49 protein-coding genes, 4 pseudogenes and 1 riboswitch are annotated in these 57671 nt (G+C 34.3%); of the genes and pseudogenes, 11 read left to right on the top strand and 42 right to left on the bottom strand.

The genetic code is table 11. The features are described 5' to 3' along the window. Positions 1-98: 98 nt before the first annotated feature. The 15 genes and pseudogenes from BKP45_RS21250 to BKP45_RS21180 all read right to left on the bottom strand — a co-directional run. A complete protein-coding gene (locus BKP45_RS21250; RefSeq protein WP_071391154.1) occupies positions 99-296 on the bottom strand; it encodes a hypothetical protein in 198 nt (65 codons plus the stop codon). A 158-nt stretch (positions 297-454) separates the two neighbouring features. Continuing rightward, positions 455-1636, bottom strand: coding sequence for a GTP-binding protein (locus BKP45_RS21245; RefSeq protein ID WP_071391153.1), 1182 nt, complete (start codon positions 1634-1636; stop codon positions 455-457). A gap of 27 nt (positions 1637-1663) precedes the next feature. Further along, on the bottom strand, positions 1664-2710 hold the full coding sequence (locus BKP45_RS21240) for a CobW family GTP-binding protein (RefSeq protein WP_071391152.1): 1047 nt from the start codon (positions 2708-2710) through the stop codon (positions 1664-1666). Positions 2711-2748: 38 nt separating this feature from the next. Next, positions 2749-3018, bottom strand: a complete 270-nt coding sequence (gene rpsN / locus BKP45_RS21235; protein ID WP_071391151.1) for a 30S ribosomal protein S14 — start codon at positions 3016-3018, stop codon at positions 2749-2751. Positions 3019-3081: 63 nt separating this feature from the next. After that, complete coding sequence (locus BKP45_RS21230) at positions 3082-4065, bottom strand: CobW family GTP-binding protein (protein ID WP_071391150.1); 984 nt, start codon at positions 4063-4065, stop codon at positions 3082-3084. Positions 4066-4160: 95 nt separating this feature from the next. Next, on the bottom strand, positions 4161-4700 hold the full coding sequence (gene dcd / locus BKP45_RS21225; protein ID WP_071391149.1) for a dCTP deaminase: 540 nt from the start codon (positions 4698-4700) through the stop codon (positions 4161-4163). Positions 4701-4729: 29 nt separating this feature from the next. Beyond that, positions 4730-5158, bottom strand: coding sequence for a Fe-S cluster assembly sulfur transfer protein SufU (gene sufU, locus BKP45_RS21220; protein WP_245747600.1), 429 nt, complete (start codon positions 5156-5158; stop codon positions 4730-4732). Positions 5159-5628: 470 nt separating this feature from the next. Next, positions 5629-5751 (bottom strand): IS66 family insertion sequence element accessory protein TnpA, encoded by a 123-nt coding sequence (gene tnpA, locus BKP45_RS23440; RefSeq protein WP_281243192.1) that lies wholly within the window; start codon positions 5749-5751, stop codon positions 5629-5631. Positions 5752-5881: 130 nt separating this feature from the next. Then, positions 5882-6616, bottom strand: coding sequence for a hypothetical protein (locus tag BKP45_RS21215; RefSeq protein WP_071391147.1), 735 nt, complete (start codon positions 6614-6616; stop codon positions 5882-5884). Continuing rightward, positions 6613-7125, bottom strand: a complete 513-nt coding sequence (locus BKP45_RS21210; protein WP_071391146.1) for an ECF transporter S component — start codon at positions 7123-7125, stop codon at positions 6613-6615. Before BKP45_RS21210 ends, BKP45_RS21215 begins: the two co-directional genes overlap by 4 nt. A 302-nt stretch (positions 7126-7427) precedes the next feature. Then, positions 7428-7623: riboswitch (cobalamin riboswitch) on the bottom strand. Between the two features lie 356 nt (positions 7624-7979). Then, positions 7980-8252 carry a hypothetical protein gene (locus BKP45_RS21200; protein ID WP_071391144.1) on the bottom strand — a complete coding sequence of 91 codons (273 nt, stop codon included), beginning with the start codon at positions 8250-8252 and terminating at the stop codon, positions 7980-7982. A gap of 486 nt (positions 8253-8738) precedes the next feature. After that, the gene (locus BKP45_RS21195) at positions 8739-9335 is read right to left on the bottom strand and encodes a hypothetical protein (protein ID WP_071391143.1); all 597 of its coding nucleotides are present in this window, start codon (positions 9333-9335) and stop codon (positions 8739-8741) included. Between the two features lie 793 nt (positions 9336-10128). Next, complete coding sequence (locus BKP45_RS21190; protein ID WP_071391142.1) at positions 10129-10869, bottom strand: CPBP family intramembrane glutamic endopeptidase; 741 nt, start codon at positions 10867-10869, stop codon at positions 10129-10131. A 509-nt stretch (positions 10870-11378) separates the two neighbouring features. Beyond that, on the bottom strand, positions 11379-13835 hold the full coding sequence (locus BKP45_RS21185; protein WP_071391162.1) for a restriction endonuclease-like protein: 2457 nt from the start codon (positions 13833-13835) through the stop codon (positions 11379-11381). Beyond that, positions 13804-15525 (bottom strand): annotated as a pseudogene (locus tag BKP45_RS21180) (MrcB family domain-containing protein); the annotation flags it as partial. The pseudogene BKP45_RS21180 and the gene BKP45_RS21185, both read right to left, overlap by 32 nt. Positions 15526-16003: 478 nt before the next feature. Here BKP45_RS21180 and BKP45_RS21175 point away from each other — a divergent pair. The 5 genes and pseudogenes from BKP45_RS21175 to BKP45_RS21160 all read left to right on the top strand — a co-directional run bounded on the left by BKP45_RS21175 (position 16004) and on the right by BKP45_RS21160 (position 20084). After that, complete coding sequence (locus BKP45_RS21175; protein ID WP_071391141.1) at positions 16004-16270, top strand: helix-turn-helix domain-containing protein; 267 nt, start codon at positions 16004-16006, stop codon at positions 16268-16270. Between the two features lie 141 nt (positions 16271-16411). Beyond that, positions 16412-16939, top strand: a complete 528-nt coding sequence (locus tag BKP45_RS21170) for a competence protein ComK (RefSeq protein ID WP_071391140.1) — start codon at positions 16412-16414, stop codon at positions 16937-16939. A gap of 23 nt (positions 16940-16962) precedes the next feature. Continuing rightward, positions 16963-17784, top strand: a complete 822-nt coding sequence (locus BKP45_RS21165; protein ID WP_071391139.1) for a hypothetical protein — start codon at positions 16963-16965, stop codon at positions 17782-17784. 403 nt (positions 17785-18187) lie between these two features. Next, positions 18188-18436: pseudogene (locus tag BKP45_RS23625) on the top strand (recombinase family protein); the annotation flags it as partial. Next, positions 18426-20084, top strand: a complete 1659-nt coding sequence (locus BKP45_RS21160; RefSeq protein ID WP_245747598.1) for a recombinase family protein — start codon at positions 18426-18428, stop codon at positions 20082-20084. The pseudogene BKP45_RS23625 and the gene BKP45_RS21160, both read left to right, overlap by 11 nt. A gap of 417 nt (positions 20085-20501) precedes the next feature. Here BKP45_RS21160 and BKP45_RS21155 read toward each other — a convergent pair whose 3' ends face one another. From BKP45_RS21155 to BKP45_RS21105, 11 genes are all read right to left on the bottom strand, one after another. Further along, on the bottom strand, positions 20502-21788 hold the full coding sequence (locus BKP45_RS21155; protein WP_071391138.1) for a DUF2399 domain-containing protein: 1287 nt from the start codon (positions 21786-21788) through the stop codon (positions 20502-20504). A gap of 5 nt (positions 21789-21793) precedes the next feature. After that, positions 21794-26047 carry a TIGR02680 family protein gene (locus BKP45_RS21150; protein ID WP_071391137.1) on the bottom strand — a complete coding sequence of 1418 codons (4254 nt, stop codon included), beginning with the start codon at positions 26045-26047 and terminating at the stop codon, positions 21794-21796. Next, positions 26044-27228 (bottom strand): TIGR02678 family protein, encoded by a 1185-nt coding sequence (locus tag BKP45_RS21145; protein ID WP_071391136.1) that lies wholly within the window; start codon positions 27226-27228, stop codon positions 26044-26046. Before BKP45_RS21145 ends, BKP45_RS21150 begins: the two co-directional genes overlap by 4 nt. 2 nt (positions 27229-27230) lie before the next feature. After that, positions 27231-28754, bottom strand: coding sequence for a TIGR02677 family protein (locus BKP45_RS21140; RefSeq protein WP_071391135.1), 1524 nt, complete (start codon positions 28752-28754; stop codon positions 27231-27233). Between the two features lie 148 nt (positions 28755-28902). Continuing rightward, positions 28903-29853, bottom strand: a complete 951-nt coding sequence (locus BKP45_RS21135; protein ID WP_245747596.1) for a helix-turn-helix transcriptional regulator — start codon at positions 29851-29853, stop codon at positions 28903-28905. 1046 nt (positions 29854-30899) lie between these two features. After that, entirely contained in the window at positions 30900-31787 is an 888-nt protein-coding gene (locus BKP45_RS21130) for a hypothetical protein (protein WP_139193885.1), read from the bottom strand. A 144-nt stretch (positions 31788-31931) separates the two neighbouring features. After that, positions 31932-32276, bottom strand: a complete 345-nt coding sequence (locus BKP45_RS21125) for a hypothetical protein (protein WP_071391132.1) — start codon at positions 32274-32276, stop codon at positions 31932-31934. Between the two features lie 18 nt (positions 32277-32294). Continuing rightward, a complete protein-coding gene (locus BKP45_RS21120) occupies positions 32295-33302 on the bottom strand; it encodes a hypothetical protein (protein ID WP_071391131.1) in 1008 nt (335 codons plus the stop codon). Between the two features lie 2 nt (positions 33303-33304). Then, positions 33305-34285: a PD-(D/E)XK nuclease family protein gene (locus tag BKP45_RS21905; RefSeq protein WP_084788111.1), complete on the bottom strand. Its 981-nt coding sequence runs from the start codon at positions 34283-34285 to the stop codon at positions 33305-33307. Positions 34286-34298: 13 nt separating this feature from the next. Continuing rightward, positions 34299-34709 carry a DUF6508 domain-containing protein gene (locus BKP45_RS21110; RefSeq protein WP_071391130.1) on the bottom strand — a complete coding sequence of 137 codons (411 nt, stop codon included), beginning with the start codon at positions 34707-34709 and terminating at the stop codon, positions 34299-34301. A gap of 218 nt (positions 34710-34927) precedes the next feature. Next, positions 34928-35764, bottom strand: coding sequence for a hypothetical protein (locus BKP45_RS21105; RefSeq protein WP_071391129.1), 837 nt, complete (start codon positions 35762-35764; stop codon positions 34928-34930). A gap of 883 nt (positions 35765-36647) precedes the next feature. Here BKP45_RS21105 and BKP45_RS21095 point away from each other — a divergent pair. Both BKP45_RS21095 and BKP45_RS21090 read left to right on the top strand, forming a co-directional pair. Next, complete coding sequence (locus tag BKP45_RS21095; RefSeq protein WP_071391127.1) at positions 36648-37133, top strand: hypothetical protein; 486 nt, start codon at positions 36648-36650, stop codon at positions 37131-37133. 351 nt (positions 37134-37484) lie between these two features. Further along, positions 37485-38966 (top strand): recombinase family protein, encoded by a 1482-nt coding sequence (locus BKP45_RS21090; protein ID WP_245747594.1) that lies wholly within the window; start codon positions 37485-37487, stop codon positions 38964-38966. Positions 38967-39058: 92 nt separating this feature from the next. Here BKP45_RS21090 and BKP45_RS21085 read toward each other — a convergent pair whose 3' ends face one another. The 7 genes from BKP45_RS21085 to BKP45_RS21065 form a co-directional block, all read right to left on the bottom strand. Continuing rightward, entirely contained in the window at positions 39059-40546 is a 1488-nt protein-coding gene (locus BKP45_RS21085) for a recombinase family protein (RefSeq protein WP_071391126.1), read from the bottom strand. A gap of 41 nt (positions 40547-40587) precedes the next feature. Further along, positions 40588-40734 carry a hypothetical protein gene (locus BKP45_RS22765; RefSeq protein WP_169824149.1) on the bottom strand — a complete coding sequence of 49 codons (147 nt, stop codon included), beginning with the start codon at positions 40732-40734 and terminating at the stop codon, positions 40588-40590. Positions 40735-40806: 72 nt separating this feature from the next. Next, a complete protein-coding gene (locus BKP45_RS21080) occupies positions 40807-41226 on the bottom strand; it encodes a helix-turn-helix domain-containing protein (RefSeq protein ID WP_071391125.1) in 420 nt (139 codons plus the stop codon). Positions 41227-41231: 5 nt separating this feature from the next. Beyond that, positions 41232-42035 carry an ATP-binding protein gene (locus BKP45_RS21075; RefSeq protein WP_084788110.1) on the bottom strand — a complete coding sequence of 268 codons (804 nt, stop codon included), beginning with the start codon at positions 42033-42035 and terminating at the stop codon, positions 41232-41234. After that, positions 41938-42573: a hypothetical protein gene (locus BKP45_RS21895; RefSeq protein ID WP_084788109.1), complete on the bottom strand. Its 636-nt coding sequence runs from the start codon at positions 42571-42573 to the stop codon at positions 41938-41940. Before BKP45_RS21895 ends, BKP45_RS21075 begins: the two co-directional genes overlap by 98 nt. Before the next feature lie 37 nt (positions 42574-42610). Further along, entirely contained in the window at positions 42611-42907 is a 297-nt protein-coding gene (locus BKP45_RS21070) for a hypothetical protein (protein ID WP_071391123.1), read from the bottom strand. A 26-nt stretch (positions 42908-42933) separates the two neighbouring features. Further along, positions 42934-43152 carry a helix-turn-helix transcriptional regulator gene (locus BKP45_RS21065; RefSeq protein WP_071391122.1) on the bottom strand — a complete coding sequence of 73 codons (219 nt, stop codon included), beginning with the start codon at positions 43150-43152 and terminating at the stop codon, positions 42934-42936. 111 nt (positions 43153-43263) lie between these two features. Between BKP45_RS21065 and BKP45_RS21060 the strand changes: the two genes are divergently transcribed. Continuing rightward, on the top strand, positions 43264-44415 hold the full coding sequence (locus BKP45_RS21060; RefSeq protein ID WP_071391121.1) for a hypothetical protein: 1152 nt from the start codon (positions 43264-43266) through the stop codon (positions 44413-44415). Positions 44416-44484: 69 nt separating this feature from the next. Here the strand turns inward: BKP45_RS21060 and BKP45_RS21055 are convergent, their stop codons facing one another. From BKP45_RS21055 to BKP45_RS21025, 7 genes are all read right to left on the bottom strand, one after another. Further along, positions 44485-45936 (bottom strand): ATP-dependent nuclease, encoded by a 1452-nt coding sequence (locus BKP45_RS21055; protein WP_071391120.1) that lies wholly within the window; start codon positions 45934-45936, stop codon positions 44485-44487. Continuing rightward, complete coding sequence (locus tag BKP45_RS21050; RefSeq protein ID WP_071391119.1) at positions 45933-47138, bottom strand: DUF262 domain-containing protein; 1206 nt, start codon at positions 47136-47138, stop codon at positions 45933-45935. Before BKP45_RS21050 ends, BKP45_RS21055 begins: the two co-directional genes overlap by 4 nt. Before the next feature lie 111 nt (positions 47139-47249). Next, positions 47250-50261: a type I restriction endonuclease subunit R gene (locus tag BKP45_RS21045; protein ID WP_071391118.1), complete on the bottom strand. Its 3012-nt coding sequence runs from the start codon at positions 50259-50261 to the stop codon at positions 47250-47252. Continuing rightward, complete coding sequence (locus BKP45_RS22760) at positions 50240-51583, bottom strand: restriction endonuclease subunit S (protein WP_071391117.1); 1344 nt, start codon at positions 51581-51583, stop codon at positions 50240-50242. The genes BKP45_RS21045 and BKP45_RS22760 overlap by 22 nt, the downstream gene beginning before the upstream one ends. After that, the gene (locus BKP45_RS21035; RefSeq protein ID WP_071391116.1) at positions 51573-53066 is read right to left on the bottom strand and encodes a class I SAM-dependent DNA methyltransferase; all 1494 of its coding nucleotides are present in this window, start codon (positions 53064-53066) and stop codon (positions 51573-51575) included. Before BKP45_RS21035 ends, BKP45_RS22760 begins: the two co-directional genes overlap by 11 nt. Positions 53067-53285: 219 nt before the next feature. Next, complete coding sequence (locus BKP45_RS21030; protein ID WP_071391115.1) at positions 53286-54551, bottom strand: DUF4209 domain-containing protein; 1266 nt, start codon at positions 54549-54551, stop codon at positions 53286-53288. Positions 54552-54648: 97 nt separating this feature from the next. Next, positions 54649-54939 carry a hypothetical protein gene (locus BKP45_RS21025; RefSeq protein ID WP_071391114.1) on the bottom strand — a complete coding sequence of 97 codons (291 nt, stop codon included), beginning with the start codon at positions 54937-54939 and terminating at the stop codon, positions 54649-54651. A gap of 276 nt (positions 54940-55215) precedes the next feature. On the opposite strand from BKP45_RS21025, the gene BKP45_RS21020 reads away from it, so the two are divergent. The 3 genes from BKP45_RS21020 to BKP45_RS21010 are packed head-to-tail and all read left to right on the top strand — an operon-like array spanning position 55216 to position 57213. Next, a complete protein-coding gene (locus BKP45_RS21020) occupies positions 55216-55635 on the top strand; it encodes a hypothetical protein (protein ID WP_071391113.1) in 420 nt (139 codons plus the stop codon). A gap of 10 nt (positions 55636-55645) precedes the next feature. After that, positions 55646-56308, top strand: a complete 663-nt coding sequence (locus tag BKP45_RS21015) for a hypothetical protein (RefSeq protein WP_071391112.1) — start codon at positions 55646-55648, stop codon at positions 56306-56308. Beyond that, positions 56308-57213: a hypothetical protein gene (locus BKP45_RS21010; protein ID WP_071391111.1), complete on the top strand. Its 906-nt coding sequence runs from the start codon at positions 56308-56310 to the stop codon at positions 57211-57213. The genes BKP45_RS21015 and BKP45_RS21010 overlap by 1 nt, the downstream gene beginning before the upstream one ends. Positions 57214-57286: 73 nt before the next feature. Here BKP45_RS21010 and BKP45_RS23190 read toward each other — a convergent pair. Both BKP45_RS23190 and BKP45_RS21890 read right to left on the bottom strand, forming a co-directional pair. Then, positions 57287-57550: pseudogene (locus tag BKP45_RS23190) on the bottom strand (transposase); the annotation flags it as partial. A 1-nt stretch (position 57551) separates the two neighbouring features. Next, positions 57552-57671: pseudogene (locus BKP45_RS21890) on the bottom strand (transposase); the annotation flags it as partial.

Genomic DNA, 57671 nt, shown 5'->3' with positions numbered 1-57671 from the left:
TAATACATGACGAACGATCTCCATGTTAAGTAGGTCGCCTCTCTCCAGTCTTCTTACGTTTTAAGACAAAAAAGATTAGCCACTGATTAGCTAACCTTTTATGCAAACGTCTTCATTTTATCTTCCATTTCCTTTTGTATCTTTTCAAGGTAACGGTAAAGTTTTAACTCTGCCTCTAATCGTATAGAAGGACGCCTAGAATTCCGTTTTGAATATAATACTACAAACTCCTCTAATTCTCCTTCATTTAAAAACATCTGTGCCATTTCAAATAATTGGTTTTTGCTTACTTTCACCGTTCACCCTCCTTTTTTTCCGTTAAAGGTTTTAAGAAAAATAAAGTGAAAATAATTCCAATTATTAAGCCAATATATAAAATATCTATTCGTGCTTCCTTCGTTTAGCAAAGGAAGAAGCAACAGGTCCGTCCCCATTCTTCCCCTAAATTATTTGCTTATACTTTCCAAGGAAATGGATCAGCAAATAAAGACCAATCTTGATCGTACTCCTCAGGAGTAATTAAACAACGATCTAATTCCCTCGTTATCTTGTCTTTATCCATATCAATTCCAATAAAGACAAGTTCTGTTTTTCGGTCGCCAAACTCTGGATCCCAAGTTTCTAATAAGTGTTGATTATCTTGTAATATACTTTGCTGTTCTGCTTTCGGTAATGAAGCTACCCAATATGAAACAGGATCTAATGATTTTGAGGGACCTGCTTGTGATAAAAGAATGGCTAAGTTGTTTCTTGATGCACACCAAACAATTCCTTTCGCTCTAACTATTTCATCAGGAAAATCATCAGACCAACGAAGAAAGCGCTCCGAATGAAATGGTAATGTCCGACGGTAAACAAACGAACTAATACCATATTCTTCTGTTTCTGGTGTATGTTCACCGTTCTCTAATTCTTTAAGCCAGCCTGCCGACATGCTAGCTTTATCAAAATCAAATAAATTCGTGTTTATAATCTCGTTAAGGTCTACGTTACTATACTCTGTTTTAATCAACTTTGCTTCAGGTTGTATCTTTTTAAGTACTCCTTCTAGCTGCTTTAGCGCTTCTTCACTTAACATGTCACATTTATTCAAAATTAGGATATTACAAAACTCGACTTGGTCAATTAATAGATTTACAACATCACGAGTATCATCTTCTCCTAGCGCTTGTTGTCTTTCGAGGAGCGTTTCACCACTTTCAAAATCATGCCAAAAACGGTTCGCATCTACCACCGTTACCATTGTATCCAGCTTACAATATTTCGTTAAATCAATACCCATTTCTTCGTCAATATATGAAAAGGTTTGAGCAACTGGAACTGGCTCTGATATTCCAGTAGATTCAATAACGATATAGTCAATATCCCCTTGTTTTGCTAGTTTTTCAACTTCTAAAAGGAGGTCTTCACGAAGCGTACAGCAAATGCACCCATTAGACATTTCTACGAGTTTCTCTTCCGTTCTCTTAAAACCTCCCTTTTCAATTAGATCTGCATCAACATTAATTTCGCTCATATCATTCACAATCACGGCTACTCGCAAGCCTTGACGATTTTTTAAAATATGATTTAATAATGTTGTTTTTCCAGATCCTAAATAGCCACTTAACACTGTTACAGGAATTTTTGTTGTCATTTTATACGCCTACTCTTTCTAAGATGATTATATTAAGCTTCGATCATGTACACCAGGGTGTTGAAATTCTTGTTCTGTTACTAAACATCGATCTAATTGCGCGACAATTTGTTCGCGGTTAATATCAATTCCGATAAAAACTAATCGCGACTTTTTGGGTAAACTTTCCCAGCAACTGCCTTCTTCTAACGTTAACGAAGGACCTGCTTGCGACAATAATAACGGTGTTGTAAGATCAGATAACGCCCAGACAATACCTTTTGTCCTTATCACTTCTGGTGGATATTGCAAAAACCACTTCTGAAAGCGCTCTGGATGAAAAGGAACAGTTCTTTCATAAACAAAAGAACCTATCCCATATTCACCAATAAGTTGAAAGCGGTTTTGCTTTTGATTTAATTCTTTCATCCACCCAGCTGAAAATTTTGTTTTTGTTAAATTAAACGGATTATTATTTAACAGTTCTTTGAGCTTTGTTATTTTTTCAAGTTCCACTATTTCTGCTGTTGGTTGTAATTTTTCTAATACCCATTTAAGCTCACGAAGGCTTTCTCTGCTTATGCCATTACTTTTGTTAACAACCAGACAATTACAAAATTCAATTTGACTAACGACTATATCAGCGACTGCTTCTTTGTCATAGCCATCAGCATCATGAACATAAAGTTCAGTATCTGATGTGAAATCTAGCCAAAAATTTTGTCCATCGATGATTGTAATCATGTTTTTTAGCTCAAACAACGATTGCCTTGAACTAGAAAGTTCATCTGCTATAACATGAGGATTAACAGTCGCACCTAATTCGACAAATACAACTTCAACTCGCTCTTTTTCAATTAACTCTTCTAGGCTAGTCTCTAATTGTTGAATGGTACTGGAATGCTTCAAGAATAAACATTCATGTAGAATTGATTTTCTTTTTCTGACATCGTGGATTTGCTCAACTACAGTAATGTTAGTTGGGGTATAGCTAATCACAGCTGCTTTTTTACGAGCAGAAGCAATGAACTGATTAATGATCGTGGTTTTCCCACTACCCAAATAACCACTAACAAGAACGACTGGAATACTCATGCTATTTCACCTCTAGTTACCTAAGTAAAAAATTACCTTTACCAACTTGATTTTTTAACGCCTGGAATTTGGCCTTTATGGGCTAACTCACGAAACTTAATACGAGACAATTTAAACTTTCTTAAAACACCTCTAGGTCGCCCTGTTGCTTCACACCTTCTAGCCAAACGTGTTGGAGAAGAGTCACGAGGTAGTTTTCGTAGCGCTTCATAATCGCCTTTTTCTTTTAATTCACGACGTAACTGTGCATATTTAGCAACAAGTTCTTGACGCTTTTTTTCTTTCGCAATTTTCGATTTTTTTGCCATTTCAGTTCCTCCTGATTACCGATAATCGTTATCATTACTCTTTTTAGTTGTAAAAGTAAAGTTTTAAGCAATACAATTTTCGAATTGTCTTTGCAGTTCAACTTTATCTAAGTTTTTTCCTATAAACACTAGTTGGGTAACTTTCTTTTCATCTGAACGCCATGTTCGATCGGCCTTTCCTGCGAATAACATATGGATCCCTTGGAAGACAATACGCTGCTTTGAATTATGCACATAAAGAATACCTTTATAACGTAGCAGATCTTCTCCTTTATGTTGAATTAAATAACTCATCCATTCATCAACTTTTCTCATATCTAGTGGACGCTCTTCTACAAAAGCAACTGAAGTTACTTTATTATGGTGATGATGGTGGTGATCATCTAAAAAACGTGGATTTACTTTAAGCTTTAAATTTAGGTCAAATGAATGGATTCCTAAGATATCTTTAAGGTTTACATTACAATTTTGGGCGTGAATTCTTCGGGCTGTTGGATTCATGCTTGTAATTCTTATTTCTATCTCAGTCAATTCAGTTTCAGTAACTAAGTCTGTCTTATTAATAATAATAATATCTGCAAAAGCAATTTGTTCTTGTGCTTCATCCTTTGTGTTAAAATGCTTCGTTACATGTTTACTATCTACGACTGTAACAATACTATCTACTTCAAATTTTTCAGCGATAGCTTGATCCATAAAAAAGGTTTGTGCTACAGGAGCTGGGTCTGCTAAGCCTGTCGTCTCAATAAGAACATGGTTAAAATTTACATTCCCCTTTTCCATTGAATAAATAAGTGTCTTTAAAATACGAATTAAATCGCCTCGTACCGTACAACAAATACAACCATTGTTCATTTCTACAATTTCTTCCTCGGAATTAACAACTAATTGATTATCAATTCCTACTTCACCAAATTCATTGACGATAATGGCGACTTTTTCGTTGTGCTTTTCAGTTAATATTCGATTTAGTAGTGTCGTTTTCCCAGCACCTAAATAACCTGTTAATATCGTTACTGGGATTTTCCTTTGTGTACTATCCAGCATTACTTATCCTCCAACAATCATTTTTCAAACCGTAACCATTTCGATTTACATAAGAAATTATTACCAATAGTGATACTGGTTATTCAGAAAATAAGTTATTTAACTTCTATATCTTTATAGATCCGACTATGAGTTGCGCCTCTTTGGTTTAAATATTTTCCTACATAGCCCTCTGCCTCTTCATTTACTTCAGCAATCACTAACTGGCAAATTCTCCTTCCAACAGTTAACTCAATCGGTAAACTATTGGCATTAAATAATTCTAAGGTAATTTGTCCTTTAAAACCTGGGTCGACCCACCCAGCATTTTGAATAAACAAACCTAAGCGACCGATTGAACTACGCCCTTCCACAAATGCAGTTAAACGGTTCGGAAGTTCAATTGTCTCAAGAGTTGTGGCTAGTAAAAAAGATCGTGGTGGAAGTACGATAGTTCCGTTTTGTGCAACAATTTCGCGGTACGTTGCCTGTTTATCTAAAGACAAGATGCCGTTACTGTGTTCGTCAATCGTTAAAAAGTGATCACCTAGTCGTAAGTCTACAGAAGCTGGTTGAAATTGTTGTGAAGATATTGGCTCAATCACTAGTTCTTTGTTTTTTACCTTTTCATCAATTGTTTTTCCTGTTAAAATCAAATCTTTCTCCTCATTTCTCACTGGAATTTTTAGTCTTTATTCAAATCAAGCACGCGATCCAAGGCCTGCCAACCCATTAAAGCACAATTATGTCGTGCTCTTAACTTATGAACTCCTTCTAATGCCAGGGCATCGCCTAAATCACAATCAAAAGGAACTTCTCCATGACGGATCATTCTTTCCATTCCTTCGCGTAGTTTTAATACCTCGTCAAGTTCAGTTCCCTTTAACAGTTCAGTCATGATTGAGGCTGAAGCCATACTAATACTACAGCCTTCTCCTACAAAGGAGATGTCTTCGATCCGTTGATCGGTTACCAATATAAATAAAGTCATAACGTCACCACAGGTGGGATTTTTATAATGAATGTGTTTTACCTCAGGCCCATCTAAGCGTTTATGGTTACGACGATTTTTCGCATGATCAACTACTAGCTGTCGATAGATTTGGTCTAACAAAACGTCTCCCTCCTTTGTATAAATCATAATTATTACGTTTTACTATGAATCATAACTCAATTATAAATGGATGTAAACAAAACCCAATTGTATTTTTTGTTTTTGGTAGTTGGCAATACTACCAAACCGTTTTCGAGGTCAATATCATTAACCTTTAAATTTAATACAGTATTTAGCCATTTCCCGTCTCTAGAAAATAATTTACTAATACCCAATTACGATATTCTACAAAACCACACTCTCTTTCATTACCTTTACTTTATCCATTTTAAATCGTCTCCTTTAAAATATATTAGCCTTAAAGGTATTTATTAATCGTATATTGTTGTCCATACGATTAGTATTTCACTTTGCCATGTTAAAGACAAAGAAAAAAGCCAATGCATATGAACAAAACATTGACTTAATAGGGTTTTTCAATTGTGGTATACCGGTTTAATGTTTGGATCATATTTTTTTAACCAATATCGTCATTGATGAACTTTTAAATCGTTTTCGTTACACCATCTACTCATGCTTTGACCATTTTTTCGAAAATCTGCCACTCGAGCCCTCCATTGTTCTCTAAGTTCTTCCATTTCTTCTTTTGACATAGCAAAACCTCCTCAACAAATTGTTATGAGAAAATTATCGCATAAACAAAATATGGTTAGAAGGTAGGGACAGTTTGACGCTTACCTTTACCTCACTATTTTCCCCAGTTTATCAATTTTTAATAATTAACTAACTATTTTTCAAGGTTCCAAGAATGTTTATTTGTTGTGAAAATAACTTATCTAGTTTCTTTATAATCGTTGGCTTAACTGTAAAAATAACACAGGTTGCCGGACCAGAAGTTTTATGGATATCTAGATTTGATTTAATTTCCTCCATTAAAAGTTGGTTTCGCTTTTTCAATTCATTAACTTCATAGGCAATCCCTTTTGAACCAACTGGAACAATTTCATGTACTTCTTTTATCTGTCGTAACCTTTGGATAGCAAGCAAATCAGCTATTTCAGGGTCATCTAACCTAACCTCATGACCTACCTTAGGTATACCTAAACAAAGTACAATATCACCAGCAAAACTTTGACAATGCAATTTTTGCGCTTGACCAATACCTGTAATCCCAATCCCCGTTTGTTGAACAGGTACATTTTCTTCAGTGCTTCCATTTAGGATTTCTTCAGATTTTAATCCGATTAAACTACTTTCTTCTATAATACCTGCAATAATTTCTCTCCCAGTGGGATTCATTTCTACAGCTAACGTATCAATAATTGCGATAGGCTTGGCCCCTACAGAAATTAGCTCCATAAGCACAACTCGACTAGTAAATCTTCCTAAAATACGCCCGTCAACTTTTACTACGTCTAATTCTTTAGGGCCAATAGCTCCTGAAGAATCGCAAGCTATGACTAGTTTTTTTTCACAGTCATCTAAAATGGTTAAATCTCGATATCTACTAATATTCAAATCTTAATTCTCCCTTTCAAGTATCGAACTAACGTGCCTGATACAATCAGATTTAATGCTGAGCCTATGACTAATGGAATAATCATTGCCACAAAAAAGGAAACACCAAATTGTGGAATAAGAATGAATGACGCCGGTAGTACAACCCCATTTAAAAGAACGCCAACCATGAGAGCTGGTATTAAAAATCCTTTTTTATAGATGATCCCAACTACAGCGCAGACAAAAGCCATTTCCAGACTAATAAATAGATGAATTGGGATTGATAAAGGAAACCCTACATTTAACGACGTTAATATATGCCCCATAAAACCCACAAGCGCCCCGCTAGTTGGACCTAAAAGAAGTGCTGCTAGAAACGCTGGCGCTGAATCAAAAGCTACTGTCCCAAATGGGCTTGGGATTTTAATAAAGCTCCCCACTACAGATATGGCGATAAAGATTCCTAATATAGATATCTTTCTTATTTCTAATCTGCTTGTTTTAACACCTTTCTCAACTTTTAACATAAAATTTTCCCCCTCAAATTTTTTACAAATAGAAAACTTGGCAAAACCAAACCTTTGGGAACCGGCTGATCCTTAGTTGCACTTATACTTAAGACTTTAAATTTTTAACATCGTCGATTAGCTACTTTGCTAAAAATTTATACATCTTAACGTATTAGAAAAACTTGGCTTATCGCCAGGTCTTAATGGCGAAAGCCTTAGCTTTTCTTATACTATCATCAATAAAATTTTATGCTTTCTGATAGTACAAAAAAAGTCTTCAATAAGCATAGCTATGCTTATTGAAGACTTTTCCTTCATCCTCAATTCGTACATAATTGGCAGGTCTCCTGGCTTTCGGTTCATCTTATTCCCTCGCCTTCCTGCTGACGGTATCGCAGTGGCATAATGAGGTTTCATCCCCGAGTACAGTGGTGGGTCCGCGTTGTTTCAGAGCATTATGCTTTTTCAACTTCCCTATTCTCCCAAAATTTGGGCACCAATTCATGTCTATTTGTTTAAATATATTCTAGTATTAACTAAGAAATATGTCAATTAAACTTCAGCCATCGAATCACGGATTTTATTACTTAATGTCGCTTTTAACGTTTTATCACCTATTTTTAGTGACTTTTACTAACTACTCTAAATTTTCAGTGTTACTGATTATCTTATATAGTAAAAATAATTCCAATTATTAAGCCAATATATAAAATAATCTATTCATATGTTTAACCCTAACTGTCCCTGTGCTTCCTTCGTTTAGCAAAACGAAAGAAGCAACAGGTCCGTCCCCACTCTTTTTCGCAAAAAATTGTTGGATTTCATCTAAGCATAATTCAAATTCTTCAGTAAATAGCACAATAAACTGACTTCTATTTTCTTTGACCATTACGTTTAAATTTCAACTCACTTCCAGAATACCTTTTCATATCTGGGTTGTCTAAATATCTTAACAATGATGCTTTAAGTTCAGGATACTCATCAATTTCTTTTGATAGATCTTCATTTAATTTAGAACGTAACTTCACATCTTCATTTTCTACTTCAATTGAAAATAGTTTCCCATTTATCACAAAACTTCCCGAATCTTTTCCTTGAAGAGCATTATATAATTCTTTTTTGGCGTGATCACTTAATGAATTCATTCAAATATCACCTCTGTATAAATTATATCAAACTCTAGTAAGTGATTTCCATTGAACCTTAAATTAATTTTTAGATTTTGATTTTGGATTCGTGCCTAGTCACCTCTCGAAGAATCTCGTTTCACGGGATTGTTTCACATTTTATCAATCCATTCAACCTTAATTTACGGCCCACTAGCTAATTTTTCTTAAATATAACTTATCATCGTTTCTCTAATCTGCTATTCTCCTCATCACTGTTCTAAATGAAAATGAAAAATAAAACTTACTCATCAAATACGGTACGTGAAATTTTATAGAGAAACTATTACTTATTATCAGAAATCACGAAAGGAAATGAAAGAAGCAGTGATGAACAAGGTTTCTTGTTCATCACTGCTTCAACGGTCACTTGAAATGCCCTTTGCATTTTACAGTATTTGATCGAACTAGGTTCCCCCTTTTGCTTGTTAGCTAACCCTCCGTTTTGTCTACGTAAATAAAATACTATTGACTTGAATATTGATGCTGAAAAACAACAGAAGGGTCCTGTATCTCTTTCATCATATCTACCCAATAAGTTCGCTTAATAATATCGGTAGTAACATAATATTGACTTGATACTTCATTCCATCGATTAGCAGTGTCATAGATTAGCTCTAACATTGAATGAGTTTCTAATGGAAAAGTTATTTTATCTATTCTATCCATGTTTGTATCTATGAAATTATCCTCTATATAAATTAAATGATTTACTATTAAATTAGACGAGGTTTTTGTTGCATTTTCTAATCCATGAGCATGGTTAGGATAAATTGCTCTACCCATCTTTTCAATCTCGTAACTAGAATGTTCAATGGCTTCAAAACCATTTTTTAATTGTTTCCATTGAGCATATGGTATTTGATTTTCAGTCATTAATGTCTTTAAGATGATTGAAGTGGTATGAATCTCATTTTGAATTGTGTGCATCAATTGCATTAAATGCGGGTTTAAATAGTCTCGTTGTTGACTAACTTCGCTATGTTTCTTATACCCATAGAAAGCAGAAAATAGTAAAAGAAAAACTACTAAATAATATTGTTTTTTTGACATTTGAACCATAGGTAATCCCCTCAAATCTTTCCTAAACATTATCTTTTTTTAAAAATTTACACTTTAATCAAACTGATTTGTACTTAAGGCGCATAGCCCCCCACCTCTAAGCGTAGCGTAGGTGGGAACTTCCATTCAGGTGGAGTTGAGAATCCATCTGAATTTCCGATGTTCTAGCAAAGCTAGAACGAGTTCTCTTTCGAAACAAGAACAGCTGACACTTGTCGAATCAAAGAATATTCTTATTCGCTCTTGGTACTAGATAAGATGGCATTTCCTCATGTAATCGCCAGATATAGCTTACTGGTTTACTACCGTAATGCCTTACATAATCCACCAATCCTAAAAATACAAATGAAGAGGTTAATCCATGTTCTTGCTTTATTCACTAATACTTGAGTGAACATGTACTACTTGATCGTTTTAAAAAAATGTACACAATTCAAAGCGACGGAACCATCCTCTTCCTTCTCTTTTTATCCTTTATAGTAGTCATTTAGATGGTGTACCACCAGCTTTTTTGGGTTGTTTAAATTTTGATGACTTTTCTATTAGTTCTTTATATTCTAGTATTAAATTAGTAAGATTCATCCTTGCCACACCACTTCCTAAATTTATTTTTTTATATAGATGTAATTGACCGAAAACCAAAGAAACGTGGTGCTCGAATTAAACAAGGTTACTTTCAAAGAAAAGGTAAAAGAAATGTTATTTAGTGCGTGCAAAAATTCAAATTATACAACGGTTGAAATGCTAAGAAAGGTATAATGAAAACGCTTGAAAAATTTCCAAGCGTTCAGAGTCATATTTGTTTTTCCGTTTCTTTTTCGCCAAATTTTGCAAAATAATCTATTAAGAAATGAAAAACAATGAGTGGTAAAATTGACCCTAAACCAATATAGAGGATGGAAAATATTATTCCTAAAACTGTTGTTCTTAATATTCCCGTTATCAAGCCCTGATAAGTGTGAGCGAGACCAAACAATAATGAGGCTAAGAGAATAATTAACCAAATTGAAAAATTAGGAAATAAGAACGCTAAAGCAAAGATTAGAAATCCTCTATATATAATTTCCTCAGTTACTCCCGCGGTAATTGAAACGTAATTCCACAATTTTTTCTCTTTCTTAGTTGTAGGAAGTATTTCTGAGAATTCTGCTTTACCCAATTCTTTTTCTTTTACCTGCAATAATTTATTTCTAATCTTAACGCTATAACGATAACCGATTAAATAGTAAAAGATACCGAATAAATATAGTAAAGCAATACCAAATGCAGAATAGGTAATAACTGGACCAAATACTTCGGTGTTAATAGTTGGCATTGTTAGTCCAATATTCGTATAAGTTAGGTCTGTAAATGCAACTAAGAGTAATATAAAAATGGTGGGAACCCATAGACCTATAATTGAATTGATATAATATTTGATCCTTGCTTTTTCATTTGTTTTAACATCTAATTTGAATTTTCGAAAATCAAAATAACCAACAATTGGTTCGTATAATAATGCAAAGATTATTACTAACCAAAATGCAAATTCCACTTCTTCACCCCATTTCTTTTACATTATTGATTTTACCATTATTTTGAATAACCTTCACTAAAAACAACAATCTTTTAGAAAACATCCAAAAACACCCCCATTTCTAATGTTTAGAAATGCTCACTACTAGTTGATTGGATTCGTGCCTGTCACCCCCCGAAGAATCTTGTTTCACGGGATTGTTTCACAATTGATCAATCCCTTCAACCTTAATTTACGGCCCACTAGCTAACTGTTTACGCTTAAAGATAGAAGCTAACCCTCTACTGATTGAAGTTCAGCTTTATATAGAAGCTATGTATTGAGTATGTACTCTATTTTTCTTAAATTTAACTTGTCAACCTTTCTCTAATCTGCTATTCTCCTCATCACTGTTCTAAATGAAAATTAAAAATAAAATTTACTCATCAAATACGGTACGTGAAATTTCTGCAGAAAATCTATTACTTTTTATCAGAAATCACAAAAGGAAATTTAAAAAAGCAGTGATGAACAAAGTTTCTTGTTCATCACTGCATCACATCCAACAACACCTTAAACACACTTGAAGGTTGTTTCAACAAATCCCCCAAAGCTACCTCTTTTAAATAGCCCTCTTTTACAAAAACAATCTTATTCTCATTCGGATACAACTTTATTTCAACATCTTTAATTTTATAAGTTTTCACTTTCGTTGCATTATCTAGTTGGTTTTCATCTAGTTCTACTTTGATCCGGTCGGATACTCTTCGTAGCATTCGCCAGAGTGACATTTCTTGTTTGGATTTCATAAATAGTTCTGGCAGTTCGTTTGCTTCTTTTAATACGCTTAATGTAGTGAGTGTATAAACGGCAATACCATAGTTCACGGGCTTGATGACTTGCTTAAGGTTTGTCCATGATTTGACGGAAAAATGGATTTGATCTTCATTCACTACTACATCACTAATTTTCCCATAACAAATCACACCGTTTTGTATTCCTACTTCTTTACTTACGTATAAAGCAACATAGCTTGCTGATTGCCACCCTTGTTTTATATGGTTAGTTGATAAAGAAAAGTTGCCTTCTTGAATACATTTTTTGTATTGGTCGATCGATGATACAACACCAATAAGAACTTTCTCTTCAAGAGATGAGAGCCAATCTTCTTTTGATCCTCGTGGTAAAATTCCTTCTTGTTGAATTTCTTCAGGGCTTTTCTCAATTAAATGCTCCACGAATTGTTCAACTAAATCAGTTGCTTGTGGCAAAAATGGTAAGCCACCGATATTGACTTGGTCAATACTTTTATAAAAATGATGTTCTTGATAGCTCTCTTCATCTCCCCAAGGAAATAACACGTACGCACCGAAGGCATTTCGTTCATAAGGACCTTGATTTTGGACAACGATCGAATCCCGGTATCTGTGCATCGTATTAATGTCCTCTTCTAATGGACCAGGGGTTTGATAACGATTTCCGTAGTATGAATTCGTGACCGCAAAATCAATTCGATATTTTGCATCAAAAACGTAATTAAAGGTGTAATCCCTGCCTTTTTTCTGAATGCTTAACATCGTATCTGGCTTTTGTTGAACAGTTGGAAGATTTCGTTCATTCTTTTGATACGTGAGGATAATTTTCTCATCGGTAATGGGATGTTTAAAGACTCTTTTCGCTGTTGCATTGGCGTCTAAGTTAACATATAACCCGTCACTATTGACTTTGATAACATCTTGGCTCACTTGTACATATTTTTTTGCTAATATTTGTCCAAGTTTTAAATACGTCCAATATTCATATAAGGTTGCTACATCTTTTACTGACATTTGATAGAGCTTACCTTGAAGCGCTAGTCCTTTCGAAACGGTTAAGTAAATTTGAAAAGCGTCGCGATAACCAGGTGCCATTTGTAATACTAGGCTCATGACAGAACGATCCAACTGGCCGATTTCTTTCCAGAAATGATTTTTCTTTTTTGCCGTTAACCGTTTTTTCATCAACTCTATTTTATCGATCAGATCAGGATCTACTTCTACATCGTGCCGCTTCGTAGTTAGCTTTTTATATAAAGCTTCTAACTTATGTAGTAACCTTTCCATCATCCATTTCACATATCGATTTTCAAATGTATCATAGGTTAGAGCCTTTCGCATTTTCAACCCTTCTACCGGCATTAGCTGCTGCTTAAACATTTCAATCCCTTTATCAACCTCTACAAAGAGCTGCCCTCTCTTACGCAAGTAATTTCTCGCTTTTGAATCAAGCCGTTGTAACTGATCCCCTCTTCTTTTTTCATGCATTTTTATTAGCTGATGATGCGGCTGGCGCTCAATTCGGTTTAAGGCATCGATAAACGCTTCGAAATGAAAACGAATTAAACGAAAAAATTCTGTTAAAGAAGGTGCTCCTTCTACTTTTATTTTTGCACCTAAATAAGTCTTTTTCAAAAAATGATAAGCAAGATTATATATTTCATCATTTACTTCAAGTAAAAGGTTTTGATAATCACGCTTATAGTCTATTTTTGAAGGAAAAACCTCAATCGTTACTTGTAAAATCATTTTGTGATTAGAATGAATTTCAAATGTTGATAAACCGATATCATTTTGAAAATGTAAGTTTCCCATTAGCAAATAGGATGAACCAATGTTCACTCGATCTATAGCCTTTCTAAGTGCTGGATGTTCATGATAAAACGACAGTTCATGATTTTCTTTAGGTGAAACGATGACTTGATAAACACTGTTTTCGAAAAAAATAGGACGGAGCTCTTGCTTAGTGTTGAGTACATTCTCGTCCACATCATATACGGCTACCTCTTCAATGTCTTTCCCGTTTACGTTAAACTGCATGTTATTATGAAAATCCATATTTTTATATTGTTGTAAACCTTCATATTTTTGATGATACGGTTTCCCTTTTATCACGAGTGAACATGCTTTTGTTTCGATCACGACAAGCTCTACATCTTCACGAGCTGAGCCAGAAGGATGTAAACCCATCATCTTCCAACCTCCTAACCATTTCTACAACTTTTGCTGCACTTTTAGGATATTTGGCAGAAATAAGATCATCAGCTGTAAAGCTATCACCATCAACGATCTCCTTATTCGTAAACCATCGATATAACTCCTTTAGTACTCTCTCTACACGAGTGTCACTTCCAGAAATTCTCGGTAAAATCTTTTGTAAAATACAATGATCAAGAGCGTCTTCCGTCGTCATGAGATTTCCTTCTTCGTTATAAGCTAAATAAAAACAAATTTCATCACGAACTCGGTATCCTACATGAGCCCCAATTAGTTGAAGAAAATCATTTATTTTGACTAGTTCCTCTGTCATTCCTTCAACAAGAGCTCTATTTTGGAAAAATACATCCTCTAAATGCAAATATTTCGTCATAAATGTATCGTTATGTACGATGACTGGTTCTTTATGGTCTTTTTCTAATAAAAATTGAAAATGATTAAGCTTAATACGATTAAATTCGATTGTATTAGCCCGGTCGAGAACTTTTTTACTAAATGGATGTGTTGTCTCGTCCATATTTACTGTACCAATCAAATAGAGGTTAGCCGGTAGATGTAAGTCTTTGTCGCTTAATTCTTCTTTTAACAGTCTAGATGTTACCAATTCACCGTTTTGCCATTTGCGACTTTCCATAACACTTAAAATATCACTAAAATAATGCTCTACTCGTGCTAAATTCATCTCATCCAATAAAACAAAATAAGGTCGTGTTGGGTGCTCGATGGCATTGATGATGACTTTCGTTAATGGACCTCTTTTAAACTCACCTTTAATATCGACATACCCTAACAGATCCGAGCCATCACTCCAGTCCGGACGAACGGGAATTAAGGAAAATTGTCCGTTTCTTTCTGTTGCTCCAACACTTTCAGCGAGCCACTGAACTATTTTGGTTTTTCCAGTCCCAGAAATTCCTGATAAAATAACAAACGGTTTCGTTTTTATTGAAAGAAATAAATTTGTTACTTCTTCTTTTTCGTAATAGAAGCCTTTACTAGAGATGTAGGAATGAATATGGTCGACTGTTTCAGAAAAAGGTAATACCATTTCTGTTGAATCATGAATGACGTTTGCCTCTGTTTCATCCGTTTCATAGACCGTACGATTATTCAGTTTTATAAATGCCTCATAATAAGAAACCATGTCTTGTAAATCTTGAACGAATTGATCTTCAGACGGCTTCGAGTCCACTTCATATTTAATATAAGCAGCTGTAGAAAACGCATAGTCTCTTGCCTTTTTTGATTGCCCTAAATAAATATGATCATCCTTATGTACATGTTCCTTCATCTCGATATTTTGACGAATGTCTTCTTTTATTCGTTCCATTTCTTCTCGAGATGTTTCAGTAATCCCTTGTGCAAACGTTAAGTAAAGTTGAGACATGTCCTCACTGAACAAATACACTAAATAATATCCTCTTTGTGTTGAGGTCGTAATTTTACGATTCATAATCGCAAGCCAAGGTATCGCTGCCCAATTCCCTTGACCGACAGAACCAGTAACAATAAATTCATCACTGATAAAAGGAAGCGACTTCATTTTATTGGTCACTTCATTTCGAACAAGCGAGCCCATCGGATTTCCACCAAATGGCTGCTTCTTCGCTTCTAAATATCCCTTCATAATTTGTAAAAAATATTCTTTCAGTTTACTGTTCACAATCACAGACTCCTTAACTGGTTAAATTTTATGCTTTAGAATCTAGTACTTCCGTCTCGCACACCCTATTGGAATTATATAACAAAAATATAGTGATTGGTAATGTTATCCTAAAGAATAATAGGTTAAATTACCGTCCAAGTTGTTAAAAATATAGATTATGTTGACGACATACTTCTTACCTTCCCACCATTCTCTCTTTTAAATACGGTACGTGAAACTTTTCTATTAAAATAAACCTCATTACTACTACGCTTACAAAACTGAACTTCTCAGTTTCATTCTGGGTTGGGAAGTGGGTCTTACTGCCTATTTAAAGATTGAAAATAAACTTCTTTCAAAAGAAAAAAGGGAATTTGTCACAAAATTATCAATCGATATTCCAAATACTACCTTTTTACGTCATATATGCGTTTCCATACTTTTGGATTATTTTACATAATATAAATATTAGTATTAGGAAAAAGGATTGAGACAAATGAAAGAATATTCATCGAAGAAACAATTTTCCATTGGAAATGTTTTGAGGTTAAGAAGAAAATCTACAACTTTAACACAAGAAGATTTAGCAGGTAAACTCGGTATTAGTCAACAACACTTAAGTAAAATTGAGACAGGTAAAATAAATCCGTCACTTGAGTTATTTCAGTCTATTGCACTCACACTTAATTTTAAACCTTCCGACATTTATAAAGAATTTGAGGAAAAAGCATCTCTTATATTACCGAACGATAATAAGGAGTAGTGATACTCCTTTCTTAAGCTATCATTAACCCCGATACCATAATGATTTCTTCTAACGATATTAAAAATAGTTATTCTTTCCACTAAAAAATCCTTTCATATTTTCTATAAAAATAACCCTTTTCAAAGGAGTGCCCTACATATGAATCAAACCATCCTTTCAAACTACGAAATCACAAGCCAAACGATGGCTCTACTCTCTGTAGCTCATCTAGACTACTGTACAATTGCCTTAGAACCAAGCCAAGAGTTCTACATTAACAAGCCACCACTTCAATTAATCAAACAAGCTTGTTTAGAAGGCGGCTCTACGTATGAAGGGAGAAAAAAAGCCGTTGTTCATCTGACTGGGGCAAAACATAAAGTGCCCATCCCTATCAATCAATTAGAACAAATTTACGCATTCCCAACACACTCACCTAATCAATTCGAATGCTCCTGGATCTTCCACCAACACATCCGCTCTATCACTCCATTGAAAACTCCGAAAGAACCACAGCAAACGATGATTACCTTCCATAATATGAAACAACTAAAACTACCCGTTTCCTATTATTCGATTGAAAAACAAATGCAGCGCACGGCCTCTTGTATCATTCGCTTTTCCCATAACTATTTCGAAAGACCACCTATACTTCCAAAACCAACTAGTACCATTCACTCTTATTAATAACCCCAGAAAGGAACGTTACAATGAAATCAGGCAATATAAAACAATACTCCCATTTAAGTCAATTCTCAACCGTCCAACAATTCAATGAAACCATTAACTATGTATTAGACAATTACGGCGATCAATTTACAAAAGGTGAATTACTTGCCTTTGAACAACTCACCCGCTTTAGTGTTAAAGAAATAGGCATATGTAACGCTAGAATCTGCAAACTAGTCGAAGCCGCCCAAGTTAAACAAGGCGGTATCTCCCGTTCTACTTTTGAACGAATGCTGAGAAAAGCAAAAAATCTCGGCATTCTCTCCATCTTCAATACAACTCGCGAAAAAGGTGGTTTTTCCCACAACGTCTACGTTTTTCACCGCTTTGATGGAGCCACGAACGAAAAATTGACAGAGCGTAAAACCCCGAAAAAACCTACGAAATCAACGGTTCAAAACCCAAAAACAAACTCTAAAACTATTTCTGTTGAAAACAAAATAAACAATAAAGATCTTCGTCCTCCTACACTAGAATCACTAGACCACACGTACGTACCAAGCTTCGTACCGACTAACTTCACAAAAGCTGTCAAACCATTTTTCAATCGAGCAAAAGAAATATGCGAACTCTGGGATCGAGCAGTGATTGCTTATCGTTCGCAAAAGTTTGACGAACCAATTGAACACTTTGCACCAACGATTATAAAAGCGTTTAAGGAGACGGTTTATCAGTGGAAACGGAAAAGGATTAAGACAGGGTTTAAGCAGTATTATTACGGGACAACGCTAGGGATGATGGTCGTGGAAAATAGACGGATGGTTGCTAGTCGAAGATGTGAGCGGCATTGGTTGTATGGGTGAATGGATGAGCGGTTAATGGAGGAAGTAAGTGGTGGAATCGCTCCAATCAACATTAGTTAGATCTAAGTGGAAGATGGAAAATCTGTTAATCCAATAGTATTCAGTTCCCAGTTCTATAACCCTGCTCATTTAAACTTTACATTTTATAAAATGGGATCATAAAATTAGCTTTCGGTCATTAACAAAATAGTATTATCCAACCAGCCTTTAGCTTAGAAATAATCACTGTAATTATCATTGTTGCTTCCCTAACTTTTATAAAAAGAGTATTGATCAAAACTTCTCTTATATACGATTTTAAGTGGTTAGAAAGGAACATACGTGTCTATGATGCATAGCTCAAAAAAGCTTTTTTATACTATGCATCATTTAGTGAACGAAATTAAAAGGTGAAAACTTCGCTGAACAACATTCCCTTTCGATTGAAATCATTGCAGATACAACAACATCTGGATTTAGATCATTTAGTTGCCGACCAGGTATTCAAAAGATTTCAAAAATGGCAGAAGGTGGAATGGTTAAATCTGTAATTATAAATTCGCCTGATAGAATTAGCCGTGATAGTAAGCAACTACTCTACTTTAATGAATTGTTAAGAGCGAATTCCACTGAACTAATTATTCTCGATGGAGGTATAAATAATGGTTATTAATAGGGATGAATTTGTTAAAGAAGGAGTTAGTGTTAGTACGGAATACAGTAATTTAATAAACCAACAGAATGTTGTAAATAATGTACAACCGGTAATCACTGCTACATCTCAATATTCACAAAAAGGATTTGGATTAAGAATGAGATGCGCAATTTATATTCGAGTTTCAACAGATAAAGAAGAACAAAAAGCTTCTCTAAAGTACCAGCAGGAACTGTTTTACAGATATGTTCAAGAACAAGGATGGGACATTTTTGATATCTATATTGATGTTGAAAGCGGAACAACTGCAAAAAGGAAAAATCTACAAAAGATGATTAAGGATGCTGAAGATAAAAAGTTTGATGTCATTTTAGCAAAAGAGCTTTCAAGGTTAGCAAGAAACGGAGAATTATCTTACAAGATAAAAAATCTTTGCGAAAATCAAAACATTCATATTATCACATTGGATAATGCCATTAATACCCTGGTTGGTCACACAAATATGTTTGGTTTATACGCTTGGATGTATGAACAAGAGTCGCAAAATACAAGTAACCGTGTGAAAGAGACCTTAAGAACTAGGGCTAAAAAAGGACTTTTCAAAGGTTCTAATCCTCCATACGGATATGAAGTTCAAGATGGAAAACTTCGTATAAAAGATGACAACACCCCTAAAATTGTTAAGAGGATCTTTGAAGAATATCTAGCTGGAAGTGGACGGGAGAGTATTGCAAAAGGATTATACAATGATGGAATTCCTACTCCTGCTGAAATAGCTGGTAAAAAGAATGCAGGAGATAAGTGGAATGACTCCACAATAAAGCTTATCCTTACTAATCCACATTACATAGGTGATTTAGTCCAGGGCCGTTCAACTACAGTAAGTGTTACAAGTAGAAAAAGGATAATGATTGACAAAGAACAACAAATTATAAAAAAGAACTCACATGATGCAATAATTCCGAGATACGTTTTTAATACTGTCCAAAAGCAAATGGAAATTCGGACTAAGTTCATTACAGCACCCAAAAAAAATCTTTTTACAAATGTATTATTCTGTGCCGATTGTGGTAAAGGGATGTGGTACAGAGGCAATCGAAAAGGTTATATATGCGGGAATTATGCACGATATGGAAAAAAGGCATGCAGTGGTCATCTTATAAAAGAGGATTCTCTTATCGATACAGTTCTTACTGATATCCAAGAGTTAGTAAAGCAAATCGATAAAGAGCAATACCTTAAAAAATTAGAAGCTCAATCGAAGAAAGCAAAACATAGCCTTCAAAAACAACTAGAAAAAATAGATAAACAACTAGACATTATAAATGGGCGAAAAAGAAAATATATCAATATGTTGGCCGAAGATATTATTACTCAAGAGGAATACCGTGAAAATGTAGAAGCTAATAAAATTGAAATTAACGAGCTAGAGGTGTGGAAAAACAATTTACTTACAACAATAGAAAGTGACCAAACTTCGACTAACATCGAACAATTAAAACAAGAATTACTTAAATTTCTTAACTTTGATGAATTAATACCTGAGATATTGCATCGATTTATCAATAAAATTGAAGTTCAGGCAGACGGGACAGCTAGGTTCCACTATCGCTTCTCCGATCCAGAAGTTGATGTAACAAAAGCAGGCAACTCTTATTCTGCATAACTAGTTTAACTTTGAGGTTTGAGATAATAGATCAAAAGTTAAAATACACAAATTTCAAAGCCTAAAGCAAAATATTATTTATTAACAAAAAGGAATGGGGAACAGAAATTAACTGGTCGCCACTCCTTTATTTGTGCTAACACCCTTAGTTTAATTACTTGAAGAAGGACGATAACCTTTTCGGATATCGATCTTATAAAAAAATACCTAATAAATAGTATCGTTGCTACTTAGCAAATAACTTTGTTTTTGTTACGCTCAGTTTGTTACTAAAAATATAGTGGAATATTACTTGTTGATAATAACATCCCTGTTACAGTTAATGAAGCATCAGTAGCAATCCATCCTATTACCTTGTTTTATAATCGCTTCCCCTCGTATTTTGATAAAAAAACAATATCAATATCATTTAATCATCTAATTTTCCTTAGAATACAAAATCACATCATCTACTAATTTCTTCAACAACGCTTCTTGATAACCTGCTTTTTTTCTATTTACCATCTCATTAATTGCTGGCAGTAGATCTATGTCATTTATTGAAGTAAGTCGCTTTATAGCTCGCTCTGTTAAAGATATAGGCGAAATTGAATCTATATAATCCTCATACCCCATTCTCCAAAATTGCACAGAATGACCATATCTTCGTCTAAGAAAATAAGCGAAAGCAACACCGTTCGCATCGAAATCTCCAGAATAATAGATTTTACAGCCGTTTTTGACAACTTTATCTAATAGCAATAAACCTGATAACTTAAAATTGCCATGTGTACAGATTAATGGAGCAAGACTTCCCTCTAATCGATCTATTACACTAGAGTAAACCCCACTATTTTCGATTACGTAAACTGCATTTCCGATGACCGGAGAAATCGAGTCCAACCGTTTCATTGACCTAAGGGGTATATTTTGAACTGTTTTCTCTAGATTAGCCCAATGCCATTGTTGAACTATCTGGCCGTCCCTAGAAGCTTCTAATCCATAACATGTCACAAAGTTATGCAAATCATCTTTAGCAAGACCATACGCTTCCAGTAGTGCCTCTTTTTCTTCAGATAACAAATTACTTCTATAAAAGCGTTCTTCTTTATAAGCCTGAATAATCTCAAGAACATTACATAATCGGTCTATATTATCAAAGTAATGAGGGTCACCTGTTATCCGTTCAGAGAATACAGGTAACCGTTCAAATTCTTCAACCGATGGGAGAGATGTTAGGGCACGAAATAGTGTTTTGATTGTTTGATAATCTCCGCAATTATACAAAGTGGTAATCCATGTAACATCTCTATCTTTATTTCGAATTTTTTTTAAGAGGATGTTTGTATAAGAGTGCTCAAATTCTTTTTCCAACCCTTCAAAAAAACTTTGTTTTTCTGAAAGTTGTTGTTTCTCTCTTTCCTTTTTTGGAATTATACGTTTCTCCGTCACCAGCTCTACTAGTTCCCACAGGGTAAACTCTTCGAATTTTAATCCTTTTAATCTACCTTCGAAATTTTCTAGATTAACAGTGATGGACTTTCTTGTGAACTCTTTGTCTAGCCATCTTTCAATAGCCATTCTTTCATCCGGAGTTGGCTCAAAAGTTACAGTACCTCCCACTTTACCCAGTGATTCAATTTTTTCTTTAAATAATTGAAACAATCGTTTAAATTCCTTTTTGCCAAAATAATGCTTCGCCTCAAACTTTAATAAAGAATCCATACGCGTTAAACCTTCAAATCTTTCGTTTCTACAAAATCAAAATCTAATGTTGTTTGTATTCCTTTTTCAAACTCCATTTCTCCACTTTCCCCAACAATAATCCCACGTTTTTTTAACATCCTCTCATTCATCTCAATTTTTTTACCATCCCATCTCCACGGTTCTGACGAAACAACTCTTCTTGTTTTATCAAAATTCAAAACATAGATATTGATACCAGGGACAGTCTCATAGTCAGCCCAAAGCGCCTGGGAAGTTAAAATATAGTTGAACTGGTACTGCTGCATAATCCCAAACATTTCTGAAATGTTGTTGTCATCTACTCCCGCATATGCTTCATCGAGTGCTAAGATATAAGGTGCATCATCGCCAGCGTTGGAATATTTTGAATAAGTCGCCGAAAACAAAGGGATATAAATAGCCATTGCTTTTTCACCGCCACTCAGTTTTGAAAGATTATCTTCGTTGAGTGTTTTTTCCTTTTCTCCTTCTAGAGTGTACATGATTTTAAATTGATACCACTCTCTGTAATCTAGTACTTGCTTAAGGGCTTGTTCAAGATTTTCAGCATCTGAACCAGATACCAATTTATCTTTAGCTTCATTAATCTTAGTCATAAAATGATTCCTTAGGTCTTCTATATCTTTATCTTTCAATGTACCGAAATCACGGCCTAATAACTCAATCAAACGGACCGTAGATAAAGAGGATTGATGGTCACTTTTTGCAATAGGTTCCCATACTAATCTCAAACTAATTGAATTTTTCATATCTTCCATAATCTGATTGATGTCATCTTTCCATTTCTTCGCCTTTTTTATCAACTGATGTATTTCTTCTCCTGTACCTTGAATGATAAGATCGCGAATTAAAGACTCTTCATCTTTACGTAAAAATTGTTTTTGGAGCTCCAATTGTTCACGTAAGTATTCACGGAATTCAGAAGGATTCTTTTTTAATCCATCTATAGATAATGTTACGTTCAAGCGCTCTCTTTCACTGTAAAGAAGCATAGTGGAATTATATTTATCTTTATCTTCACCATAATCTTCCTCGCCAAGGGTAATATTACCATATGAGACTCGAAAAGATTGAATCGTGTTATTCTCTAAACCATTGGAACGAGAATGATGTACAGCGTTCATCATATCCTCAATGACTTTCGCTATATTAATTTCTGCTTCTCCTGCTTGTTTCTTCGCAAATTCCAATATAACAACATTCTTATCGATACCGCGTTCATGCATTTCACGTTCTAACACTTCTTTTCTCGCTGATAGCACCCTCGTTTTATACGCGAGCACACGCTTGATATTTTCGATCCGAGACTCTAATTGTTCTCTTTGATTTTTTAGGTTCAAATACAACTCTAATTTTTTAGGTATTTCCTCTTTTAACTGTTTAATTCTCTCCCGCGTGTGTACGATTTTTTTCTTAACCGCTGAATAATCTAATTCATTCAGTTGCTCAGTTATATTCTTAATTACCAATGTCGATTGTTTCACTGCTCTTTCTAACGTAGCTATATCATCTCTTAGTTCTTCATCGGTTGCTTCTGATTGTTGAAGCTTTTCTTGTGCGTTTTCTAATTCTATTTTACTTGTAGAGAAAGAATTAAACGCGTTAGAAAGAACTGAGATTTTACTTCTGAATTCGTCATCAGCAATATCAAACATGTAAGAAACGGTTTCCTTTGTTACGTCACCGTCCAAGAACTTACTTCCCAATATCCGTTCATTTCGTTTTTGATTGAAATCGCCAATTAGTTGTTGGTGTAAGTTCTTAGCCTTTTCTTGGTCTATAATCACCTTTTCCATAATGAACTTGTTTTCTTTCAGTTCGTTTGAAGCAACTTCTACAAGATCCAATATCGGACGTTTATCGTACTCTTCATCTATTTGGGCAATTTGATCTTTAATTTTGGATTCCTTCATTTCTAAATGGTCCAACTCTTCTTTCATTTTCTCTAGTTGCAATTCGGTTTGGTGTATCGTTTCTTCTCTGTGTCTTCTTCTCGCTTCCTCTCCTATAAAGGATGCTCTAGGTTGTTCGATGGCATAACCATGTAACAAACCAGATTTATACCTACCATTTGTTAAGATTACTGTTTCTGTTTTCGTATCTTCCATTGAAATACTTCTAAGAACATCTTCTATATCATCTGTCGATATTCCCTCTTTAGGTGGGACTGCACGCAAGTAGTATGATAAAGTAGTTCCTTTCGATACATCTTTTTTAGGAATAATTATCGAATCGTTTTTATCTACTTTGTCACGGTACATTTCAGGAATAATAAGAGCATCCAATAACCCCATATCTAACAAAGCAGACTCAATTCTTTCTTTAATTTCCTCAGTCACTCCACCTTTAAAATCCACTGCTTCGTAAAACGGAACAAAAGGTATACCTAGTTGTTGAAGATGTTTTCTTTGTTCCTTGGTTTCTTTTCTTCTACTCCACGGTTCTACCGCTTTAATCTTTTGGAGTTCTTCTAATTCTACGCTGATTTTATTGACTTCATCTTTTTTATTTATAATTTCTGCTCGATTAATAGAAAATTGTTCACTAACAGGTTTTGTTAGCACCTCTTTAACCTTGAGTAGTTCTTTTTCAACTACTTGCGGTGTCATATCGTTCAATTCAAATAAATTCTCAACTACATTCATTAAGAAACCTATGACCTGTTGTGGAATAGCGAAAAGTTCGCACTCTTGTATCCATGAACTAAAAGAACGTTTGAATGCTTCTTTTTCCTTTTCAACACGCTGAACAGCTTTGTTATATTCCTTCGTAGCATCAGACACATCTAAATCTAATTCACGCATCTTTTCCTTTTGCCGGTCAACTTTTTCTTTTGCGTTATCTTCTTCTTCAAATAATTTAACAAGATTTTTTAGTTGTTTAATATGAATACTCAAACGGTTTGACCATGAATTAAAGTAATCATTATCCATTCTGTAGTTATTTAAATTTTCTTTAGCAGATGTCAGATAAGATGCGTTCTCGTGAAATTGTATTTCTTCTCCAGTATCTTCAAGGTCTCTAATCTGATTATTAATTGACCTTTCTACTTCGTAGCACCTGTCTTCAAATTTTGATATTTCCTGTTTAATTGAACGCATACGAGTTTCATTTACTTCCAAATCATCTTTTTTACCCTTCAATTTCATTTCTTTGGATACTTTTTCGGATTTCTCTGTATCTAGTTGGTTATTTAAATTGCGTAGCTCAGGAGTTTCTAAATTATCAATTTTTTTATTTTGGGCCACTAATTCTATTTCCATATCAGTTTTTTCATCGTTTGTACGAATTTCAAGAGCCCTTTTGTTATGCATATCATCTTCTGTTTGTTTTAGTTGTCTGTCGGTCTTATCTTTGTCCTTTGAGGCTTCTAACAATCTTGAAGAAGCATGTTGTAGCGTTACTTCCAGATATCGATCATATTCTTCAGAAAGAGCAGTAGCTAATTCTAAATCTTTTTCTGTGTCGTCTATTTTACGATTTCTATCATCTATATCTTTAATAGTATTCGATATTCTAGTCACTCTTTCGTTAGAAATTTCTGGCAAGGACCATTTTAATGCATCATATAGTATGTTAGGTTTCATTTCTTTAGATAACTTCGGTGAACGAACTTGAATTAACAAATCAGTTAGTTCTTTTAATCGTGTAGCACCACCCTCAAATTTAAATACTGCATTATTTACAGCCTCAGCATATTCCGTTTGAGAATTAGCGAATGTGGCACGAGGGAATTTCTTGAGGCTATCACGCAATCGCTGCTTATTAATAGGCTTAAACATTTCTATTCCATTTTCATCAAAGCCATCACTCTCTACAAGAGAAAAGGATTCGTGAGGTTTTCCTGGCCTTTCACCTTCAATAACAAACCCCCATAATTCTACCTTCCCGTCTGATTTTGATCGCAACCCTAAACCGGTTGTCACAATATCTTTAGTCACTTCTTTTTCATATACAAGATAGAGGTATGCGATCTTTCCATGAATGATTTCCTCATTTTCTTTCATATAATCAATGATTTTCTTTTTATTCGTTTGAAATGGATCAATACGAGTAGGGTGCTTATTCCCGTCTAACAATAACGGTATAATAGATTGCATAGAAACAGATTTCCCTTGTCCATTCTCTCCACCAAAGAGAAGATTACCCTTGTGAAATTCATATTCTTCTTGAGTATAAACCCAAAAATTTATATATCCTACGGCTGCGGGCAAAAAAGGATTTTCTCTCTTAATCATCCTACTACCTCACCTTCTTCTTTCCTATTTTTCAAAATGTATTCCTTAACTTCTTCGTTGTATTCTCCTAGTGTCCGGATAAACGCCGGATAAATAGAGATATCCCATGTCACTTTGTTATACTCGGCCAACTTCCATTCGGTCACGTATTTAATCACCATTTCCTTATAACTACTAAAACTAGCTTGCCTTATTCCGTTTGACCATGCTAATTCGTTTTTTCTTTTCGTTTCTAGAAGAACATGCTCAAACTCTCGATCAGAAAGAACCCACAATTCCAATGGCTTTTCTTCCATTACTGATAAACGGCTTGCCAGTTCTTTAGCCACTTGAGTGACAATATACGATTCATTAGTGTAATGAGGATGTTGCTGGAGATAGCGCTTTCTTTCCTTCTTAACGAGGTAAAAACATTCTAATGACCTCTCTAATTCAAATCCTGTATACATCTCAAGAATTGTTTTAAAGTGTTCGAAGTTTTTATGAATAGCCAGATAATCTCTTTCGGCTTTAGTCAACTCATTAAAAAACACAACCGGTTCAAAATAAATTTTTCGCATAAGTGTGTGATGGGGATTAGCGATGTCTAAACCATCTTCTAAAAATTCTTCAACACTCTCCAAAAGTTCAATACGTTTTGAAAAATTTCGGAACATGTACCTTATAACAGAAGTTGTAAAGTATAAAACCTCTCCTTTTTCAGACTCTTCGAATGATTCGATTTCCCCGTCTCTCACATAAATCAAATTTATCTCTGTAGCAAATTGCATAGCTGTCACAAAACTCTTTCTATCCTGCCTCTTCTTCCAATCAACAGATTGAACATCAGATAGAAACTGTTTAACCTCTTCAATGATATCACTTAACAAAAAACCATCTTCCGGCTGTTTTTTCTCTAGGTAAGCTAATATACTCATTAAAAACATATAATCTAATTCATCCTTAAACTCTTTTATACCCATCCATTCTCTTGCAAAATACGGGATTTTTTCTAGCTTAGCTTGATCTGAATCAAGTTTAAGTTGATATCCGAAATTTTCTGTTACAAAGCGACGTATTGTTTTTTCGTTATTTAAGATTTGCCGAAACACTTCTGTATCATTAAGTCTTTCTACGATAAAATTCTCCATTAAAGCCTCTATTGCTAACTGGAGCCCTTCATTAAATACACCTGTTTCCATAATCAATCACCTTCAAATTCTAAAATAATGTCCGGACCGTATAGCACACCGTCTGTACACTGGATTGGAACACGTTTTTCATCAGAACGATAGATAACGCTGAACTTTAAACCCATCTCAGTGCGGTAATATTTTTTGGCATTCTTTTTCCCAAGTCTTTGTTGCAAAGATTTATTTAACCACTTCAGAATACATTTTCTTTGATGTGGCTTTAAAACCTCTGTTTCTGCCAATACAATTCTTCCGTCTTTGATTAATCGTTTAACTTCTTCTTCCTCTGCTTTTCTTCTTTTCATATTTTCAATAGTTATTAGTTTTTGTTGTTCCGAAGCATCTCTTATTATGATGTTTTTTCTTTCCCTACGTGGACCAGAACGACTCATGTTCGGTATGTAAAATACACCCACACCGGTTTTCCAAATATCTTCTCCACTTATGAATACGCCATCATTTTGAACCTCAATATCGTGAGAGGCAAACAAACTACGGGAATGACTTGCACCCATTACTGCCGCAAACAACTTATGGGCATTTTCGATAGAACCGCTCTCTTTTAAACGTTTTGTTAGTGTTTTATAATCTTGAATTCTACTAGCTGTATTTTTCGCCTCTGAATGCCTCTTGGCATAAGCGACAATCATACCAATAGCTTCATTTGTTCGGTCCTCCAATTTTTCAATATCACTTCTTGTGTATCCAGACCCCAAAAACCAAGTCTTCAAATCATACCACTTGTCTAATAATGTTGAACGCATAGTTTCAGGAGAATAATCTTCATACAACAATGCGTTTGCTTTATTTTCATCTAGTACAGAATCAACATACTCTTCTACATGATTTTCCGGAATACTCATAATCATTGTTCTGATACCATATTTATTTCTGGTCAACTCATTTATATAAGCTCCTAAATATTGCATTATGTTATCCTTGAATTCTAAAAATGCCTCAGTATTAAATAAATCAGCTTTTTCAGCTCTTTCGATATGTGATAAATAATTAAGTGCGTTAGATTGTAACTCTTTAAACGTATCGAAAACGCCTGACCACACTTCCATAGTTTTTTCCCTTGATGAAAAATGACGCGGTATCGTATTTTTAAATATCTCTAAATTTCTTAGCAATAAATTAAATTGACGACTTTTCAACCCGCTTATTAAAGCTTGATCAGGTTCATCTAATCTAATTAATAAAGACTCAATTTCAACAGCAGCTTTTGTAAGGCGATAAGAAAAACGATTTCTATTCCACTCAGCAATGGTTAGACCCTTTCCTTTTGTTTTTTCTGAATGAATGACTTCCCAATTTTCCAATCTACGCAAAATCTCTTTTAATCGAGTTTCATCCAATTCCTCACTCTCAAAATTATTCAACTTCAACATTTCAAGGATTTCGTTTAGAGTGGCGTTAGAATCTTGCTTTGTACGTTTTTCATACAAAAATCTTGCGATGGATCTATACATAGGTGCATTTCCTTCTGTTAAATACTTAAATATTGGTTCAATGTCAAAATCATACTTTTTCATATTTCTCACCTCTTTACCATTACATAAATAGACATTTTAGTTCCATCATCTAATGGAAGTTCAATAACTTTATTACTCTATTTTCTCAACTAGAACGTATGTCTGTGTCTGTTCTAGTAGCAAGCTCTATTTATATGTACATTACCTATTAGTCATATATGTTATTCCATTTTTGTAGCATTTCTTTCATACTGTTACGGTAATATTTGGGCTCTATTATTTCTGCGTCAGGCCCAAATTGCATTAACCACCTTAGAAACTCTCGGTCATCATTTACTGTTACCTCAAATAACAAGTATCCATCTTCAAGGCTTGTCAATTTAGGTGAAACATTGTATTCATCTTCCTCAACATAGCGAGCTACCTCCCTGCTAAATATAATTTTAAAATGAATTCGCTCTTCCCCTCGAATTATGGACCATGTATATTGCAAGTATTTTTCTAAGTTAATTTCATCTTTTTTAAACCTTTGATTTAGTAGATTGATATGTTGAAAACGACTTAAGCGAAAAGTACGAATCTCATTACTTTTGTGATCGTATCCAATAATGTACAGTCGATCATTTCGAGGCATTATATAGTATGGATCTATTTTCCTTTTGGTTGTGATATTTCTACTTTGTGTGTGGTAAATTGCTTCAATTGTTTGTGATGCCAAAACGGCTTCACTTATTAAAGGTAATAAATCCTTTTCAGTATTAGAAGTTGCTGAATTTCCACTCCGAATAACCCTAGATAGATTAGAAAATAATGATTTTTTCTCTACTATTTCTGCCACATGAGTTGCCATTACTTTCTCATAGGCAGACATCAGTGCCTTGGTTTTGAAGTTTTCTCCTAGAAGAACGGGCAATAATGTAAATGCTTTATATTCACCTTCATTCCAATTTAAGGGAAAATGTTTAAAATTCCCCATAAAACTATATCCCTTACCATGTCCCTCATTCATTAAAGGGACATTAGCTTGACTCAGTAAATCGAGATCACGATATATATTTTTTTCCGATGTTTCACATTTAACAGATAATTCTTTCGCTTTGATACCTGGGAATGCTTGTATTAAATTAATAATCTTTAATAATCGGATTAAACGTTCCACGATAGGCCTCCATTATTTCTTTGAAGTATACAAATTTACATTTATTGTAACACATCTTTATGACACCTGTTTGTCAGCGAACGTTTGTTTTGGTAAAATTCTTAAAAATGTCAGTTATCGCTTATAAGATAACTGACATTTTTACAAAGGTAGAGCTACTCTTATATCAATGTAAATCGCTTCTTAACACCATACAATGCAATTTTTTGTACAAAAGATAGAAGAAATGTTTATTGTTTTATTGTGTTTCAGTATTGACATCATTCAGAAATGGCAAAAATGGTACCCATCTCTGAGTACCATTAAACCCTAGTGTATGTTAAGGAGAAAAATCAAAATAATTTCTCTTCAACACTTTAAGTAATTCCATTAGTTTCTTAAAGCCTATTGAACTATCAATCTTTTTGTATCAATTAAAAAACTGATCCTCAATCTCCTTAATTACGTCTTCATTTTAATAAAACATTTCACATTCCTTGCAAGAAATATCTAGTGTCATCGTAATTTCAATAGCCCTTGACCCATCAATTAGTTCCAATAAGCCGTGTTTCCACTTTATCCGCACCCTATGAATCAAGTAACTAGGCTGTAAGGCAATCTGCCCTCCATCGCCATGATTATCGATCACTAGTCAGGATTGCGTTTTTAAAGTAAGTGAAAAATCTTTATAATCTCGATTTGCATTATCAATTAATTAATTGTGTTATTTTTCCATGTTATAGCTAGTTTTCCTCATTACAAATTGAATGAGTATAATTCAGCTTTTGTATTGCATAGTATGGTTGTATTGCATAGTATCGTTGTACTATGCAGTAGTGGTTAAACAAGGTCTAAAAGCATTTCAAACTTTCCCTAAATTTTCATAACATTAAAGTTTTGTTAGGTGTAGATTATGTTCCCAAATACCATTTGGCTCGAGAGGACAGAATGAATGTCATTTGAGTATGTCCGTTCTCGGAAACATATCTACTGCGTTTTTGGGGCTATCGGTAGAAGGCAACATATCAACGGTTTTAGGGTTCTTGGGAATATATCAACGTTAGACCTTATTTGTTATGCAACTCTCGGTCGCTCAGCCAATTTTGGAATACCGGATAGTCTTTGATTTTGTCTGCCTTATTTTTTAGGTTCTCAACGATTTTTGCCATTTGTTTTTCACTTATGGAATTCGAGGCAGACTGAGTTGTTTTTAGGATGTTCATGAATTCGTTTCCGACTACACTGGATATTAGCTGGTCTTTTGCTTCTATACTGCCAATCCCGTTTAGAATTTGTGTTCTTTCCCATTTTTCCCGGCTGCCTTTTTTATAAAGAGTAATGAGTACGATACCCATCATATTTGTGATAGTTCCATATGTGCCATCATCCTCGAAGCAAAAGGTATAGCTGATTATGCCCCTGTGGAATGTTACATGTGGTCTTAACTCAGCCATCTCAGTATTGCCTGTGATTTCCCTTCTCTCATCAAAGAAAAATATGTGATGCTCGATGGCTTCGATATCGTTCCGGCTGTTAAGCAGATAGTCTTTCATAATCTTTTCACAAGATATTAAGTGTTCCAAGGCATCAATGCCGACCACATGGTTTTCTATGAAGTCGATCAGATCTAAGTAAAGGCTTCTCCAGCTCAAGGATGTGAGGAAATAGAAAAGCTTGCTGTCGTAATCAAATTTCGTCTTTTCCTTTTTTATATATGGATGAAAGAGAGTGTTTGCATAGTACGTCTCTTTTTCACTGAATAAATCCTCACAGCTCCCGCAGAGCATATAATGCTTTTCGCTATCCTGGGCAGGGATATTCGGATTTTCAGAATTCCTGATGTTACCTGCTGCGGTTTTTTTAAGCGTCCGCATAACCATTTTCGGAACGATGTGGCTCAACTCTAAGTCAGTCTCTGCACCACATAGAGCACACTTTTTAAATTTATACATCACATCATCACCACCTTAAACAAAGTAATTAAATAGTTGTAATTATATCTCAAGGTCAATTCATTAAGTTTAGCTTCTTTTTTTCTTCGGGCAATGTATTCCTCAATAGTAAGCATATGAACACCTCAAACTTTTTCTCTTCCTCCACTATTTATTACCCTTATTAATAGCGTCAAACAATTTAGCTGGTGATAATTTACTTAGCTCCCTGTTGTCAGCTAATGCGCGTTTGGCTTTGTTGTATATAAATACAGCGTCATGTTCTTCAAAACCTTTTTCTAGAATCATGTATTGGTACAATTCTCTACATGGGTACAACATAAACTTTTCTTTACGAAACGCATTAGTTGCTTCCTCTCTATCTGCATAACATACCTTCATCAATACTCGCAGGATTTCTTCGTCCTTAACTTTTGCTTCATACAAAGCAGCAGTTACAAGTTTTATTTCATTGCTTCTAGCTCGGCGTTCTTCCAATGACCCCAAATACATATTCATTCCCTCCCGTATTTAACCCCATGTCTTAGACTTAAGAAGTTCAGCAATTTCCGGTGTTTCAGGTAACTGCTCGGTCTCAAGAATCTGGGACAAATCAAAAACTCGTGTGCCCATTGGCGCTCTTGGTGTTATCTTCTTAAAGTCTGTTTCATAGAATTTATCAACAAAGAAATATCTATTTGCAGACAGCACATATCCATAATTTCTCCCATCTTCAATGGCCTTACAGATTTGCTGCTTCCTATCGTCTGAAAGTTCTCCAAGTTCAGCTTTATACTTAATGCCATCTTCCGTAGTAACTGCTGTAATGATTGCAGTGATTTTCCCAACAGCCCTCACACTTTTTTCTTTATACAGCCCAAGATAGTCATGTGCACTAAATCCACGTTCAATATTGTCATAGTAAAGATTTTCACTAACATTAAAATTAAATGTGGTACCTGCCAGTTGCACTCTCATACGCTTCCATGAATCTGAAACAATAACTAACTTGTCGTTATAGCAGTAATTCAGGTAATCGTCCAGAACCTCTTGCATTTCAGAATCTCTGTCATCAATAACATCTCGTATCGCATCAATAATCCCTTCGAATGTAGTATTAACGTGCATTACCGGATATATCTGTGTGGCATTATATGCCTTCAAATGCTCTTCGAACTCTATTTTCTTTTCTGATTTCATCAACTCAGGTGCTAAAGTTATCATAACTTTATATTTTTCATCACTGAAAGACTTCAAATGGCGTAACAACTGATCTGTATGAAACCAGTCAGACATTTTCGTCTCAACAACAATTTTGAAGCTCTCCTGTGTGATAGTAGCATCCGGAATACTTTCGACACTTTTTTCCTGTAAATTAAAAACTATCTCTGGTTCAAAGGAGTCAGAAAAGAACTCGGATTTCAAAAAGCGAAAGAACTTATCTGAAGAATATGAATAAAGCCGAGACAATAGCAACATCGTATTTGCTGTAGCAACATTTTCTTTCTCATGGTATCTCTGGAAATAATGAATCTTCATAACTATTTATCTCCTCTTTTTTTCTTTCCGTAGATCTTCGGGAAGTAATCCTTCCCAAGTAGCCAAACATACTGGTCAATTTGCTTCAGGTTATATTTATCCAAGCCATAAAAGGCACGGAAATCAATCAGTATACCTTTGAATTTAATATAGTCCTTCAAATCGTCATCTTGGAAATCTGAGAAACTATCACGATTTTTAAAATAGCGAAGCACCTCATCAACGTAGCTGTCATAAATCGGATAATCAAGTGGATTGTGATGGCTACAATACTTTGTGGCAAAAGAGTAAAAATTCTTCTCCGCATCACCGATAGTTACATACTGGATATCTCGAACTAGTGTAACATCACCAGCTTTAAGTCTTGAATCAATATCCAGTGCGCATATGTGCTTAGCCACCGGATAGATTGAGAAAATATTCGTACTATAAAAGTCGTTAAGCGTTGATGCCTTCAAAAGAACATCGATAATGTCTGTATTCTTCGGGCATAGCTCAAAGAACAGTTTATTAAGTGCATCCTCCTGCAGGTGGTAGTTCTCAAGACCATCCCACTTAGCAAGATAAAACTCAACCTGCTCAATTGATGGATCAGGAACATTAACATCCATTTTTTTCTTACGAGTATATGTACGATCAGCAGTATTTTCCTGATTGGGCGTTGATGGTTCGGCAGTTCCATCAGAAGCTAAGAATAAACGGAACCTTCTTAGATGAGACATATAACTATTAACAAGTGATTTAACATTACCGGTCGAGTTCTCAGAAAGAGCCTTTATTAATGAATTCTTTGCCCCATTCTCGAAATCAGTAGCAGTCACTGCATTCCAGAACAGGTCTTTGCTCCCTTTCCTCCAAAGGTAGAAGGTGTCTGTGTAAGCAGTATTGATTGTTAGTTTTGAAATGTTCTGGCTATGTAAGAATTCTCTGTATAAAGAACGCAGCTCATCATATGATAAAGCTTTCATTTTTTTTATATCCAAAGTCGAACCCCCTTTACTCAATACCGTTTAATCTTTCAAGCCACTTTAACATGCATCCATTCTTAAAGAAATCTAATAATGCACCATCGCAAAAGCGCTCAGCTCTAACAGCACCCATAATAAGCGCAAGCACACACTGTGCATTCAAATTTGAAACGTCAGCATACGTCATAGATTCTGTACCCCATTCAAGGCCGTTATCCTTGAGAATATCTCCATAGCGGGTAAGTTCCATATCGTTATTACTTTCTTCAAAGGTGTAAACATCATTGATGAAATTATGTACCATTTCGGAATAACCCACAAAAGGCATCTGTATTGGATGCTCTGGTGTCCCATCGTTCTCTTTATCAACAACCCATACACCAATGCTATCCGCCTGGATTATAGGTATGTACTTTGTCAAAATATCATATTTACTCATCCTCGTCCTCCTCAGTACCATCAATCCCAAATAACATCTTGAACTTATCGAAGTTATACGGGTATGAGTTATCACCATCAAATCTTACAGGTTTATGGCCAATGTTGTATTCAAACTCCAGCTCCCACTGTGTACATCACACACCGTATATCCGAAGCGTTTAGTTGAATATCGTCTGCGCCATTCATCATTTGTAATAAAAATCACTGCCTATATTTCTATTCTTCTTTCCGAGTGGGTAAAACTTTCTCCAAATACACCTGCCAATAATCACTATCCCCCTCTATATCATGAAGCCAATAGTACATAAACAGTATTTCAAATTCCTGCTTTCTTCCTTTTATAAAGGATTTTTTCGGCATCTTTCTGTACAGTGAATCAAGGTTAAAGAGATTACTTTTCTGTTTATAATCGTAATTATACTTTTTCCAAGTATTTCGACTTTTCTTCCTATGAGACGCAGGCCAAATATCTTCATTATCATAAAATCTGTTAATCCAATTATCGGCAAATTCAGCAAGGTTTACTTGATGCTTCGCCCAAGTTTTTTCGAGCCAATCACTAATCTCTTCAGTTATTGTTGGCACGCCAAAGGCAAAATGTTTTTGGCTTTGAACCCTATGATAATCTTTAATAAAGAGAAAAAGCATCTCCGTCTGCTCCTTGAGAAATGGAAGCTTCTTAATGAGTTTGGTATAGCAGTCATATGAGACACTCCTAAATTCACTGTCAGTATTATAAAGAAAAAACAGCTCATCCTCCTTCAACATATTACCTATATACTTGTTAACCTGCTTTCCATATTCATCATACATACTAACAGCCCAATCTCTAACTTCAGGCTCATATTCATCTAACTGTTTACGATATTTTTCCAGCTTCTCGCTGTGAAGCACTGTTTTTTCTTCAGCTTCAGTAGTGTTAAGATAGTTATTGAAGTACTCAAAGATATAATCTACACATATTTTCATATTCTGAGTACGTGCATCAAGATCAAATTCATTAAGCTTGTCTTCTTTTTTTCTGCGTGCAATATACTCTTCAATACTAAGCATAAAAAACCACCTCAAACAAAATTACTATAGAGCTAGACATCTAAATGCCAAATAGGAGTCATCGCCCATAAAGCCTCTTTAATACCTTAAAATAAAAAGCTATCAGTCAACAAATCGACTAATCAGGGAAAAAATATACGCAGTGTTTCTTGATTTTCTGCTAACCTCATGTCTAACTCCCGTCTCCCCATTCACCCAACGATCATAGTAAGAAAAAACAAACAAAAAATCCTTCTTTGGTATAGCCCTTTGCTTAGATAGATTGCAGGATGGTGTATGTTCAGTAGTGCTGTCGATGTACAATTTCTCTCCTTGGACTGAAGCCCTAAACCAAAGACCAGTTGTAGTTTGCAGATTCTCACTTGAGGAAGAAAGTCCTGATATAACTCTACTCCATAATGTTTCACCGTTCATTACTTTACACCTCGACATGCTAGATTTATTACCATAATTATACATACCTTATACCCTTTTATCTATGTATATCTTCATATATTTGTATAAACAATAAAACCGCCAATCAGGTTATAGTTCCCTTGATTGGCGGTCGGATCAATATCTTATATTCCAACGTCAAGCTCAACCCCTGACTTGAACTCTACAGTCACTTTATCACACCATCAACAGTTACCTTCTCATGTCGTTTCAATGCGCAGTATCCTTCTACTACGCATCAATACTTTTGTTCTGTTAGTATAAGCCAACCGTTAGTGAACCACCATCACAAACAACTATAATTTAACAACCAAACTTAATATGATAGAATATTCATAAGATATTACACTATTGATACTATAGCAAATTAAATTAAATCAAGGACGTTAATTCCTACTGTTCAGTTTAGCGATTTAGAGGAGAAGAGTTAAGGAAAGGGTGATAAAACATGAAGGCGCAGGCGTTTTTTCTTGAAGTAAATAAGCAACTTCTTTACTTAGCGAACGGAGGCTCATTTTCTTTTGAGGATTATTTAAAAATGAGCCTAAAAAATCGACGAGTACGCAATGGCCTTGTGTTTTATGCTCTCTCTTCAAAAGAAACGTTAAATCGATTTAATGTTTTATCTGATCAATCCGTTTATGTGAGAAAACTTAAAAATCATCTTCACAAAGCGTTGTTTAGGGTTGTTAAGAATGATTTAGTCAGAGTAGAAGCTGTTGAACTTGCAAAAAAATTCCTTCAACAATATTTTTCTAACGAAACCGTATTTGTTAACTATACAGTTTATGATGAAAGCGCAGAGATGGAGAAGTTTTTTGTGACAGTTGTTCACCATTATTATAGCGAATTAGAAGAAACCCAAGATCAAAAAGTGCATATCAATCATCTAATAGAACAAACTGATTGGAATAACTTATTTGTTCAAGTATAGTAAGGAATTTTCCTATTACGTGCCAAACGAGTAGAAAGCAATCCCCTATCGCTACAAGCAAACAGGGATTGCTTTTTATTAATTGGATGAGAAATCCTTTGGAGAAGGATCAGATCTTCATCTTTAACATATTTCAATATCCCTTCTTACTGTAAACAGCTCAACAGCTCATCAATTATAAGTACGTATCTTCATTAAATTTTAAAACTGAATTGAAAAGCTTTTCTACACATTATTTACTCTACTACGTTTGGGATTAAGTAACGTTATAAAATTGGTTCTCATGTACATAATGTAATTAAGGTAAACACTGCTACATCTCAAAATACACAAAAAGGAATTGATGTATTTATGATGAGATGTGCAATATACATTCGGGTTTCAACTGATAAAGAGGAGCAAAAAGCTTCATTAAAATATCAGAAGGAACTGTTTTATAGGTACGTTCAGGAGCAAGGCTGGGACATTTACGAAATTTATGTAGATGTCCAAACAGGTACTACTGCAAAAAGAAAAAATCTTCAAAAAATGATTGAAGATGCTCATGAAAAAAAGTTCGATATTATTTTAGCTAAAGAACTTTCTCGACTAGCTCGCAATGGAGAGTTATCCTACAAAATCAAAAATCTTTGTGAGAATCAAGGAATCCATATCATCACTTTAGATAATGCGATTAATACATTGACAGGTAACACTAACATGTTTGGTTTATACGCATGGATGTACGAACAGGAGTCGCAAAATACAAGCAACCGTGTGAAAGAGACATTACGGACTAGGGCAATAAAAGGACTTTTCAAAGGTTCTATTCCTCCATACGGATATGAGGTTATCGAAGGAAGACTGCATATTAGAAGCGACAATACCCCTAGTATAGTAAAAAGAATCTTTGATGAATACCTGGCTGGAAGTGGTCGAGAAAGTATTGCAAGAAGACTATACAACGAGGACATCCCAACACCTGCTGATGTAGCTGGGGAAATAAATGCTGGAGATAAATGGAATGACTCAACAATCAAGCTCATTCTTACCAACCCTCATTACGTTGGTGACTTAGTACAAAATCGTTCAACTACTGTCAGTGTTACAAGTAAGAAAAGAAAACAAGTAGAACAGGAAAATCAAATTATCGTTAAAAATACGCATGAACCGATAATCTCACGCGATGTATTTGATGCCGTCCAACATCAATTGAAAATTCGCACTAAGTATATAACGGCACCAAAGAAACATCTGTTTACAAATATTCTATACTGCTCTGATTGCGGAAAAGGAATGTGGTATCGGAGCAATCGAAACGGTTATATATGCGGCAATTATGCACGTCACGGTAAAAAAGCTTGTAGTAGTCATTCCATTAAAGAAGATTTACTTAAAGATACTGCCTTAACTGACATTCAAACTTTAGTAAAAGAAATTCATCAAGAGCATTACGTTAAGCAGTTAGAAGCTCAATCTAAGGCATCGAAGCAAAGTCTTCAACAGCAACTCGATAAAATTGAGAAACAAATCAATATAATTAAGGATAGAAAAAGAAAATACATCAATATGCTAGCTGGAGAGCTGATTACACAAGAGGAATACCGAGAAATTGTAGAATCTAATAATATTGAAATTAAAGAGTTGGCCGATAAAAAGAACGACTTACTCACAGCAATAGAAAGTGAACAAACGGTGGATAACATCAAACAATTAAAACAAGAGCTACTTCATTTCCTTAACTTCAATGAATTAACACCAGAGACCTTACATCGTTTAATAAATCGAATTGAAGTTAAGGCTGATGGGACACCTATTATTCACTATCGTTTTTCTATCCCGAAAATTCAATAATGTAGCAGGAATCCCCTATTTGGGTGCTCCTGCTTCTTTTAAAACTATCTGCGACACGCACTCCACATGTGTTGACTATCAGTCACTACATTTTAGACCACCAAATTTAGTGGGTTAGCAAACTTATAGTGTATTATAAGCTCGCCACCTTCTTTTACTTCTATTCGCTCTATTAACCGATGCAAAATCTCTTCATTCAGATCATTAAATGATAAAATGCTTTCAGCAATACTATAAAACTTCTGTAACTGCTCTTTATCAGCAACTCCATCATTATTACTTTTCAATTGAAGGATTTCCTGTCCTAATTGATTTATTTTCTCCTGATTGATAACCGAGATATCTCTATATTCTTCCTGACTTATTACTTCATTCGCCAACAGCTTTAAAAACTTCCTATTTTCATTTTTTAGCTTTTCAATTTGAAGTTCCATTTTTGCTAGCTTCTTTCCCTTTTCGGCTTCAGTTCTTTTAATCCTTTTCTCGATTTTCTCGTAGAAAATTCCCTTGTTAATACTTACTTCTGTTAGCTTGCGCAAATCTTCAATAATAATTGCTTTCAATGCTGCTTCTTTAATTGTATGGCTTGTACAGGCATGTTTACCGTGTTTCCGATAACGACCACAGACGTAACCATTTCTATTTTGCATATACCACAATGAAGTTCCACAATCCGCACATACAATCAAATTTGTGAACAAATGAGTTTTAGCTTTTGGTCTTTTAACGTAGCGACTTTTCATCATGCTTTGAACAGCTTCAAAATCCTCTCGATCAATTAGCGGTTCATGTGTGTGCGAAACAACAATATGGTTTTGCTGATTAATAATTTCTCTTCCTTTATCAGTAACACTTTTGGTAGTACTTCTACCTTGAACAAGATCACCTATATAATGTGGATTTTTTAAGATTAACTTAACGGAAGATCCTTGCCAATATAGGCCAGCATTCTTTTTTTGAGCAACTTGACCTGGAGTAGGATATCCTTTTTCATCAAGCCTTTTAGCTATTGACTCAATACCTACTCCATTCAAGTACAATTGAAAGATTAACTTTACAGCATCACACGTTTCATCATGTCTTAGATAAAGTTTTTTATTTTCGACACGATATCCATACGGTGGATTAGAACCTTTAAATTCACCCGATCGAGCTTTTTGTTGTAATGCAACTTTAATTCTACGAGAAATCCTTTGACTTTCTTCTTCATAAAGCCAAGCATATAAACCAAATTTATCCGTATTATCTTCAAGGGTGTTAATTGCCCCATCTAATGTAATTAAGTGTATGTTATGAGCATTTAACACCCTTCTAATTTTATAGGACAACTCGCCGTTACGAGCTAGTCTAGATAACTCTTTAGCTAGGATACAGTCAAACTTCTTATTTTCTGCATCCTCAATCAATTGTTTAAAGCTAGCACGCTTATCAGTAGTTCCACTCTCTACGTCTACATAGAAATCATATAGATCCCAGCCTTGTTGAATTATAAAATTGAAGAACAAACTTTTTTGATTATCGAGACTCGTTTTTTGTTCTTCTCGATCAGTCGATACCCTTACATAAACAGCACATCTCATAATATTTTCTCCCCTATTATAAGATGTAACAGTGAGTTATCTTAATTATAATGAAACTCACCATCATTATCATTTACAATTTTCTCCACTTGTTTTTCGACAAGAGGAACTATAAGGTCTTCTAATTTGGCTTCACCTAAAAACTTCCGTTCAACTTTGTCCATTACTACTGCACATGTATCTTTCATTTTAGCTTTTCCTCCTCTATTACTATTGAGGTATAAATCTGTTCAGAAATAGACCAGTTATGGTACAACCCGCTATATATTTACTCTTTTTATTGATTTATTAAAGCTTTCCAATAGTTGATCTAAGTCATCCTCTTCTTCAATCTGGAGTGATAAATCTATCTCCTCACGCTTGAGAAAGTCCAAATATTTTAGTTTTAATTCCAATAGCTTTTCAGTTTGGACGTCTGATAGATCCCTTGTTTCTAATTCTGTTATTATCCGTTCAAGTTGGTTTCCGAAAAGCTCTATCCTCTTTTGTTTTTGAACATAGTACATTTGTTGCAGTTCGTCCAACTCCATTACTTTTAGGTTAGCAATTTCTCGTTCGAACTCTTTACTCCAGCCGACCAGAGTAGTTTTACTAACTTTAAGGATTGAGGCAATTTTATTAAAACTCATACCTTTTGCTCGTAATTGAACAAACTCCTTTTTCGTTTCAATATCTTTCAAAACTATCACCTCTTGTTTTTATTTAGTAAGGCTTTTAACCTGTAATTTAAGCTCATTCTATCACCTTTAATTTGAACTAAATAATCTTGAGACATTTCAAAAATTCTTGAACCTAGAGCTTCATCTATATAACAAATTTCATCTATAGTTTTTTCTGAAGACAAAAGTATCGGTAGATGATTAAGGTATCTGTAGTTAACAACCGCATAAATTTGCTCCATTTGAAATTGAGTAGCAGTATCTCTTCCTTTAAATAAATCATCAATAAATAAGACATCAATCTGCTTCATTTTTTCAATCTTTTTATCCAAAAGGTCGAAGTTACGTTTTAAATCGTTGAATCCCTCAACAAATGGAAAATATAATACAGGTATTCCCATCTTTATAAGGTTATTAGCGACAGCCATTTGTAAATGGGTTTTCCCACTCCCAGGTGTTCCAACGATTGTTAAACTATTTACTCTAGCTCTCTTAATATCATCAAAAGCATCAACATAGTCTATAGCGGTGGTTTTTGCTATTTCAATAACCTGTGGTCTTCCCTCAGTTTCAAAATTGCCAAACCCAAGCTTTAAAAACTTATCAGTTATCTCACTGGAGGCCATTAGTCGTTCTACCTTTCTTTTTTTATTACAATAGCATGGAATACCAACCTCGTATCCATCACTGTTTTTCTCTAGGATAAGTCCACGGTCTTCACACCTAACACAATTAAAAGTACTCATGTTTGTTCCGTTTGGTTGATTTGTTTGGTTCGATAATCCGCCCAACTTTTCCACCTGTGAGACTTTTATTTTGAGAGTTTTCATAATTTCCTCTAGACGGTCCATATGTTACTCCTTCCATACGTACATTCATATTTTGATTATTAAATTCTTTTACATTCTTATCTTTATTATTTATTGCCCATGCTTTGCCTTCACTTTGACTTTCCAGTGACCATGTGTTGTCATCTTTTTTGCCATTATTAATGCCCCTATAATTTTTGGGGTTTTGATAAAAGTCATAGTTAGTAATGGTTAATAGTAACCCTTTCTTTGCCCTCGCCTTTGACTCATCCTTTGACAAAAATCCGTATTTCACTAGTTTGTTAATAGCATGACGAACTACTTTAACTGTAATAGCCTTATCAGTAATATCGTCTACTAACTTTTGATACGATGTTGCCAGTTGCCCTCTTCTAAGAAATATCACTTCTCCATTAAGTGCCACTTCAGTATCCTGAAATTGAGCTTGTAACAGGATTTCGAGTAAAACTACTCGATGTGTAGCTTTCATCGACAGCCATAATGGTGACTTTCTAATTTTCCTTGCTAAAACGATGTAACCCCCATGGATATAATCCACTGTTTTCACCACCTGTTAATTATCAAACATCAAAGCGTTAAGAATAATCTTCACTTTTACCTCCCTTTATACTTTTAAGTTCAGGCTGTAAGTCTACTTCTGGAATAAGCATTGATAGAATACTAATTAATTTTTGAAGGTCCGCCTTGCAATCAGTAGCTACACCTTGATCAATCGTTTCCCACATCACTATCTCATCCTTAGCTTCAGAGATAATGTGGTCTCTAAGAAGCCTTAACATCCTAATATTTTCTGTTTTTCCAATGATAATCTGACTTTTTCGCTCTCCAGCACTATTGGGATAGTAAGTCAAGACCGCTTCTAATACACACATCCTTATTGCACCTCCAGCTGAAGTAATTAAAAATCCACATTTATTTTCCTTGGCCAACCATCACTATCGAATAATAAGTTTTCATCCACACCAAACACTTGTGACAATTGTTTCCTTAACTTAGGCCAACTTTTCCTATTGCCTCTCTCTATTTGTGTAATAGCTGTTGGGTTAACACTTATTTTCTTGCTTAATTGAACTTGAGACATACCCATTTCCTTTCTAAGATACTCTAACAAAGTCATATCCCCACCTCCTTACAATTTTCCCTTTATTTACTACACTCTCATGGTAAAATAAATTACATAAGAAAAAATCGTGCGACAAATCGTGCGACATCTAGGTGGTGTGTAATTATGAAACCATTTCAAATATGGCTCCCTTTATTTAATATAAGCTGGGAAACACCTTCTTTTTCGAGGGACGTAGAACGTGCACAGAGAAGTTGGGATGGGGAAGATAGAATTTGGTTAATTCCTGGATTAAAAGAAGTTAAACGATGGTCTATTAAAGAAGGACTATCCACATTTAATGAATGCGCTATACCAAGCGAGACATTTAATAACATTACAATTGTAAATGTATCTAAAAATCGAACCTTTTTTCCTCAAGAGGGTAATGGCATTCCAGGAGAATGGGGAGGAAATTTTCCTGAAAACCTACTAAATTTATGGGTAAGCTCCAATCCTACTTTTATAAGTATTGATAATAAATTTAAAATGAATATTCCTTTTTTTATAAATGACAAAGTAGCTTATAAAGAAGTTATTAGAACTATGCCTCCAGGCCCGATTATTCCTATTACAAAAGTGGATAAAGAAGATCTCCTAGTAGAACTAAAATGGACACCTAATAACAACATTGAGAGTATTAGTCCTGAAGTTGAAAGCAGTGAATTTTTCGGTAAGTATAAATGGGAAAAGGAACCCAAAAATACATTTAATCTTGCAGTAAATGACGGTGGAAAGAAGGCATTCCACACTGCCATTCTTTGGAAACAACCTATTCAAGAAATGTTTCCACTCGGTGGCGGTATTGATTTGTTAAATCACAATAGTTATCTAAGACGCTGTTTAAAAGATAAACAGAAAAATAAGGTCAATATCGCTTTACAAGCTAGTCGATTAACAACAGTAGGTTGGACAACCCTAGAAAAACAAATGGTTTTTCCTGCTCTATATTCAGGATGTATGAAAAACTTATTGTTTGAAATTGAAGGAAGTTTTGACATTGAAGTTAATAGTTTTGAAGAGCTGACTGAACACGAATTGTATACTGAAACCTTTCATTCCAGAATAGAAGTCACTCGTATTTTCGGTTGGGAAGGGTATTTCTGGTGGCAATTAAATAATTTAGTTAATGTAGAAAACAAGTCGATTAAAACCTGTGAGTTATGTGAAGGGATGATCTCTGGCAAAATTGATAAAAGATATTGTAGTAAAAAAGAAAATCCAGACTGTTTTAGGAAAAGAAAAGCTGCTAATAAAAGAAATGAAAGAAAAAAATAAGAGGGGGGAAATCCCCCCCTTGTGTTAATTGTGCTTTTAGCTAACTTCTCAATTAAGTAGAGCTGAAGATTATTCCTGTATTATTGCAAGTAACTCTTCAAATGCCTGTTTAGCTTCGTCTTCGTGTTCAATAAGATAGGTATCAAGCAAAGCTGATATTAGCGAATCTAAGCTTATTCCAAGTTCTTTATGTAAATCTAAAATCCAGTCATGATGATCTTTACCTTCCAATTTACTTAAAATAATGAATAATTCATCTATATCCTTTTGAAGTTTTCCTGCTAGTTCTTCAATATTTATTCTAGCAGCTTCTTTTAAAACTTTTTCAGGTGGCTCAGTACTTGGAAGGAATGAACACGGCCAATTAAATGCCTCCTTATCTTTCTCTGTTAATCGATTACGCTGATCACCATCAAATAAACCAATTATATTTATCCAACCATCTAATAGAGGGAATTTTAAAGCAGATTCGATTTCAGACACGGACCCAATATCTTTAATTAAATACTCTTGAATAATATGAGGAGCAAACCTTCCTATCCAAAGTCTAGCAAACTCCCTTGCAACTCTATCTTCTACTAAAATTACACCCGATTTCTGTTTTGGCATTCCTAATGCATTTAAATAAATAAATTCATTACTATGGGTGGTTAATCGCACATCCCTACCCACTCTTGTAAGTAATTTAATGTGTTGAGAAGGAATCTTTCTTAGCATCCCAAATGAGTGGGTACTCATTATCATCCATATACTTTTTTCACTAGAGTATCTCGCCATTATATCAAGGATACTAACTTGTGATTGATACGATAAGTACGTTTCTGGTTCGTCTATTATCATTATTGATTTCTCAGAAATTCTTTTCATATTCCATATTATATAAAGAATTGATAATTCACCTAATCCCATCAGTTCAGTCCCATACTCTAATCCACCTGTTTTAACAAAGAAATAGGGAACCTCTTCATCATCAAGTTCTAATTCATATATGTAACAACTTTCGTATTGCTTACCTACAATATATGAAAGCTCAGCTATTTCATTATCATTAAAAATTATTGGTTCTACCGAATCAAGGAGTTCTTTAAGGTTAGTCATTTTAGAGAATTGTGATACCATTAAAGGTCCCTTGGCCGATAGATCTAGCCATACCTTCTCATAATCAATATCTTCAGCACCTATACTTTGCCCTTCCTCATATTTTAAACTTTTTTCAATTTGTTCATCTTTTCCTTGTGTTACATTTAATTTACCAAATAGGGTTGCGTCTCCTATTTTCAATGTAGAATTATTAGTTGATAAGGTATCTTTTGTACCTATTAACTCAGCTAAAGCATTTAAAAGCGTTGTTTTCCCAGCACCGTTAACTCCACAAATTGCAGTAATTCCTCCATGAAACTCTACCTTTCCGTTACCAAGCCCTCTTAAGTTAACATACTCCATTTCAGATACTTTTATCTGATACTTTCTTTTGTAGGTTTTTCTCCAATGATCACCTATTGATGCCGTTCGAACACTCACAAATCGGACCCCCAGTTAGTATCTTCTATAAAGTTATTTATTTGTTCAATGACTTTCGATTCCGCACCAACCCATTTTTCTTGTGGGAATTTTTCACTAATTAATTTTATATTATTACTCTTCAATATATAATCAGGGTAAACAGTAGACATAAATCTCGACAATATTAACCATAAAGCTATATCTCTTATTAAAACCGAACTTACATCTGCGGCTCGAGAACTAGCTCGATCATTAAACATATCTAATATGTGATCTTCGAGAGAATTATGTTCAATTAGTATAGGATAATTTGTAGGATCTACATTTTCCTTAGTTCTACTTCTTAATTTTTCAAATAACGATATAAATTCTCCAATTATTTTACTGTTTATTTCTGATTCGTTTTTTTCCAAACTAGCCAAAAAACAAAGCCAACTAAAAAGCGTAGCTTTATTAAATTTTATTTCAGAGTGAAAATGATCACTTGATTCACCCATAAGTTTAATTGCTTGCTCCACTCTGTAATATGAGGACTCTGAAAATTCTTCTTGAGTTCTATATTTGTTTGTTATTTTAGCCCCTGTGATTTTCTCAACTAATGTCTCTCTATCAAGTGCAAAACATACTTTTGCAATTACATCGTCATATGCCATTCTCGAGTTTGAAAATCCTAATATAGTTGAAGTTAAGCCCGCATCTTCCATAGATTTTGCTAATTCTTTTACTTGTTGTCTCGCAGGACCAAAAAAAGCATTTCTTTGCTCTGCTGCTGTCAAATTAGCGGGTTGATTTAGCCTATAAAATAGTTCTCCAGGCTCCTCAGGCTTATAATCAATGATCTTAAAAACTCTAATTGTAAATTGATCAAACTTCCTTCTCCATTTTTCTGGTAAACCTTCGTAGGATAACCCATCCAATTGAACAATTTCAGGATCCTCTGGCTGTGTATAGCCATCAACAACAATATCTCCATTAACAAAGTCTCTAATTGCAGCTAATCTTTGTTGACCATCAAGGACATCTTGTTTTGCTGTTTCTTTTACTTCTACCACATGAATAGGTGGAACATGCCACTCTCTAAGTATACTATCAATCAATCTCCTCTTTTTGGGCTCTCCCCAAACTTCCCCACGTTGAAAATCAGGCTGTAAGTTAATATCACTACCTTCTATTCGTGCTACGATAGTCTGTATATCTGGATCTGATGGTAATAACCTCATTTGTTCCCCTCTTTCCTAAATAGTGCTTCATATCAATCATTTTTAAAAATTTTTTTCATTGGAGTGACCGAATTGAGGACTAACCTAGTCAAAACACCTCACCCTTAGATTTTACATATTAGCTGCCTGCAATTTAGCTTGCTCTAACACATCTTCAACAGCCTTTGGTTCTTTGTTCGGTGGATAATCCCATTTACGAAGAACCTTTTTAATGTACAACCTCATTCTTGCTTGTGCACTTTCTTTCTTATCCCAATCATGCGAACGATGTTCTTTTACTGTCTTAGCTAAATCTTTAGCAATATTCAGTAATATCTCATCCTGAAGTAATGATTTTATATCTGGATCAGAACCTAAAACATCAAAAAATGCTTTTTCTTCATAGGTTAAACCTAACTGTGTACCTTCGTTAATTGCATCTTCTAGCTCTTCTTTAAACTTCAGGAGCTCCTCAAAAACTTCATAGACGTCTAAATGTTCGTTTCTATTGTGGTACTTTTCAATTATCTTTTCAAAACGTTCAGAAAAACTTTTACTTACCGTCATGTTCTTCTTCTTCACATCTTTGAGTTTTTCTTTCATTACTCTCATCAAGATATTTGTTGCAATATTTTTTTGAGGAATTGCTTGAAGTTTTGCTATGTTTTCTTCATTTAAAAGATCAAAACTCTCATTTGATGTTGCTTCGGTTAACACCATAACACCGTCTTCAAGTATCGCATTCTCCAAAATTTTTGAGATGCGTTCATTTACTTCTTTTAAATCTGGTGTACCTTTATTAGTTGATTTCATAATAAATGAACGAACTGCAATAAAGTAAGCAATTTCTTCTTTAATTTCTTTGGATAACAAGCCTGTACAAATTTTATAAACATCTTTTAATTTCTTGGTTTCCGTTAAAAATAGTTGTTTTCGCTTTTCTGTAACCTGAGAATATTCCGCACCATCTCGAATAACTTCATAGCGCTTTTTATCGCTTTCTCCGAAGAAGGCACTATAATTGAATTTGTGAAAATGATTACGTAGAACTTCTAAGATATTCAGTGCAATAACTTTTGCTTGCTCATTTTCCTGAACTTTATCTTGGTCACGACTTGTATAAGTTTTCAATGCTTCCATTAAATTACGCTTCAAGCCAATGTAATCTACAACAAGTCCACCCGTTTTACCTGGGTAAACACGGTTTACACGAGCAATGGCCTGCATCAAGTTATGGGCTTTCATTGGTTTATCCACATACATAGTGTCTAAGGAAGGCACATCAAAACCTGTTAGCCACATATCTACAACTATAACGATTTTAAAAGGACTAGTAACATCCTTAAACTCTAATTCTCGGTCTTTTCTTGTTTGCTTGTTCCCAACTAATTTTGCAAGGTCCTCTGGGTCTTGATTATTTGCAGTCATGACAATTTTAACTTTATCTACCCAGTCAGGTCTTTGTTCGATTAATTCTTGGTACATAGTGAAGGCTGTTTTACGTGAATAAGCAACTATCATAGCTTTACCTGCTACAAGATCTTTTCTATCTTCATAATGACTAATTATATCAGCAGCAACTTGTTTAATTCGGTCTCTATCACCAATTATTAATTCCATTCTCGATAAGTGTTTTTGGCTTTCTTCAATGATGTAGTCTTCCACACCTTCATTTACTTGCATACGCCAATATTCTTTGTCTACTTCACTCATTTGCGTTTCATCCAATTTAACTTTCGCTAATCTAGATTCATAATAAATCTTAACTGTTGCACCATCTTGAACCGCTTGAGTCATATCATACACATCAATTACTTCACCAAATAAACCTGTTGTTGATTTATCAGTCGTTTCGATAGGAGTTCCTGTAAAAGCAATGAATGTAGCATTAGGTAAAGCATCTCGTAAATACTTCGCGTACCCATATTTCTGTTCACCAGTTGCAAGGTCATACTTTGCATCAATTCCATATTGTGTACGATGAGCTTCGTCAACCATTACGATAATATTTTCACGGTCTGATAGAAGTCCTGTTTCTTCCTCAAACTTTTGTATTGTAGAAAAAATAATTCCACCAGTTTTTCTATTTTCAAGGAGGTCTTTAATATGACTTCTACTCTCTGCTTGAAGTGGAGTCTGTCTTAAGAAGTCAGATGCACCAGTAAAAGTCGAAAATAACTGGCCATCTAAATCATTTCTATCTGTAATAATAACTATAGTTGGATTCTTTAAATCTTCATGCTTAACTAAATTCCCAGATAAAAATACCATGGAATAACTTTTACCGCTACCTTGTGTATGCCAGATAACTCCAGCCCGACCATCGGTTTGTGTTGCTCTTACAGTAGAATCAATGGCTTTACTCATACCATAATACTGATGGTATGCAGCCATTATTTTAGCCTCATTTGAAAAAAGAATAAAATTCTTTATGACATCCAACATTCTTCGTTTCTCAAACAGCCCGTACATCATTGTGTCTAATGGCCGATTTTCAATTATTGCATCTTCTATGTTAATCTTCTTCCATGCTGAAAAGCGATCAAAAGGTGCTGTAATTGTACCCGCCTCTGTGTCGATACCATCACTAATCATTAGGAAAGCATTATAATAAAATAGGGATGGAATGTGCACATTCATATAATTTTTTAACTGTTTATACGCATCCTCAATATTAACTTCTTCACGAGATGCACTTTTTAATTCAACAACAACTAAAGGTATACCATTAAGATACACAACAACATCAGGTATTTTGGTACCACCTTTTTCTTGTACTTCTAACTGATTTACTACTAAAAAGTCATTATTCTCAATATTATCCCAATCAACAAGAGAAACACGATGATAAACTGTTTCCCCGTCAACAAATTCAGTTACTTCCACCGTTTCAGTTAAGTATTTAGAAAAGACTTTGTTGTTAGTAAACACATCGTTCGTGTCAAATGTACGTGTTTTCCGAATCGCTTCACGAACAACTTCAGTAGTTAAACCCTTGTTCAGTCTCAATATTGCTGCTTCTAAACGATCAAATAATAATACTTCTTTTGTATCTCTTGGTAGCCTACTACCATGGAGGTATTCATATCCGAGCTCTTGAAAATATTCTAAAACGACATTTTCTAATTGCTCTTCTGTAAACATTTTTCGACCTCCTTTTCAGCATCAGGTATACGAATTTCTCCTGACATTAGTTTTGGCAGAAGGGTGTTTCTAAGTTCAATTAGATTACTATTTTCAGCATTAATACTTTTCATTAACTTAAATAGAGGTGTTACTATTTTATCGAACTCTTCTAATGTGGACTTATTAGGGTTAATAAATGTAAATTCTTCAATCCTCTTTGGTGCAGTATGTTTAACTGTAGTCCCTGTAGCACTGCCTAATATATGGCCTCTATACCTTGGCGTACAAAATAGATAATAGAGGAATTGCTTACTAATTGAACTCTTTAATATAACTTTACCTAATCGTTGATTATGGAGATATTTAACACTATCACTAGTAGGAATAAACGCTGGATAACCTAATGTATCGCCATCTCGACTTAAGTCAGTCATTGTTACCAATAAATCATCCTCGTTTAAAATGTATTGACTTGGGAATATTACGCCCTCATTTAAATACTTAAACTTATCCTCTTTGAATCCGCCGCCAATTTTAAAATTACCTGGAGTTAAAATGTAAAAGTCTGTTTCATCGACTGAAAAATCTTTACTTTTAAAAGCAAAACCATGCTTTATTGAAATAACCTCTTCCAGCTTTGATAATTCCCATCCTTCAGGTACCATTCCCAATACACTTTGCACAAACTTCCCACCACTTGACTTGTATGACTGACCTTCTTTATTTGGGAACTCAAAATCAACGAACCAATGTTTAAAAAGAGTTTGAGCTATTTCTTCTAAAGTCTTTTTCATTTCAATATCTATTTCAATCTTATATTCAATTGCATTTAGGATAGATACAATACGTTCCTGGTCTTGTAAACTAGGTATAGAAATTTCTAAGTTTTGTATCATTCCTTTTGTGAGTGCCGCTCTAGTTCCCCCGTGTTGAGCAATAGATAACATGTAGGTTTGCATATAATTTGTGGTTAAAAACGACTTTAAAAATACAGGTAGAATTTTATTCTTATCACAACGAATAATTGCTACGTGTTGATTTACTCTGGCTGGAAGTACTTGTTTTGGGACAATGCAACATCTACAAACAGAGTCCCCAGTAATGTTTAATAAAATATCATCTTCTTCAATAGTTACATTATTTAATTTTTTTGCTTGTTCATCGTTAATAAAAGCTAAACCATTATAAGAAAACTTATGATTATATACATTTTGACTTCTAATAAATGTAACCCCTTCATCAATGTAACTTTCTTGACCTCCTTTTGGAGTTGCACCACTGCCTATCTTTGTAGTCACATCAGACAATTTATATTTTTTCCAATCATTATTATATTTCATAACCTAGCACCGCCAGCTGCTTTTTGATTTCCGTCTCTAATTCCTTTGATTTCTTAAATTGTTGCGATAGTGTCGTTGTAAGCTTTACCATCTTTTCTTCAAACAACTCTTTATCTTCTTCCTCATCTTCAACGCCAACATAACGCCCTGGAGTTAATACATAGTCATGTCCTTGTATCTCTTCCAACGTTGTCTCCCTACAGAATCCTTGTACATCATTATATTGCTCATCACTTTGCCAGTGAATTAATACATCTGCCATCTTACGAATATCCGCTTCTGTTAATTCACGTAAACGGCGGTTAACCATTGTTCCAAGATTTCGTCCATCAATGAATAATGTTTTACCTTTATGCTTTTTATTACGATTTAAAATCCATACACATACAGGTATTCCAGTTGTATAAAAGAGTCTATCAGGTAAAGCAACTATAGCTTCCACTAAGTCCGCAGAGATAATATTTTTTCGTATCTCACCTTCACTCGATGTATTTGATGAAAGGGAGCCATTTGCTAAAACCACAGCTGCTTTCCCATTCTGCCCTAACTTATCAATCATATGTTCAAGCCATGCATAGTTCGCATTCCCAGCAGGGGGTGTCCCAAATTTCCAGCGCGGATCATCAATTAAGCTAGATTGCCCCCAGTCGCTATCATTAAATGGAGGATTTGCTAAAACGTAATCAGCTTTTAGTGTTTTATGTAAATCGTTGTGGAAAGTATCTGCATTTTTCACTCCTAAATTACTCTCAATACCCCGAATAGCAAGGTTCATTTTCGATAATTTCCAAGTAGTTGGGTTTGACTCTTGACCATAAACAGAGATGTCAAATTTACTACCACTATGTTCTTCCACAAATTTTAACGATTGAACGAACATGCCACCACTTCCACAAGCAGGATCATAGACGTACCCTTTATACGGCTGTAACATTTCAACCATTAATTTAACAACGCTTTTAGGAGTGTAAAACTCTCCTCCACCTTTTCCTTCGTTCGCTGCAAATTTCCCTAGGAAGTATTCATAAACACGACCTAGAACGTCCTTTTCCTTAGCCTCACTACCACCAACATTCATATTTGTAAATAAATCAATAATTTCACCTAGGATACGCTTGTCTAATTCAGGACGTGCATAACTTTTTGGTAATACTCCTTTTAAAGTAACGTTTTCCTTTTCTATTGCATCTAAAGCGTTGTCAACAACCTTACCAATTTCAGGTGTCTTCGCATGTTCTGCGATAAAAGTCCAACGAGCATTTGCAGGTACCCAGAAAATACCTTCCGCCATATATGCATCACGATCTTCTGCAAAATCTGGGTCTAAATCCATTAATTCTTGCCATTTTTCATTAAAAGAATCGGATACATACTTTAAGAAAATTAAACCTAATACGACGTGCTTGTATTCTCCTGAGTCCATGTTATTTCTTAGTTTATCTGCTGCTGCCCATAGTTTTTCTTCAAAACCGATAACTGCCATTTTTACTATCCCCTTTGGATAAATAATTTACATTTTATTTACAGTCCCATTATACCAGATCAGAAGGACTACTTTGGTATAGAATATTTTTTTGAAAATTAATAGGAAGCTCAATATGAAAGAGTACTTTCAACTAATTTTTCTGTATCTCATAAACATCAATAATTAAAAATCTCTCGTGATAGTAGTTTATAAATTTTCTTTGTTGTTAATTAGTTTCTACCCCGCTACTTTATTCCCTCTTAAACATAATTGAAGTAGGGCATGTATTAAAACTTGTGATCGTTCTTTTGTATAAAAATCACTTTGAGTAAATCGATGCGCCACATTATTTCTTATGTTTTCGGATGAAGTATCACTGTTTAGAAGGTATTCTAGATAAATTACAAAATCCTCTGAAAGTATCTCTCTAACTTTTTTGTTACTTAAAACGTTACTTAAATTGACTGTTGTATGGACTAAAGTATCTGTATTTTTAGCCTGAATGCTGGTTCCTTCAATCTCGAAGTACAATCTTCTTAATATAGATTCAAAACTTGGTACGATAACGCAAATAAATGGAACCCATCGCTCTTTAGAATAATCATCTAATGCCTCACTAATAAAAATCAATTCATCATCAGATACTAATTTACATTCTTGTATTAAATTTTTAATTTCATTAATTGAAAAATCTTTAGAGTTTTCCAAAGCATTTAAGGCGGGTAAAATATTTGTCTTTTGGTGCATTGGATAAGCCAGCTCCTTAGCTCTCATAATGTTGTTATTACCGTTAGCAATTACTTTATTTTTATCAAGAGTAACTACTGATGCAAGTTGTAAGAATACAGATTTATTAAATTCTTCAGCGGTATTATTTATATCACTAATTAATACAAAAGGCTTGTACAACAATATATTCTTATTCAATTTCTGGTTTTTTTCAGTTATAAATTTTGATAAGCAACTAATTCTTTCCTGGATATTAATATTGGTATCTGAAAAAAACTCTTGTATAACTTTAATATTTGTATTTAAGGCGTCACTAAATTCAGCTGGAAATTCAAACTCAGTTTGCTGCCAATCGGGATTATCGGCCTCAATATGCCTACTAATAACCGCCAAACACTTATTTTCTTCTTCTTTGTCTTTTAATTGTTTATAGATACTTGCTGCTTTTTGTGCAAAATGTATAACTCTTACAGCAGATTTTTCATCTTTTATTAATTTCATATAAGATTCTGCGAGTCTTCTTTGCATTAGAGAGCGTTCAACAGGAAATTGTTTATTCTTATTAGTTTCTTCAAGTAACTGCTCAATTGGTCTATAAATACCTATGTTAGCCGATTGCATTAACTGACGGTACAATATTTCTAAAAATTTATCCTCTCTATCTTTGTTATTTATAAAAGGAATTATTCTTATAGCGTGAGAGAATATACAATGCGGTTTATTTTCTAAGTAAATTAACACAGACTCCCATACCTCATCTTTTTTTATACTCATTGACCCACTAACTTCCAACAAAGTATTAATACTTTTAGTAATAAAATATTCATCTTCTTCATTTCCAATTGTTTCTCCAAAATCGCTTAGAAAAAAGTCAACATATAACTTTGCATAACCATATTTTTTTTTTTGAATTCTTAATTAAAAAGAGATAATATCTAGCTTTTGTTTTACTAAGCGCACACTCTTCTAGTCTCTCGCTTGCGTATACAAGAATGTTATTACTAATGTTCTGTTCGTCAAAATCTATTAAATTCTCTTGTATATTTACCTCATTATGAATATCTTTATAATCGATTGCATTAAATTTTGAACCAAAATACGAAAAAACTCCTTCACTCTGAAATAAATGGTTCAATTGCTTCTCAAACTCTATAAAATCCATACTTACCCCCTTTTTCAGCTGTTTCATATTGTTAATTATAACAACTATTTCAGATATTTAATTGTTTAAATACTTATTCAAATTAGGAAATTCCGCCTTTATTCAATTTGCATATTCTAATCAAGATATATCCTATATATCAATAGATATCGCTTATTGTTTTAGATTTAAAAAAACTGAATAATAAATAATATTCTTTATTATTGATTCCACTATATTCCTACATAAGGTAAAATTGGAGGTGAATTAATATATTAATAGGGGCTGATGTATAATATGTCAAATTTTGTAGGTATTAATATTAAAGACACAAGCAATAGTAATATTACTCTTGGTGATGGAAATTTGCTTCTTATCCGTCAAAACATTTCAAAGTTACTCGAATCGGAAGCAAAACCCAGTAAAGAGACATGGGAAAATGTACATAAAGAAATAATAAATTTAAGAAATATAGTAAAAGAGTTAACAGATGAATACGAAGTAATAAGAGATGAACAGTTAACTCCTGCTGTTTCAAAAGCAAAAAGGGAAGTAGAAAAATTAGTTGAAAACTCACATTTAGATAAGAAGGACTTCGTAGAAAAATTCACTAATATATTAGATATTACTAATAAGTCAGATCAGATTATAAATATCGTTAAACCATATATTGTTAAAATAGCAAAAATTATTGGTTTATCTGGTATACAGTTATAGGAGTACCGATATGTTTATAGTACCTAATCTAGAAGATGTGAAAATAGCTATAATTAAATTACAAACAGAAAAATATGAATTATTTGGATTTCTACTTTATACACAACTAGATGAAGAAATAGTTGAGTATATGAAAAATGGAATTTATGATTTAGATCGACTATCTGGTGAAACGTGTGCGATTTTTGTCATCGAGTCACCTAGCATTCAATGGATTGAATATACTAGGCGTACTAAACACAAATGGTGGAAAATAAATGAGAAAATGCTAATCGAAGAACTTAAAAGATTAAAAGAGGAACAAGAAGAAAGACATCTAGACGCAGCAAGATTATTTGCAAATATAACTCTCTCTAATATAGAGAACAGCAATATTATTCTCGGTGACAATAATATAATAGACGCTAACAATAAAATTTCTTTAAAACAATTACTTGAACCAGATTTAAACTCCCCCTATGGTCCTAGTGAAGCAATAGATGTTGCTAGACACTTTAATCTAAGGTTTGCTGAACTACCATCTCTAATCTTTTTTGAAGACCTAGATAGTCACATCCTTTGGCACTTACCATTACGAGGTAAGAGTAAGAATGAATTAACCTACTGTTTCAGAGATTTTTTTGATAGTGAAGAATTCTATAATTTATTAAAAAGCAAGGGGGTAAATATTTAGTGTTAGAAAAGATACAGTTAAACACAAAAATGGAATATATTTTGCAAGAAGTAAATTTAGAATTATTGCCAACTGAAATTCGAAAACACAACCTTGTTAGTTGGATTATAGGGTTCACATCCCATTCAAAAGATAAGCCATCCATATATGATTACTCTGATGACTACAATACATTTTTTTCTTCAGAGGTAAACCGCCTAATTCAAAGTTCTATAGTATCTAATACAACCTATTATCTTGCCTCATTGTTTCATCTTGGACGTCAATGGAAAACATCACTTTCTGCAATCGATTTGATTGAACAAGCACTTCAGGAAACAAACCTAAAGAAAACTGTTTATGAAAATCGTTCTCACATTGTGGAAGTTATTGAAAAATTAGAACTTAGTTCTTTGCTAGAGAACCTGGATGCTGATCTGGAGAAAGTGATGGAGTCAATTCTGAAAAAAGCCCTAGATGATCATCGACAAAAAATACTTACTGCAAAACTCTACTGGCAAATATGGAAAAAAGAGGTGCAAGATTATCAAGAGCTAGTAAACTATTCAGATTTCAAACAACTTCATTACTCTATTTCTAGATATGAAAATTATGAGCATTCATTAAAAGAAGACTTTATAAATGAGCTAATTAATCTGGTTACTACGGATTTCCTAAATAAGGAGCTATATTCTACATTAAATAAAGAAACTGGTATGCGTTTAAAGAAATCTATTGATAGGTCAGCTCTACAAGACCTTTATCTGTTCACTTCAATTTTAAATGATTTATTTGAATCAGAAGAAGAACGCACACACTACTACAACTTATTCTTAAATAGATACATACATCGTCTTCATGTTGATATCGTTTCAATAAAGAAAAAATCAAATCGAAGGAACGCTAAAAAAACAATCGACTGGTAGCTTTTATTAGTTTTTATTTAAGGCATGCTGGATCCATTTATTTAGGCTGTCAGCCTACTTGCTTTATAAATATTTAAAAAGATTGAGCCTGGGACATAACTAGCCAAAAATAAAGAAAAAAGGTTCCGATTATTGTATTTGATGATCGGAACCTTTTTTCGATTGGATTATTTTCATGACCATTAGTTCCGTTCGCGTTTATGGCGGTGTNNTTTCTTAAGTTCACCGCCATAAACGCGAAGCCTAATTCATTTTCTACTTTCTCTTTGCTCCTCACAGACATTCGAGTGAAACGCAAATTAGCCTTCAAAAATCCGAAGACTGGCTCCACGTCAATTTAAGTTCACCGCCATAAACGCGAAGCCTAATTCATTTTCTACTTTCTCTTTGCTCCTCACAGACATTCGAGTGAAACGCAAATTAGCCTTCAAAAATCCGAAGACTGGCTCCACGTCAAT

This window comes from Anaerobacillus alkalidiazotrophicus (genome assembly GCF_001866055.1).
Note: the sequence above shows the minus strand (reverse complement) of the source record. Positions and strands in the feature narration are given on the sequence as shown.

Bases quoted from the DNA above. Each gene is read 5' to 3' on its own strand.
- BKP45_RS21245 (WP_071391153.1), bottom strand. From the start codon at position 1,636: ATGACAACAAAAATTCCTGTAACAGTGTTAAGTGGCTATTTAGGATCT.
- BKP45_RS21240 (WP_071391152.1), bottom strand. From the start codon at position 2,710: ATGAGTATTCCAGTCGTTCTTGTTAGTGGTTATTTGGGTAGTGGGAAA.
- rpsN (WP_071391151.1), bottom strand. From the start codon at position 3,018: ATGGCAAAAAAATCGAAAATTGCGAAAGAAAAAAAGCGTCAAGAACTT.
- BKP45_RS21230 (WP_071391150.1), bottom strand. From the start codon at position 4,065: ATGCTGGATAGTACACAAAGGAAAATCCCAGTAACGATATTAACAGGT.
- tnpA (WP_281243192.1), bottom strand. From the start codon at position 5,751: ATGTCAAAAGAAGAAATGGAAGAACTTAGAGAACAATGGAGGGCTCGA.
- BKP45_RS21210 (WP_071391146.1), bottom strand. From the start codon at position 7,125: ATGTTAAAAGTTGAGAAAGGTGTTAAAACAAGCAGATTAGAAATAAGA.
- BKP45_RS21200 (WP_071391144.1), bottom strand. From the start codon at position 8,252: ATGAATTCATTAAGTGATCACGCCAAAAAAGAATTATATAATGCTCTT.
- BKP45_RS21195 (WP_071391143.1), bottom strand. From the start codon at position 9,335: ATGGTTCAAATGTCAAAAAAACAATATTATTTAGTAGTTTTTCTTTTA.
- BKP45_RS21185 (WP_071391162.1), bottom strand. From the start codon at position 13,835: ATGGGTTTACATCCTTCTGGCTCAGCTCGTGAAGATGTAGAGCTTGTC.
- BKP45_RS21175 (WP_071391141.1), top strand. From the start codon at position 16,004: ATGAAAGAATATTCATCGAAGAAACAATTTTCCATTGGAAATGTTTTG.
- BKP45_RS21170 (WP_071391140.1), top strand. From the start codon at position 16,412: ATGAATCAAACCATCCTTTCAAACTACGAAATCACAAGCCAAACGATG.
- BKP45_RS21165 (WP_071391139.1), top strand. From the start codon at position 16,963: ATGAAATCAGGCAATATAAAACAATACTCCCATTTAAGTCAATTCTCA.
- BKP45_RS21160 (WP_245747598.1), top strand. From the start codon at position 18,426: ATGGTTATTAATAGGGATGAATTTGTTAAAGAAGGAGTTAGTGTTAGT.
- BKP45_RS21155 (WP_071391138.1), bottom strand. From the start codon at position 21,788: ATGGATTCTTTATTAAAGTTTGAGGCGAAGCATTATTTTGGCAAAAAG.
- BKP45_RS21150 (WP_071391137.1), bottom strand. From the start codon at position 26,047: ATGATTAAGAGAGAAAATCCTTTTTTGCCCGCAGCCGTAGGATATATA.
- BKP45_RS21145 (WP_071391136.1), bottom strand. From the start codon at position 27,228: ATGGAAACAGGTGTATTTAATGAAGGGCTCCAGTTAGCAATAGAGGCT.
- BKP45_RS21140 (WP_071391135.1), bottom strand. From the start codon at position 28,754: ATGAAAAAGTATGATTTTGACATTGAACCAATATTTAAGTATTTAACA.
- BKP45_RS21125 (WP_071391132.1), bottom strand. From the start codon at position 32,276: ATGTATTTGGGGTCATTGGAAGAACGCCGAGCTAGAAGCAATGAAATA.
- BKP45_RS21120 (WP_071391131.1), bottom strand. From the start codon at position 33,302: ATGAAGATTCATTATTTCCAGAGATACCATGAGAAAGAAAATGTTGCT.
- BKP45_RS21110 (WP_071391130.1), bottom strand. From the start codon at position 34,709: ATGAGTAAATATGATATTTTGACAAAGTACATACCTATAATCCAGGCG.
- BKP45_RS21105 (WP_071391129.1), bottom strand. From the start codon at position 35,764: ATGCTTAGTATTGAAGAGTATATTGCACGCAGAAAAAAAGAAGACAAG.
- BKP45_RS21095 (WP_071391127.1), top strand. From the start codon at position 36,648: ATGAAGGCGCAGGCGTTTTTTCTTGAAGTAAATAAGCAACTTCTTTAC.
- BKP45_RS21090 (WP_245747594.1), top strand. From the start codon at position 37,485: ATGATGAGATGTGCAATATACATTCGGGTTTCAACTGATAAAGAGGAG.
- BKP45_RS21085 (WP_071391126.1), bottom strand. From the start codon at position 40,546: ATGAGATGTGCTGTTTATGTAAGGGTATCGACTGATCGAGAAGAACAA.
- BKP45_RS22765 (WP_169824149.1), bottom strand. From the start codon at position 40,734: ATGAAAGATACATGTGCAGTAGTAATGGACAAAGTTGAACGGAAGTTT.
- BKP45_RS21075 (WP_084788110.1), bottom strand. From the start codon at position 42,035: ATGAAAACTCTCAAAATAAAAGTCTCACAGGTGGAAAAGTTGGGCGGA.
- BKP45_RS21070 (WP_071391123.1), bottom strand. From the start codon at position 42,907: ATGTGTGTATTAGAAGCGGTCTTGACTTACTATCCCAATAGTGCTGGA.
- BKP45_RS21065 (WP_071391122.1), bottom strand. From the start codon at position 43,152: ATGACTTTGTTAGAGTATCTTAGAAAGGAAATGGGTATGTCTCAAGTT.
- BKP45_RS21060 (WP_071391121.1), top strand. From the start codon at position 43,264: ATGAAACCATTTCAAATATGGCTCCCTTTATTTAATATAAGCTGGGAA.
- BKP45_RS21050 (WP_071391119.1), bottom strand. From the start codon at position 47,138: ATGAGGTTATTACCATCAGATCCAGATATACAGACTATCGTAGCACGA.
- BKP45_RS21045 (WP_071391118.1), bottom strand. From the start codon at position 50,261: ATGTTTACAGAAGAGCAATTAGAAAATGTCGTTTTAGAATATTTTCAA.
- BKP45_RS22760 (WP_071391117.1), bottom strand. From the start codon at position 51,583: ATGAAATATAATAATGATTGGAAAAAATATAAATTGTCTGATGTGACT.
- BKP45_RS21035 (WP_071391116.1), bottom strand. From the start codon at position 53,066: ATGGCAGTTATCGGTTTTGAAGAAAAACTATGGGCAGCAGCAGATAAA.
- BKP45_RS21030 (WP_071391115.1), bottom strand. From the start codon at position 54,551: ATGAGTATAAAAAAAGATGAGGTATGGGAGTCTGTGTTAATTTACTTA.
- BKP45_RS21025 (WP_071391114.1), bottom strand. From the start codon at position 54,939: ATGGATTTTATAGAGTTTGAGAAGCAATTGAACCATTTATTTCAGAGT.
- BKP45_RS21020 (WP_071391113.1), top strand. From the start codon at position 55,216: ATGTCAAATTTTGTAGGTATTAATATTAAAGACACAAGCAATAGTAAT.
- BKP45_RS21015 (WP_071391112.1), top strand. From the start codon at position 55,646: ATGTTTATAGTACCTAATCTAGAAGATGTGAAAATAGCTATAATTAAA.